The following is a 46,631-nucleotide window of genomic DNA, read 5'->3' on the forward strand; positions in this document are numbered from 1 at the left end:
TTGACACATACAACAAATCCTTATTGTCCATCATGAAACTCTGTGCCACAAAAAACGAATTCGGATCACGCAAATTGATTCTATATACCACTGGCACCTTGCCGTCGGCCGTCATTTTAACGGGTTGATCGGGCCATTGAAGCGTAGCCGCATCTTCGAGTCGGAATATAAAGACCCCCTGCGCATCGGACCGAGAGTCCTGCAACCCGCCTGCTCGCGCCAATGCCTGAGCCAGCGTGATGCCTTGCGCCTCGAAGTTGATTTCCTCGTTCTTACCAGTCGCCCCCAGCGCCATGAAGCTATAGGGTTGATAAAGTGCCGTCATCACGTCGCCAGCACGAAGCGGCACGTTTTGCCGAGGATCGCGGATCACCGCCTGCAGCGGCATGAACGCGACCGTTTTGCCTCGCGTCACCTGGATTGTGATTTTGTCGACCGGCTGGCGAACACCACCGGCGGCGGCAAGCGCATCAAGCACGCGCTCTCCGCGTGCACTCAATTGCATGCGCGTACTGCCAGCCACGTCGCCAACGACCGTGACATATGACGTTTCGTTGCGTGCGAGGCGCACCAGCACTTGCGGGTCGTGCGCGATATTCCTGAGCCTCTCGGCAATCACGCGCTGCAACTGCGTCGGCGTCCGTCCTGCCGCTTGCACCGCACCCGCGAACGGCACATTTATATTTCCATCTCCGTCAATGACCTGCGAAGGCAATGTCGTTACACGTGCACCACTCGCGTTTACAGTCTCCGCTGGCCCGCTTCCGAACAAAGTTGCTGGTGGCGCCTCCCAAATGGAAACCTCGACTGTATCGCCCACCCCCAATTGCTGCCGAAACCTCGTGTCATCACCCAGCATTGCCGCAAAATCAGCTCGGCCGCGTGCCGCGTACAGTTTACGGGCAACGGCGTCCGTCACGTCGACGATCTGAATTCCTGACCTACTCCCCTGCGCCGCCGCATCAGAAACCTGGGAACGACTAGGACCAGACGAGGGAATACTTGAACAGGCACCAAGGCCGATCACGCTACCAACTACAATTGCCACCCAGGAAACGCGGGATACACTTAGCATTTGATGGAAATCCAGTCATTCAGAGAGCTGCGCGGATTGTCGCACGACAGAACGTGCGCGTGAATCACCGAGCATGGCTACCACGTCAATCGTGGTACTCAACCACGCCTTTCGCACAATCACACTCAGCTGAGAGGTAGCGCGAACGGTATCGGTACGTCCGAATTTGGTTTGATGCGCTCCAAACCAGGGCGTCGACGAGAGCACGGGGACTAGCGCGACCGCATGTAAAATAACTCCACACCCTAGGGATAGAGTCGTTTTTTTGCCACAAGCTCACGAGCAACACAACTACCACAAATATATTTCTTCCGTGTTAAATATTCTCCTGGATATCTCTCGGCTACTATCCCGACTTTCGACCGGCTTACCACCCACTGGTATCGACCGTGTCGGGCTTGCCTATTTGGAGCGGTATTCCACACGGGCCCGGGCCGTTGTAAGCGAACTAGGCTTCTCGAGGGTACTTTCCGAGCGAAATTCGAAACAAGCGTTCGATTTACTTCTCAACGGTAGGCCGAGTCGATCAGCGGTACATCGATTGATTGCGCGAAGTATGCTCAACTCACACCATGAACGCTTCGAGCGCGCGTTCGTCCTTCATACCAGTCACAACGGAATGGAAAACACGCGGTATTACCGCGCCATGCAGCGCCGCAACGTCCGCTCCGTATTCATGGTTCACGATCTCATACCGCTAACACACGCAGAATATTGTCGCCCCGGCACCGACGAAGCACATCGGCGACGCATCCATACGGCCCTTCGCCATGCCGATGGGCTTATCGCGAACTCACGGGACACGCTTGAGGCACTTCGGACCGAAGCGCGCCTTGGAGATCTGCCGTTGCCTCCCACCACCATCGCGCACCTTGCGCCCGGTTTCATCGCACATCCACTTGCATCGCGTCCTCCGTTGGATGTCCCGTACTTCGTCATGCTTGGGACGCTTGAGCCGCGTAAAAACCACTGGTTTATGTTGCACATATGGCGGCGACTCGTCGAAACGTATGGTCAGGAGGCACCGAAACTTGTCATCATCGGCCGCCGTGGTTGGGAATGCGAAAACATAGTCGATATGCTGGATCGCTGCAAAGCCATCCGCGGCGCCGTCATTGAGGAAGCTAACTGCTCGGACGAGCGCCTACATGCGTGGCTCCAGCACGCACGCGCATTGATATTTCCGTCGTTCGTAGAAGGATATGGCATGCCACTCGTCGAGGCGCTAGCACTCGGCATACCGGTTCTCGCCAGCGATCTCCCCATATTTCAAGAAATCGCCGGCAATATCCCGGACTACGTCGATCCGCTCGACGGCCCTGGCTGGCTAGCCCGCATCGTCGCGTACGCACAGATGTCCAGCCGGGAACGTGCCGCTCAACTCGCTCGCATCGACGGTTTCAAGGGACCGACGTGGCAAGCCCACTTCGAGCGTGTCGAACCGTTCCTCGAAGCACTGTTCAAATGAGGCAACGATCATCTGGCACCCGCAGCCTCTATCAATGGCCGAATGGCATCATGCCCCGGCCATCGGGACCGCCACTTTCACGCTTTGTTACGCCGCTGTCGGCGAAACCTTTTCAGACCTTGATCGACTGCATCGACGCCGAACTCGAAACTACTCGAGGCATGGTGCCACATCCGAGCATCGCCTCGTCCATGGAGCGCTTTCGAGATGCATGTGTCTTCGATCCCGCGCAGTTCGTTTCACGTCCGCACCCCGCTCTGCTCGGGTCCACATCGATCGAGCGTGTGCTCGTCATCCGCGAAGGGGCTGAGAATCGCCTGAATCGGTCATCACGCAGAACCAGCGAAGCGCAGTTCGAACACCTAGTCACGTCAGCACGAAATGCGCATCCAGGAGCTGAACTCTGGCTTGCTGATACCGGTGCATCGCATTTATCGACGCATTCGGCACGCCCCCCCCCCGGGCGCTTAATACCACGGTTCGCTATGTAAATGCGCATGGCTCGCTGTGCGCCTCTATGCGCTACTTCGACCATGTCTACACGATTGCGGCGCCGGAAGGCGTACAGGCTTTGCTTTGGGGCATCCCGCTACACGTCTTCGGCACACCTTATTACGCAGGGTGGGGGCTAACTCATGATTACGCGCCTCAACCCCCGAGATATTCGCAAGCAACGTTATCCACATTATTCGAAGCAGCCTTTATCCGACTTTCAGAGCATATTGATCCGAACACGCACGTAAACGGATCGCTCGACGCGTTGCTATCGTCAATCGAAATGCATCGAGCGACCATGCTGCGCTTTGCCGAAATTGATCGAATCGCCGGCGTCCGCTTCCAGTGGTGGAAACGACCATTCGCAACTCCGTATCTGACTGCAGGTGGTGGCAAGCTACGTTGGATAAGCACGCCTACCACCGCACAATCAGGCGAATACGCCGCATTCTGGGGGGCACGTTGCACAACCGGTTTACCCGCCGGCCGGCCCATGATTCGAATCGAAGACGGCTTTCTGCACTCCGCCGGCCTTGGTTCGGACATGAGCCCACCACACAGTCAAGTAATCGACAAACAGGGGCTATACTTCGATGCGAGTCGCCCCAGCGATCTCACACAAATCCTGAACGAGACAACATTTACCGAAGCAGAGCTTGTTCGTGCAAATACACTTCGCTGCGAGATTACTCGCCTCGGCATTACCAAATACAACCTCGGTCGCCGTCGCCCCGACTGGCGCGCTCCGTTAGGTCGACGCATCGCACTTGTACCAGGGCAAGTCGCAGACGATGCATCAATTCGACTCGGCACTTGCGGAATTACAACCTCGGCAGAACTGCTTCGCGCGGTGCGGACGCGTCACCCTGATGCTTTTATAGTCTACAAACCGCATCCCGATGTCCTGTCCGGCAATCGACAAGGCTTGATCGAAGCCGGTGATCTTGCCGACGTTGTCGAACTCGAGGCCGACCTGATATCACTGATTGAATGTGCCGACGAGATTCATACACTCTCGTCGTTGTCCGGCTTCGAGGCTCTAATTCGCGGGAAAGCCGTATACACCTACGGACTGCCGTTCTACGCCGGCTGGGGACTTACTTACGACGTGCTCGATCAACCCTGGCGCAAACGAACTCTTTCGCTGGACATGCTCACCGCAGGAGTACTGCTACGCTATCCGGTCTATTGGGACTGGACACTCAATATGTTCACGACACCAGAAGCCGTCATCAATAGGCTCGCCCCCCTTGCAACCCGCCCCATGCAAAGAATTCAAGGCAATCGATTGCGCTTTCTGCTGAAAGTTATGCGCTGGTGCAGGAACGCTGTACGACATCTTGTGTGGCGGACCAGAGAATGGTGTGCACCGTTTAACAGGCGGCAACTTGTGCGATCTGTCTTTGCTCAAAGAAGCAGGAATTGAATGATGTGTTCGTGTCGCCGACAATTTTACGTTATCGAAAACATACTCCATCGATCTTATAGTTTCCGTCAGCAACTTCTGCACGGCAAACAAGTACTCCGACGCCCCATGTTCATACCCCGATTGCACATGGCGCAAACCACCCCACAACCGAGGTGAAATCAAACCGGCCAGATAGCATCACGTGTGTGCAACTAATTTAGGTCAACGCCTGGTCAAACACAGTCTCAGCAACAGCTGATATGCCGAAGTGTACAAGCTCCCCGGGAAGTACCCGCGACCGTGCTAAGGTACACAACGCGAGCAAATCTTCCGAAGCCCCCATGATTTATCCCGTCATTCTCTGCGGAGGCAGCGGAACCCGCCTCTGGCCAATGTCTCGTGGCGGCTATCCCAAGCAGTACCTGCAACTGGTCGGCGATCGCTCGCGCAGCAAACTACCCTTCGCCTTCAGCATATCCCCGGCGCCACCGCCCCCATCATCGTCACCAACAACGACCAGCGCTTTCTGGTCGCGGAACAACTCCGTCAGGTCGACATCACACCATTGTCGATCGTGCTCGAGCCGGTAGGCCGGAATACCGCGCCCGCTATCGCGATCGCCGCGCTACGCGCCATGCGCGACGAGCCAGATGCACTGCTGCTGGTGCTCCCATCTGACCACGTCATCCTCAACGAGGCGGCATTCATCGCCGCGGCGAGTGAGGCGGCGGCCATTGCAGCAGATCGTCATCTCGTCACATTCGGCATCACGCCGACCGAAGCACACACCGGCTTCGGCTACATCCGCCGAGGCCCAACCCTCGTCGACGACAAACAGGTCTACAAGGTGGACGCGTTTGTCGAAAAACCCGATACGCCGACGGCCGAGCGCTTCCTCAGTGACGGCAACTACTACTGGAACAGCGGCATGTTCATGCTGAAGGCGTCCACGTACATGGAGGAACTCCATCGTCACGCGCCGGAGATTGCCCGTCAGGCAGAACTCGCATTCGAATCCGCCAAGCAGGACCACGATTTTCTCCGTCTCGACGCCGACGCATTCTCCGCCTGCCCCAATGTCTCGATCGACTACGCCGTAATGGAAAGGACCGAACGCGCTGCAGTCATCGCAACAACCGATCTGGGCTGGAGCGACATCGGGTCATGGAGCGCGCTGGCGGACATCGCGGATACCGACGAGCACGGCAACGCATTTATCGGTGACATTTTCACGGACGCGGTGAAGAACTCGTACATCCGCGCGGAACACCGGATGGTTGCAGCCCTCGGCCTCGACAACATCGTTATCGTGGAAACAGCCGACGCCGTACTGGTCGCCCATCGAGACAAGACCCAGGACGTCAAGAAAATCGTCGAATGGCTGAATGCCTCCGGCCGCCACGAATCGGTCACGCACCGCCGTGTCGTGCGACCGTGGGGCTCCTACGAAGGCATCGATCAAGGCGACCGCTTCCAGGTCAAACGCATCATCGTGAATCCTGGCGCACAGCTGAGCCTGCAGATGCACCACCACCGCGCTGAGCACTGGGTCGTCGTAAAGGGCACGGCAATGGTCACAAACGGCGACAAGGAAACCCTCCTGACGGAGAACCAGTCGACGTACATTCCGCTCGGCACGACGCACCGATTGAAGAACCCCGGCAAGATTCCGCTCGAACTGATCGAAGTCCAGTCGGGCTCGTACCTCGGCGAGGACGACATCGTCCGTTTCGAGGATACGTACGGCCGCACGGCCTCGTAAACGCTGCAGCGTCCGGTGCGCACACCGGTACTGCCTCGCCCCCGACGGGCAGTACGCGCAAGCGTCCTGCCCGTTTTTCATTACGTCAAGCAACGTAAAGCCGGTTGCCCGGTCCGCACAGGTCAGGTTATAAAAGCGCCACCCACCCCGGTGCATGCGCCGCCCTTTTTACTCTTGACTTCGGAGAACGCATGATCGATCTCGCCACCGCCCAGCAATTCCTGATGACCCGCGGCCTCGACTTCGGCCTCAACCTCCTTGCCGCGATCGTACTGTGGTTCATCGGCCGTTGGGCAATCCGCATCGGTACCCGCCTGCTCGGCAAGGTCGTCCGCCGCAGCGGCAAGGTCGACCCGACGCTGACCGACTACCTGACCTCCGTCGTCGGCGTGCTGCTGACGGTCCTGCTGATCCTCGCGATCCTGCAGATCTTCGGCGTGCAGACGACCTCGTTCGCCGCCCTGCTCGCCGGCCTCGGCCTCGCGATCGGCACGGCCTGGGGCGGCCTGCTCGCGCACTTCGCCGCCGGCGTGTTCATGCAGGTGCTGCGCCCGTTCAAGATCGGCGACGTGATCAACGCGGGCGGCGTCACGGGCACGGTGAAGGAGCTCGGCCTGTTCGGCACGACGATCGTCACGCCCGACAACATCGTGACGATCGTCGGCAACAACAAGATCTTCTCGGACAACATCGCCAACTACAGCGCGACGTCGCATCGTCGCGTCGACCTGACCGCGAAGATCGCGAACGGCGTCGATGCGGTCGACGCGATCAACCGCCTGAAAGCGTCGATCCAGCAGATCCCGAACGTGCTGACCAACCCGGCACCGGACGTCGGCGTGTTCCAGTTCACGCCGGAAGGCCCGTTGCTGTTCGTGCGCCCGTCCACGGCACCCGAAAACTACTGGCAGGTGTACTGCGATACCAACCGCGTGATCCTCGAGACGTTCCGCGACGCGCAATACCCGACGCCCGAAACGCCGGTCTCGCATCGCAGCGCGTAACGAGCGCGGCGGACAAAAAAAAGCGTGGCAATTCAAATTGCCACGCTTTTTTATTGCACCGAAAAGAAACAGAAGCGCCCCGCTCAGCGCCCGCCCGTCTTCTGCGCATCGTCCGCCCGCCGCCCGCGCACGAGCTTCCACACCGCGCCGAGCGCGACCGGCACGATCGCCGCACCGATCCCGACCAGCACGATCACATTCAGGTACTGGCGAATGAACGGAATGTTGCCGAAGAAATAACCGAGCAGCACGAGCAGCAGCACCCAGACCAGCGCACCGATCACGTTGAAGAGCTGGAAGCGCGCGGCGCTCATCGACGACGCGCCCGCGACGAACGGCGCGAACGTGCGCACGACCGGGATAAAGCGCGCGAGCACGATCGTCTTGCCGCCGTGCTTGTCGTAGAACGAGTGCGTCTTCTGCAGCGCGGCACGGTCGAGGAAGCGCTCGAGCACCGGGATATGCGTATCGAACACCTTCGGGCCGACCCAGCGGCCGATCAGGTAGTTCACGGTGTTGCCGGAGATCGCCGCGACGAGCAGCAGCACGATCAGCGCGGCGACGTTCATTTCGCCCGTCGCCGCGAACGCGCCGCCGATGAACAGCAGCGAATCGCCGGGCAGGAACGGGAACACGACGAGCCCCGTCTCGCAGAACACGATCAGGAACAGCACGAGATAGACCCATGCGCCGTACTGCCGAATGAAATCGCCGAGGAATGCGTCGATATGCAGGACCAGATTGACGAAATGAAGCAGCGTATCCAAATGCGATTCCTCGAAGGCGAAAGGGCCGGAACGGCCGAAAAAGGCGGAAGCGCCCGCCGGCCAAGGCGCAGCGCGTGTACCGGACCCATGATACCGAAACAACCTTAAGGCTCCGTGAAAAAACGTAACGGTTCGTCGCCCCGGCATGCATCCGCCGCCTCGCTATAATTCGGCCATGTCCGATATCACCGAAACGGCCGCGGGCGCCGCGCCCGCCCCGACTCCGCGCCCGCTGCGCGCGATCCAGCCCCTGCCCGACCAGCTGATCAGCCAGATCGCCGCCGGCGAGGTCGTCGAACGCCCGGCGTCGGTCGTCAAGGAACTGCTTGAGAACGCGATGGACGCCGGCGCGACGACGCTGCGCATCGTGCTCGAAGAAGGCGGCGTCAAGCGCATCTCGATCACCGACGACGGTTGCGGCATTCCGCCCGACGAACTGGCGCTCGCGCTGATGCGCCACGCAACCAGCAAGATCCGCTCGCTCGAGGAGCTCGAGGCGGTTGCAACGCTCGGGTTCCGCGGCGAAGCACTCGCGTCGATCGCGTCGGTCGCCGAGATGTCGATCACGAGCCGGACGGCCGACGCCGCGCATGCGATGAAGATCGACGCGCAGACGGGCGTGCTGTCGCCCGCCGCCGGCTCGACCGGCACGACGATCGAGGTGCGCGAGCTGTACTTCAACACGCCCGCGCGACGCAAGTTCCTGAAGAGCGAGCAGACCGAGTTCGGCCACTGCCTGGAAATGATCCGCCGCGCGGCGCTCGCGCGGCCGGACGTCGCGATCTCGGTGCTGCACAACGGCAAGGCCGTCGAGCACTGGAATGCGACCGAACCCGCGCAGCGCGTCGCGAAGATCCTCGGCGACAGCTTCGCGACCGCGCACCTGCCGCTCGACGAGCAGGCCGGCCCGCTCGCCGTCTACGGCTGCGCAGGGCTGCCGACCGCGAGCCGCGGGCGCGCCGACCAGCAGTATTTCTTCGTCAACGGCCGTTTCGTGCGCGACAAGCTGCTGACGCACGCGGTGCGCGCGGCCTACGAGGACGTGCTGCACGGCGACCGCTACCCGTCGTACGTGCTGTTCCTCGACCTGCCGCCCGAAGCCGTCGACGTGAACGTGCATCCGTCGAAGATCGAGGTGCGGTTCCGCGATTCGCGCTCGATCCACCAGTACGTGTTCCACGCGGTCCAGCGCGCGCTCGCGCGCCACGCGGGCGCGTCGCCGGAAACCACCGCGGGCGGCCATGCCGCGCATCTCGAACCCGCGCCGCGCGGGCCCGCATCGTTCCTGGACACGCCGCTCGGCCAGGGCCAGGCCACCGGCGGCGGCTTCTCGTCGCCGTCGTCGTCCGCGTCGTCGGCGGGCAATACCTGGATGCGCCAGGCACGGATGACGCAGGGCACGCTGCCCGTCGCGCAGCCGCTCGCGCTCTACGATGCGCTGTTCGGCCGCAAGGACACGGGCGCGGGCACGCCGGACGGCACGACGAGCCTCGCCCGCGATTCGGCCGACGCGCCGATCGCGCCGCTGCCGGGCTTCTCCGCATCGCCGATCGCCGCCAGCGCGCACGACGAGCAGCCGCTCGGCTTCGCGCTCGGCCAGATCCACGGCATCTATGTGCTCGCGCAAAACGCGCACGGGCTCGTGATCGTCGACATGCACGCGGCGCACGAGCGAATCCTGTACGAACAGTTCAAGAACGCGCTCGCGGACCGTTCGGTCGCGGTGCAGTCGCTGTTGCTGCCCGTATCGATGACGGCCACGCCGATCGAGATCGGTACCGTCGAGGAAGAACGCGACACGCTCGAATCGCTCGGCTTCGATCTCGCGGTGCTGTCGCCGACGACGCTCGCGATCCGCGCGGTGCCCGCGCTGCTGAAGGATGCCGACCTGCAGTCGCTCGCGCGCGCGGTGCTCGCCGACCTGCACGCGTTCGGCGGCTCGCGCGTGCTCACCGAGCGTCAGCATGAACTGCTCGGCACGCTCGCATGCCACCACGCGGTGCGCGCGAACCGGCGCCTGACGCTCGACGAGATGAATGCGCTGCTGCGCCAGATGGAGGCGACCGAACGCGCGGACCAGTGCAATCATGGCCGGCCGACGTGGTATCAGCTCACGCTGAACGATCTCGACCGCCTGTTCATGCGCGGACAATGAACGCGGTACCGCACTCCCGCCCGACGACGATCGCCTGCCTGCTCGGCCCCACCGCCTCGGGCAAGACGGCCGCGGCGCTGGCGCTCGCCGCGCGCCGCCCGATCGAGATCCTCAGCGTCGATTCGGCGCTCGTCTACCGCGACATGGATATCGGCACCGCAAAACCGACGCGCGACGAACGCGCGAGCGTGCCGCATCACCTGATCGACATCATCGACCCGGCCGACGCGTATTCGGCCGCGGATTTCCGCGCGGACACGCTGCGCCTGATCGGCGAGATCGTCGCGCGCGGCCGCACGCCGCTGCTCGCGGGCGGCACGATGCTGTACTACAAGGCGCTGACGCAGGGGCTCAACGACCTGCCGTCCGCGGATCCGGCCGTGCGTGCGCAGCTCGATGCCGACGCCGCGCGCGACGGCTGGCCTGCGCTGCACGCGCGGCTCGCGCAGGTCGATCCCGATACGGCCGCGCGACTCGCGCCGAACGATTCGCAGCGGATCCAGCGCGCGCTCGAGATCTTCATGCTGAGCGGGCAGCCGATGTCGGCACTACTGGCCGCGCCGCCGCGCGCGGACGATGCGGCCACCGCGTACCGCTTCGTGCCGGTCGCGCTCGAACCGTCGGATCGCGCGGTACTGCACGCACGGATCGAACAACGCTTTGATGCCATGCTCGACGCGGGCTTCATCGACGAAGTCGAGCGGCTGCGCCGGCGCGACGACCTTCATCCCGACCTGCCGTCGATGCGTTGCGTCGGTTACCGGCAGGCATGGGAATACCTCGATGGCGACACCGACTACCGGACGATGCGCGACAAGGGCATCTTCGCGACGCGCCAGCTCTGCAAGCGCCAGCTCACGTGGCTGCGCGCGATGCCGGAGCGGATCGTCGTCGACTGCATTGCGCCGGACTCGACAGCGCGCGCGCTCGACGCGCTCGAACGCATGCTCGACGGCCGCACGCCGGGCTGAGCGGACGAACGGCAGCCGGCATCAGCCGCGCCGGCGCGCCGCCAGCCCCGCACGGGCACCCTCGACGATCAACGCGACACCGCGCTCGAACGCTTCGTCGCCGCCGCGCTCGCGCAACGCGGCCCAGCCCTGCGCGAGCAGCGGATACTCGGCCGCGTCCGGCAGTGGTGCATCGGCGTCGCCGTCCGGCTCCGCCTGCTCTTCCAGCACCCATCCGACCACGAAGCGGCCGAGCGCATACATCACGTCGACTGCTTCATCCGGCGCGAAGCCCGCCTCGGCAAGCAGCGCGACCTTGCGTTCGATCGAACTGAAATGCAGCGCACGCGGCCGCGTCCCGGCATGCAGGCGCGCGCCGTCGCGATAGGCCAGCAGCGCGCGGCGGAAACTGCGCGCATTCTCGGCGAGCCACGTATCCCATGCTTCGCCCGTCCGCGGCAGCGACGCGTCGTGGCGCTCGAGCATGATCGCTTCGGCCATCGCGTCGAGCAGCTCGGCCTTGTTCCGGAAATGCCAGTAAAGCGTCGGCGACTGCACGCCGAGCCGCTCGGCAAGCCGCCGCGTCGACAATCCGTCGATACCGACTTCATCGAGCAATTCGAGCGCCGCGCGCAATACCGTGTCGCGCGTCAGCCGCGCGCCTGTGTCCTTCATCTCTATCACCGATAGGGAAACTGTGGAATAATCATCACTCTATCATCGATAGAGTCACACTCTTGAATCCGTCCCTGATTGCCATCCTGGCCACGGTCCTGCTCGACGCGATCGGCGTCGGGATCGTGATGCCGATCCTGCCCGGGCTGCTGCGCTCGCTCGCCGGCGCGGGCAGCATCGACACGCACTATGGCGTACTGCTCGCGCTGTACGCGTTCGCGCAGTTCCTGTGCGCCCCGCTGCTCGGCGCGCTGAGCGACCGTTTCGGCCGCCGGCCCGTGCTGCTCGCGTCGCTCGCCGGCGCCGCGCTCGACTACCTGCTGATGGCGCTCGCGCCGACGCTCGCCTGGCTTTACGTGGGGCGGCTGATCGCGGGCATCACGGGCGCGAACGTCGCAGTGGCGACCGCGTACGTGACCGACGTCACGGCCGAACCCGACCGCGCCAAGCGCTTCGGCCAGCTCGGCGCGATGATGGGCATCGGCTTCATCGCGGGCCCGCTGATCGGCGGGTTGCTCGGCGCACTGCACCTGCGCGCGCCGTTCGTCGCGGCCGCGCTGCTCAATGCGCTCAATCTCGCGCTCGTGTGGCGCGCGCTGCCGGAATCGCGGCCGCCTGCGGCCCGCGAAAGCCGCGCGGTCGCCGCGTTCAACCCGTTCGCAAGCCTGCGCCGGCTGAGCGGTGCGCCCGCGCTCGCGCCGCTGGTCGGCATCTACGTGATCGTGGCGCTGGTGTCGCAGGCGCCCGCGACGCTGTGGATCCTGTACGGCCAGGAGCATTTCGGCTGGTCGACACCGATCGCGGGGCTGTCGCTCGCCGGCTACGGCGCGTGCCACGCGCTCGCGCAGGCATTCGCGATCGGGCCGCTGATCGCACGGCTCGGCGAGCGCCGGGCACTCGCGCTGGGCCTCGCGGGCGACGCGCTCGGGCTTGTGGCGATCGCGTTCGCGACCGCCGCGTGGGTGCCGTTCGCGCTGCTGCCGCTGTTCGCGGCGGGCGGCATGACGCTGCCGGCGCTGCAGGCGATGCTCGCGCGGCAGGTCGACGATGCGCGCCAGGGCGAACTGCAGGGCACGCTCGCGAGCGTGGCCAGCCTGATCGGCGTCGCGGGGCCGCTGGTCATCACCGCGACCTATGCGGCGACACGCGCGACGTGGCCGGGGCTCGTGTGGGCCGCGGCCGCGCTGCTCTATCTGCTCGTGCCGCCGTTGCTGGCCGGCGCGCGTCCGGCGGGCGCGCCGCGGCCGTCCGCATGAGCATCGGCGGGCGCCGCCGCGCTCAGTGCGCGAGCGTCACGAGATTCGCATCGCGCACGAGCTGCCAGCGGTCGTCGGCCTTGCGGAAGATCGTCAGCGTATGGCCCGAACGGCGGATCGTGTCGCCGCCCGGCGGCGTCGCGTCGATTTCGAGGAAATTGCGCATGTACGCCCAGTCGCCCATCACGCGCAGCTCGTCGATCCGGTAGCGGCCGTCGACCTTCGGCGCGTGCTCCGCACCCGCGTTCGCTTCACGCGATGCCGCCGCGAACGCCGCCTTGTCGAACGGCGGCTTGCCGGCCACCATGAAGATCGCGTCGTCGGCGATCAGGTCGAGCACGGTCGCCAGATCGCCGCGCCGGCTCGATACGAACCAGTTTTCCACGAGCTCGCGGATCGCGCGTTCGTCTTCGGTCATCGTCGTCCCTCCTTCATCGGCGCCGCGCGGCGCCCGAAAAAAAAGCCGCCCGGATCGACTCCGGGCGGCTTTTCCTGCTGCATCTGCTGCAGGCGGCGCGTCAGACCACGACCGTCTGCGCCTCGCCTTCGCGGGTCGCACGCACGGTGCCGATCTTCCACACCTGTTCACCGGCGGCGGTCAGGTCGGCGATCGCTGCGTCGGCATCGGCCGCCGCGACGATCACGGCCATGCCGATCCCGCAGTTGAACACGCGGTGCATTTCCGCGTCGGCGACGCCGCCGTGCTCCTGCAGCCACTTGAACAGCGGCGGCAGCGGCCATGCATCCTGGTCGAGCTCGGCGGTGAGGCCTTCGCGCAGCACGCGCGGAATGTTCTCGACGAGGCCGCCGCCCGTGATGTGCGCCATGCCCTTCACCGACAGCTTCTGCATCAGCGCGAGCAGCGGCTTCACGTAGATGCGCGTCGGGGCCATCAGCGCGTCGGCGAGCGAACGGCCGTGGAAATCGGCCGACAGATCGGGGTTTGCGCGCTCGATGATCTTCCGCACGAGCGAGAAGCCGTTCGAGTGGATGCCGCTCGATGCGAGGCCCAGCACCACGTCGCCTTCGGCGATCGTGCTGCCGTCGATGATCTTGCTCTTCTCGACCGCGCCGACCGCGAAGCCGGCCAGGTCGTATTCGCCGTCCGGGTACATGCCCGGCATTTCGGCCGTTTCACCGCCGATCAGCGCACAGCCCGACAGTTCGCAGCCTTGCGCGATGCCCTTGACGACCGTCGCGGCCGTGTCGACGTCGAGCTTGCCGCACGCGAAGTAGTCGAGGAAGAACAGCGGCTCGGCGCCCTGCACGAGAATGTCGTTCACGCTCATCGCGACGAGATCCTGGCCGACGGTGTCGTGTTTGTTCAGATGAAACGCCAGCTTGAGCTTGGTGCCCACGCCGTCGGTGCCCGACACGAGCACGGGCTCGCGATACTTCTTCGGCACCTCGAACAGCGCGCCGAACCCGCCGATGCCGCCGAGCACGCCGTCGCGCAGGGTTTTCTTCGCAAAAGGCTTGATCTTGTCGATGAGCGCGTCGCCCGCGTCGATGTCGACGCCTGCGTCGCGATAGGACAGACCCTGAGCGTCAGGAGCGGATTTCGGAGGATTCATGGGGGAATGCGAGAAGGTCGGTAAAATGCGATTTTACCCGAAGCCGGCCGCTTGGCCGGAATTCCCAGCACCGAATCGTCAGGGATTGCATCTTGGTCAACACGTCCCCGTTTTCAACGCCCAGCGAACCGCGCCGAAACCGGTACGGCGCCGTGCGTACGGTCGCGCGTGCAGCCCACGGAGCCGCAGTCCCCGGCGCGTGCCCGGCGTACGGCACGCGTTTTTTCAACCGACCCGCATTGTGACTGTTGTGTCCCGTCAACTGACGCTCGATCTCGGCACGCCGCCGCCCGCCACGTTCGACAACTTCATCATGAACGAGGAGAACGACGAGCTCATCTCGCGCCTGCAGAAGCTCGACCTCGCGCTCGCGGCGGGCCCCGTGCCGGACCGTTCGTTCTACATCTGGGGCGAGCCCGGCAGCGGCCGCACCCACCTGCTGCAGGCGCTCGTGAGCGACGCGTCGTACGGCTATGCGCGCTATCTGACGCCGCAGAGCCCGCTCGGCGCGTTCACGTTCGACCCGCGCATCGGCATCTACGCGATCGACGACTGCGACCGGATGACCGACACGCAGCAGGTCGCGCTGTTCAACCTGTTCAACGAGGTCCGCGCGCATCCGTCCAGCGCGTTCGTCGCGGCGGGCCCCGCGGCGCCGCTCGCGCTCGACGTGCGCGAGGATCTCCGCACGCGCCTCGGCTGGGGGCTCGTATTCCACCTGTCGCCGCCGTCCGACGCCGGCAAGATCGCCGTGCTCAAGCTTGCCGCGAAGGAGCGCGGGATCACGCTCACCGACGACATCGCCGCCTACCTGCTGACCCATTTCCGCCGCGACATGCCGAGCCTGATGGCGCTGCTCGACGCGCTCGACCGCTTCTCGCTCGAGCAGAAACGCGCCGTTACGCTGCCGTTGCTGCGCCGAATGCTGGCGCGTCCCGGCGACGACATCACACCACCGGGCACGGGCCCGAACCGCTTCGAGTAAAATGCGCTTCCATGACTAATCTGGCACTCTTTGACCTCGATCACACGCTGATCCCGACCGATAGCGACCACGAATGGGGTCGCTTCATGGTGAAGCTCGGCATCGTCGACGCGGAAAGCTTCTCGCGTCAGAACGATCAGTTCTTCGCCGACTACAAGGCCGGCAAGCTCGACATCCACGCGTACCTCACGGCGATGCTCACGCCGCTCGCGAAGTATTCGCGTGCGCAGCTCGCCGACTGGCACGAGCAATACATGCACGAGGTGATCCGTCCCGCGATGACGCCCGCCGCGCTCGAGCTGGTGCGCAAGCACCTCGATGCGGGCGACCTGTGCTGCGTCGTGACGGCCACCAACGAATTCATCACGCGCCCGATCGCCACCGCATTCGGCGTCGACACGCTGATCGCGTGCGAGGTCGAAACGACCGACGGGCATCCCGATTCACCGTACACGGGCCGGCCGACCGGCACGCCGAGCTATCGCGAAGGCAAGATCGTGCGTACCGAAGCGTGGCTCGCGTCGCTCGGCAAGCACTGGGACGACTTCGCGCACAGCTATTTCTACAGCGACTCGCACAACGACATCCCGTTGCTCGAGAAAGTCACCGACCCGATCGCGACCAACCCTGACGACACGCTGCGTGCGCATGCAAGCACCCGCGGCTGGCGTATCCTCGATTTATTCTGAACGTCGTGATCAAAAAATTCATCCGCAAGCTGCTCGGCCAGGACGAAGCCCAGCAAACGCCCCCCGAAGCGGCTCAGGCCGACGAAGCGGCCCCTGCTGCCCCGCGCCCCGCAAAAGGCGCCCGCGGCGGCGCGAAGAAGCCGCGCAGCAACCATGAGCCGACCGTCGTGCCGGCCAGCGTTCACCAGATCGATCCGTCGCTGATCTCGAAGAATGCCGTGCGCGTGACCGACACGCTGCAGCAGGCGGGTTTTCGCGCATTCATCGTCGGCGGCGCGGTTCGCGACCTGCTGCTCGGCATCGCGCCGAAGGACTTCGACGTCGCGACCGACGCGACGCCGACCGAGGTGCAGCGCCTGTTCCGCCGCGCGCGCCTGATCGGCCGCCGCTTCCAGATCGTCCACGTGCAGTTCGGCCAGGAACTGATCGAGGTGTCGACGTTCCGCGCGCTGGTCGACGCGCCGCCCGAGGCTGCCGCCGCGGCCGAGCCGCCGAAGCGCCTGAAGCGCGACGAACTCGATCGCCGCACGCATGCGGTCGACGCGAGCGGCCGCGTGCTGCGCGACAACGTGTGGGGCGAGCAGCATGAAGATGCCGCGCGCCGCGACTTCACGATCAACGCGATGTACTACGACCCGTCGACGCAGACGGTGCTCGATTACCACGACGGGATGGCCGACATGCGCGCCCGCCTGTTGCGGATGATCGGCGATCCGGCTACCCGCTTCCGCGAGGATCCGGTGCGGATGCTGCGCGTCGTGCGCTTCGCGGCGAAGCTCGGTTTCGAGATCGAGCCGCATACGCGCGAGCCGATCAACGCGCTCGCCGACCTGATCAACAACGTGCCGGCCGCGCGCCTGTTCGACGAAATGCTGAAGCTGCTGCTGTCGGGCCACGCACTCGCGTGCCTGACGCGGCTGCGCAAGGAAGGCCTGCACCACGGGCTGCTGCCGCTCCTCGATGTCGTGCTCGAACAGCCGCAGGGCGAGAAATTCATCACGCTCGCGCTGAACAACACCGACGCGCGCGTACGCGCCGGCAAGCCGGTGTCGCCGGGCTTCCTGTTCGCGACGCTGCTGTGGCACGACATGCGCCAGCGTTTCGAGCAATACACGGCCGAAGGCGAAATCCCGGTGCCGGCGCTCCATCGCGCGATGGACGACGTGCTCGACATGCAGACCGAGAAACTCGCGATCCACAAGCGTTATTCGGCCGACATGCGCGAGATCTGGGGCCTGCAGTTGCGCCTCGAAAAACGCTCGGGCCGCAGCGCGATGAGGCTGCTGGAACACCAAAGGTTTAGAGCGGGGTATGATTTCCTCCTGTTACGCTGCGAATCCGGCGAGCTCGATGCGGATGTCGGACAGTGGTGGACGGATTTCATCGAAGGCGACGCGGCCGCTCGCGAGGCATTGCTCACGCAAGGCGGCTCGAAGGAAAAATCGCCCCGCAAGCGGCGCCGCCGCGGCGGCGTGCGAAACCGCCAGCCGGGTGAAGGTGCCGCCGAGCAGGCACCGGACACCGCGGGCGGTTCCGACGATTGACGCGCTCGTCGGCGAACGACGTAGGAAGTGATGCCATGACGGTTGCATATATCGGACTGGGGGCGAATCTCGGCGATGCGCGCCAGACCCTGAAGGACGCGGTGGTGTGCCTCGCGCAGCAGCGCACCATCTCGATCCTCGGCAAATCGAGCCTGTATCGCACGGCGCCCTTCGAAGCGGGCGGCGACGATTACTACAACTGCGTCGTCAAGCTCGACACGACGCTCTCGGCCCGTGAGCTGCTGGCGCTCTGCCAGAAGATCGAACATCACTTCGGGCGCGAGCGCCCGTATCGCAACGCGCCCCGCACGCTCGATCTCGACATCCTGCTGTTCGGCGCCGACTCGATCGACGAACCCGACCTGATCGTCCCGCACCCGCGCCTCACCGACCGCGCGTTCGCGCTCGTGCCGCTCGTCGAGATCGATCCGGCGCTCGATATCCCCGCGCGCGGCCGTGCCGACGCCTTCCTCGCCGCCGTCGCGGACCAGCGCGTCGAGAAGGTGCAGACCTGCCAGTGCCTGATGCAGAAGGCGCTCGCGGCCGGCGAAGACACCGACAAGAACCGCTGCCGATGAACTCGACTCCGCTGACCGTCACCGCGCCCGACTTGCGCGCCCCGCACCGCTATCTCGTGATCGAAGGCCCGATCGGCGTCGGCAAGACGTCGCTCGCGCGCCTGCTCGCCGAGCGCTGGTCGATGCAGACGCTGCTCGAACGCCCGCAGGACAACCCGTTCCTCGAACGCTTCTATCGCGACACCGCGCGCTACGCGCTGCCCGTGCAACTGTCGTTCGCGCTGCAGCGCGCGCTGCAGGCGCGCGAGCTGATCGGCGCGCTCGAAACAGGCCGCCCCGTCGTCGCCGATTTCATGCCGCAAAAGAACGACATCTTCGCGCGGCTGAACCTGGCGGAAGACGAATGGCAGCTCTATCGCTCGGTCGCGACACACGTGGACGTGCCGCAGGCGCCGTCGCCCGACCTCGTCGTCTATCTGCAGGCCAGCCCCGAAGTGCTGTTCTCGCGCATCCAGAAGCGCGGGCTGCCGATGGAGCTGCAGATCAGCGATGCGTACCTGCGTTCGCTGGTCGACGCGTACAACGAATTCTTCTACCACTACGACCGCACGCCGGTGCTGACGGTCGCCGCGGAACACCTGAACCCGCTGGATTCCCCCGAAGACCTTGCCCTGCTGGTCGAGCGCATCGAGACGATGCGCGGCCGCAAGGAATTCTTCGTCAAGGGCGAGACGACGCGCTGACGCGTCCCGCCTGCCGTTCTTCACCCATCGACCCGGATTTCCCATGACCTATCTCCAGGAATCGAGCCGGCCTGCCGTGACGGTACCCAAGCTGCAGGCAATGCGCGACGCCGGCGAGAAGATCGCGATGCTCACCTGTTACGACGCGAGCTTTTCCGCGCTGCTCGATCGCGCGGGCACCGACGTGCTGCTGATCGGCGATTCGCTCGGCAACGTGCTGCAGGGCCACACGACCACCCTGCCCGTGTCGCTCGACGACATCGCGTATCACACGGCCTGTGTCGCACGCGCGCAGCCGCGCGCGCTCGTCGTCGCCGATCTGCCGTTCGGCACGTACGGCACGCCGGCCGAGGCATTCGCGAACTCGGTCAAACTGATGCGCGCGGGCGCGCAGATGGTCAAGCTCGAAGGCGGCGAATGGCTGGCCGATACGATCCGCTTCCTCGTTGAACGCTCGGTGCCCGTGTGCGCGCACCTCGGCCTCACGCCGCAATCGGTGCATGCGTTCGGCGGCTTCAAGGTGCAGGGCAAGACCGAAGCCGGCGCCGCACAGCTGCTGCGCGACGCGCGCGCGATCGAGGACGCGGGCGCGCAGCTCGTCGTGCTCGAAGCGGTGCCGACGCTGGTCGCGTCCGAAGTCACGCACATGCTGAAGATTCCGACGATCGGCATCGGCGCGGGCGTCGACTGCTCGGGGCAGGTGCTCGTGCTGCACGACATGCTCGGTGTCTTCCCCGGCAAGCGGCCGCGCTTCGTGAAGGACTTCATGCAGGGTCAGCCGAACATTCAGGCGGCCGTCGAAGCGTACGTGAGCGCGGTCAAGGATCGCACGTTCCCCGGGCCGGAACATTCGTTCTGACTGGCGGCCGGCAGCTCGTTTGCCAGCACGCGGATGTGAAAAAGCGCGACGCCCTTTGCGGGGTGCCGCGCTTTTTGTTTGCACGCAGCATCGGTGCAAGGCTTCGCGGCACCAGCGCAAGCGCGGTGCCCGATCCGTCACGTCATCACTTCAATACCGCGTCGAGCGCGCCACGCAACGCATTGGTCAGCAGCAGCGCCTGCGCGCGCGCAAGATCGTCGCAGGTCACGACGCGCTCCGTCGCACCGAACGCGCGATCGTCGAGCAGCACGCCGCGCATCACGCCCGGCAGCACGCCGGACGCCAGCGGCGGCGTCACCCACTGGCCGTCGAGTTTCACGAACAGGTTCGTGCGCCCGCCCTCCGTCACCTCGCCGCGCTCGTTGACGAACAGCATGTCGAAACCGCCGAGCGTCTCCGCCGCCTGCCACGCGCGGTCGTATTCAGCACGGCGCGTGGTCTTGTGCAGCAGCAGCGCATCGCTCGCGCGGGTCGGCGCGAAGCCGTGCGCGGACGCCAGCAGCACGCCGACCGGCCCCGCCGGCAGCGGCTTGAGCGGCGCCGCGACGATCTCGACCGTACCGTCCTTCGCCAGTGAGAGCTTCATCCGGTAGGCGCCGTCGCCGTCGAGCGCCGCGCAGCGCGCGTCGATCTCGCGACGCAACGCATCGGCGTCGAAGCGGAAGCCAAGCGTATCCGCGCTGCGCTGCAGCCGTGCAAGATGACGATCGAGATGCCGGATGCCGTCCGCACGCGTGGCGGCGGTCGTTTCGAACAACTGGAAGCCGGGATCGGCGTCCGTCAGGAATCGCGCTTTCAATTCGCACTCCGCATATTCGTCGGCCGCGACGCTGTCGAGCACGATGCCCGCACCGACGCCCATCGTGCCGCGGCGCCGGCCGGCGGTTGCCGGATCGCGTGCTTCGATTTCCGGGCCGGCCGTGCCTTCGCCGGTCGCACCTTCGCCGGCCGCGTCGAGCGTCAACGTACGGATCGCGACCGACAGGCAGAAATCGCCGCAACCGGCCGCACGCTCGCCGCGCGCGACGGAATCGGCGCTGTCCGGCGGCGCGTCGAGCCAGCCGATCGCGCCCGTATAGAGCCCGCGCGGCGTCGTCTCGATCGCGTCGATCAGCTGCATCGTCCGGTACTTCGGCGCGCCCGTGATCGATCCGCATGGAAACAGCGCGCGCAGCATCTGCGCGAACGTCGTGCCGGCGCGCCAGCCGGCCTCGACCGTCGACGTCATCTGCCACACCGACGCGTACGGTTCGACGGAGAACAGCGCCGGCACACGAACCGTACCGGTGCGCGCGATCCGCGACACGTCGTTGCGCAGCAGGTCGACGATCATCACGTTTTCCGCGCGGTTCTTCGGATCGCTCGCGAGGAACGCGGCAGCCGCCGCATCGTCGCGGGGATCGGCCGAGCGCGGCGCGGTGCCCTTCATCGGCCGCGCGCGCAGCACGTCGCCGTGTTTCTCGACGAACAGCTCGGGCGAGCACGACACGACCCACGCGCCGCCGGGCAGCGCGATCAGCGCGCCGTACCGCACCGGCTGGCGCGCGCGCAGCCGCCGGTACAGCGCAAGCGGCGTGCCGAACACGTCGAAATTCAGCCGGTACGTGTAGTTGATCTGATACGAATCGCCCGCGCGCAACGCGTCGTGCACCGCGGCGATCGCCGCATCGAACGCATCGCGCGACACGCTCTTCGCGACATGCGCGACGCCCGCGATCGACGGCGTGCCGCCGCCGTCCTGCTGCGCGAGCCACGCGTCCACTTCGTCGCGCGACAGGCGCTCGCAGCGCGCGTACAGCAAAAAGCGCAGCGGGGCATTGCCCGGCTGCGCCTGTTGCAGGTTGCGTCCGAATGCGTAATCGCCGACGACGACCGCATGCAGCCCGTCGCGCAGATCCTGCGCAACCGCCGCGTCGACTTCGTCGAGCCGCGCCGGGTCCGTGCACACGCGTTCGTACACGAAACCCGAATACAAGCGACTCGACCGCGCGGACGCGGTCGAGTCGCAATCGTCCAAGAGCGCGAACGACGCGCTCTCGTTGCCTTCAGTCATGCCGTTACTCGAAGAAGCTCTTCACCCGGTCGAACCAGCTCTTGCTCTGCGGGCTGTGACGCGCGCCGCCCTCGGCCAGCGACTTCTCGAACTGCTTGAGCAGGTCGCGCTGGTGGTCGGTCAGCTTCACGGGCGTCTCGACCTGCACATGCACGTACAGATCGCCCGCGATGCTCGAACGCAGCCCCTTGATACCCTTGCCGCGCAGACGGAACGTCTTGCCCGACTGCGTGCCTTCCGGCACCGGGAACGACGCACGGCCGGCCAGCGTCGGCACCTCGATCTCGCCGCCGAGCGCGGCGGTCGTGAACGGGATCGGCATCTGGCAGTGGAGATCGTCGCCGTCGCGCTCGAACACCGAGTGCGGCTTGATGTGGATCTCGACATACAGGTCGCCCGGCGGCCCGCCGTTGATACCCGGCTCGCCGTTGCCGGCCGAGCGGATCCGCATCCCGTCGTCGATCCCGGCCGGGATCTTCACTTCGAGCGTCTTGGTTTCCTTCACCTTGCCCGACCCGTGGCAGTGCACGCACGGCTCGGGGATGTAGGTGCCGGTGCCATGGCACTTCGGGCAGGTCTGCTGGATGCTGAAGAAGCCCTGCGACATGCGCACCGTGCCCTGGCCATGACAGGTCGGGCAGGTTTCCGGCTTCGTGCCGGGCTTCGCGCCCGACCCGTGGCAGACCTCGCACGACACCCAGCTCGGCACGCGGATCTGCGTGTCGTAGCCATGTGCGGCCTGCTCGAGCGTGATTTCCATGCTGTAGCGCAGGTCGGCGCCGCGATACACCTGCGGGCCGCCGCGGCCGCCACGTGCGGCGCCGCCCGCGGCCTGGCCGAAGATGTCGCCGAAGATGTCGCCGAACGCATCCGCGAAGCCGCCGAAGCCCTGTGCGCCCGCACCACCCATGTTCGGATCGACGCCCGCGTGGCCGTACTGGTCGTACGCGGCCCGCTTCTGGCTGTCCGACAGCATTTCATAGGCTTCCTTCACCTCCTTGAAATGCTCTTCCGCATCCTTGTTGTCCGGATTGCGGTCAGGGTGATACTTCATCGCAAGCTTGCGATATGCCTTCTTGATTTCGTCGTCGCCCGCATTCTTCGCGACGCCCAGAACCTCGTAGTAATCCCGTTTCGCCATATCGATTCACTGTGCCGCCACGCATCGCGCACGCGGCGGCTCCTTTCGCCTGCAGTAAAGTCTCTCGACTCGTCTGGCGCTGCACCCGTCCGCGGACGGCTCGCGCAGCACCCGCCAAAAAACAAATGTGCCCGGAGGGCCGCGAAGCCCGCCAGGCGTGGAGTCGATCCGGCCATCCGGAAGGAAAGACAGACCGCTTTTCAGTCGCTTGTCAGCCGCGCCGCGCGCGTTTCCGCGCACGGCATGCGGTGCCATCGCAACCCGGCTTAGTCCTTCTTCACTTCCTTGAACTCGGCGTCGACGACGTCGTCGGCAGCCTGCTGCGCGCCACCCGCGTGGGCCGCGCCTTCCGCTGCACCCGCCGCACCGGCGGCAGCACCCGCCTGCTGGGCCTGCATGTCGGCGTACATCTTCTCGCCGAGCTTCTGCGAGACCTTGCCGAGCTCCTCGACCTTCGCGTCGATCGCAGCCTTGTCGGCCGACGTGTCCTTCAGCACTTCCTCGAGCGACTTCAGCGACGCTTCGATCGCTTCCTTCTCGCCCGCGTCCAGCTTGTCGCCGTACTCGGTGAGCGCCTTCTTCGTGCTGTGGACCAGCGCGTCGCCCTGGTTGCGCGAATCGGCCAGCTCGCGCAGCTTGTGGTCTTCCGCTGCGTTCGCTTCCGCGTCCTTGATCATCTGGTCGATTTCAGCCTCGGACAGACCCGAGTTGGCCTTGATCGTGATCCTGTTTTCCTTGCCGGTCGCCTTGTCCTTCGCGCCGACGTGCAGGATGCCGTTCGCGTCGATGTCGAAGCTCACTTCGATCTGCGGCACGCCGCGCGGTGCGGGCGGGATGCCTTCGAGGTTGAACTCGCCGAGCAGCTTGTTGCCGGCCGCCATTTCGCGTTCGCCCTGGAACACCTTGATCGTCACGGCGCCCTGGTTGTCGTCCGCCGTCGAATACACTTGCGCGTGCTTCGTCGGGATCGTCGTGTTCTTGTTGATCATCTTCGTCATCACACCGCCGAGCGTCTCGATGCCGAGCGACAGCGGGGTCACGTCGAGCAGCAGCACGTCCGTGCGGTCGCCCGACAGGACCTGGCCCTGGATCGCCGCGCCAACCGCGACGGCTTCGTCCGGGTTCACGTCACGGCGCGGATCCTTGCCGAAGAACTCCTTCACCTTCTCCAGGACCTTCGGCATGCGGGTCTGGCCGCCGACCAGGATCACGTCGTCGATGTCCGACACCTTGACGCCTGCGTCCTTGATCGCGATGCGGCACGGTTCGATCGTGCGCTCGACGAGGTCCTCGACCAGCGCTTCCAGCTTCGCGCGGGTGATCTTCAGGTTCAAGTGCTTCGGGCCCGACGCGTCCGCCGTGATGTACGGCAGGTTGATTTCGGTCTGCTGGCTCGACGACAGCTCGATCTTCGCCTTTTCGGCGGCTTCCTTCAGGCGTTGCAGCGCGAGCACGTCCTTCGACAGGTCGACGCCCTGCTCCTTCTTGAACTCGCCGATGATGTAATCGATGATGCGCTGGTCGAAGTCTTCACCGCCGAGGAACGTGTCGCCGTTGGTCGACAGCACTTCGAACTGCATTTCGCCGTCGACGTCCGCGATCTCGATGATCGACACGTCGAACGTGCCGCCGCCGAGGTCATATACGGCGATCTTGCGGTCGCCCTTCTCGACCTTGTCGAGGCCGAACGCCAGAGCAGCTGCCGTCGGCTCGTTGATGATCCGCTTGACTTCGAGGCCCGCGATGCGGCCTGCGTCCTTGGTTGCCTGGCGCTGGCTGTCGTTGAAGTACGCCGGCACCGTGATCACGGCTTCCGTGACCGGCTCGCCGAGGTAGTCTTCGGCCGTCTTCTTCATCTTGCGCAGCACTTCCGCCGAAACCTGCGGCGGCGCGAGCTTTTCGCCGTGCGCTTCGACCCATGCATCGCCGTTGTCGGCCTTGACGATGCTGTACGGCATCAGGCCGATGTCCTTCTGGACTTCCTTCTCTTCGAAGCGGCGGCCGATCAGGCGCTTCACCGCGAACAGCGTGTTCTTCGGGTTGGTCACCGACTGACGCTTGGCCGGCGCGCCGACGAGCACTTCGTTGTCGTCCATGTAGGCGATGATCGACGGCGTGGTGCGCGTACCTTCCGAGTTCTCGATGACCTTGACCTGGTTGCCTTCCATGATGGCGACGCACGAGTTCGTGGTGCCGAGGTCAATACCGATGATCTTTCCCATTTTTTCCTAATCTCCAGAAATGCTTGATTGCTGCGCGAAACGCCGCGTTTTTGGGCGGTTTCACGCGCCAGAATTCAACTCTGCTCCCGACATGCGTCCGTCCGGCCCGTTTTCAAGACCCGACAAGCGATGCGGATATTAAATTTTTTCAATCGCCGCCGGCCGCCGGATCGCCGGCCGCCGGAATGCCGGCCACCGCGATCTTCGCGCGCGCCGCCGAAACGGCCGCCTGGAACTGCGCGAGGCCATGCCAGCCCGTCGCACGGCCGAGACGCTTGCCGCGGTGGAAGAAGAACCAGGTCGGCACGCCGTGCAGCCCGAAGCGGTGCCCCAGCTGATGGTGTTCGTACACGTTGCAATGGAACCACTTCAGGTCCAGCGCGCGAATCGCGTCGGGCTGGGCGAGCATCGCCTTCTTCGCGATCTCGCAGTTGAAGCAGTCGACGCCCCAGAAGAACACCACCGCGAGCGCATCGCCCGCGCCGTCGATACCCGCGTCGAACGTGTCGGCGGCCAGCGGCTGCATGTCGAACACGTCGAACGCGGCCGGATCGACGCCGGCGGCACCCATCGCGACAGCCTTACTTCGGCTGCGCGACGGTGACGAGCGCCGGGCGCAGCACGCGGTCGGCGATCGTATAGCCCTTTTGCAGCACCGCGACGACGGTGTTCGGCTCCTGCTCGGCCGGCACCATCGAAATCGCCTGGTGCTGGTGCGGATCGAACTTCTCGCCGACCGGGTTGATCGCGACGACGCGGCCCTTCTCGAGCGCGCTCGTCAGCTGGCGCAGCGTCAGCTCGACGCCTTCGCGCACCTTCGTGATGTCGCCGGACGTGTCGCTGACGGCTGCTTCCAGGCTGTCCAGCACCGGCAGCAGGTGCTCAGCGAAGCTTTCGATCGCGAACTTGTGCGCCTTCGAGACGTCATCCTGCGCGCGACGGCGCACGTTCTCGGTCTCGGCCTTGGCCCGCAGGAAGCTCTCCTGCAGCTCGGCGACCTTGGCTTGAGCCTCCGCGAGCGCCGCGTCGGCGGCTTCGGCGGCGGGAGTGGCGCCTTGCGCCGCCTGCTTCTCGCTGCCGATGTCTTCGGCCGATTGGGGTGCCGGGTTCTCTTGCGTGTTTTCCATGTCGCTGAAAGTCGATTAGAGGTTGAAGCCAAATCGGTCACCGCCGGATCGTATACCCGGCGGTACCGCACATTGCTGGTGCAAATAAGGGCGAAAACTACAATTTCAAGAGGGTTATTCGCCGGCATTCGCCATTGCCGCGAAACAACCGCGCGTCCTGCCGGTGCATGCGTCGCAGCGTTCGCCGGATCGGGAGAAACGGCCTGTAACAACGCTTACCTGGCAAGTACTAGCTGCGCACAGCGCCGCTGCACTACACTCCACTCAAGCGTCGGAAAAGCGTGTTTACCCTAAGCTGACCGTCGCCTTACATCCACCAGGCGCCTTTTCACCCGTCTTCTCGAGGGGAGTACCGTGAAACTGACCTTTGCGATTTCGGTGGTCGCGCTGGTACTCATTGCCGGCACCACCACCATCTGCCTGTCGGGAGCCGTCACCGATCGCACGACCGAATACGGAAGCGCGCGGGCGACGTTCGACCAGATGTTCAGCTCCCACCAGAAAATCTGTCGATGATGCGCCGGTCGCGCTTCGTCGGCCGGCCATGCAGCTCGGCCGCCGGCTCGCGATACGTACGGCGCCGCTCCAGTTCGGCGAGCCGCGCGGCCCGCCCCGCTTCCGTTTCCTCGTAAAGCGTCTGCGCGACGCTCGCCGGCCCGCGCACATCGCACACGCCGCGCACGGCAATGTGCCAGACGATGCCGTCCATCGCAATCTCGACCTCGTCGCCGACGCGCACCTCCTTCGCCGGCTTGATCGCCGCACCGCCGATCTTCACGTGCCCCTTGTCGACCGCATCGGTCGCGAGCGAGCGCGTCTTGAAGAACCGGGCCGCCCACAGCCATTTGTCGATGCGCAGCTTCGCGCCCGGTTCCGTGGAAATCTGGTAGTTCATGTCAACCTCCGCCGGGCCGCCCCAAGGAGGCTGACCGCCCCCTCGGGGGGCAGCGAGCAAAGCGAGCGTGGGGGTCGTTTCATCTCAGCCTCCGCCGGGCCGCCCCAAGGAGTCCAACCGCCTCCCCGGCGCGCAGCGAATGAAATGTGCGCAGGTGTCGTTCCATCTCAGTTCACCGTTTCGGGCTGCGCGGACCTGACGGGCCAGCCCTGCAGGTTCTCGGCGACGATCTCGCCGATCGCGCCGAGCCACGCGGGTGCGCCGTTCAGGCACGGAATGCGGTGGAACGCCTTGCCGCCGCCGACGAGGAACTCGTCGCGCACTTCCATGCCGATCTCCTCGATCGTCTCCAGGCAATCGGCCGTAAAACCGGGACAGAACACGTCGGCCCGACGCACGCCGGCCTCGCCGAACTCGCGCAGCGTCGGCGCGGTGTACGGCTGCAGCCATTCGGCCTTGCCGAAGCGCGACTGGAACGTGACGCGGCATTCGGTCGTCGACAGCCCGAGCGCGGCCATCAGCAGCGCGCCTGTTTGCTGGCACTGGTCGTGATAAGGATCGCCGAGGTCGAGCGTGCGCTTCGGCACGCCGTGAAAGCTCAGCACGAGCTTGTCGCCCGCCGCGAAGTCGGGCCGGCCGTGCTGCGCCCAGTACTGGCGCACCTGCTCGGCAAGCGCGTGGATATAGGCCGGATGGTCGGCGTAGTGCCGCACCGTGCGCACCTCCGGCTGGTTGCGCATGCGCGCGAGCGCGGCGAATGCGGCATCGAACGCGGTGGCCGTGGTCGACGCCGAGTATTGCGGATACATCGGCATCAGCAGCACGCGCTCGACGCCCGAGCGCTTGAACTGCGCGAGCGCGTGCGAAATGTTCGGGCTGCCGTAGCGCATCGCGTAGTCGACGAGCACGTGATAGCCGTTCGACACGAGCAGGTGCCGCACGCCGTCGGTCTGGCGCTCGGTGTGCACGCGCAGCGGCGAGCCCTCCGGCATCCAGACGGCCGCGTATTTCTTCGCGGACGCGCGACCGCGCAGCGGCAGGATCAGCGTGCGCAGCAGCACCTGCCAGACGGCCTGCGGAATTTCGACGACCCGCGGATCCGACAGGAATTCGGCCAGATAGCGCCGTACCGCGCGCGGCGTGGGTGCGTCGGGCGTGCCGAGATTGATCAGCAGCACGCCGATGCGGTGGGCGGCCGCGATGCTCGAAGGCGGCTCAAGATCGAAACGCATGGGCAAGAACGTGCTCGGGGCACGGGACCGGACGGCTCTCAATTATAGCGGGCCGCTCCGTGCCGTTCGGCCGACTGTCGGCACGCACGGCACCGCGGCACGATGACGGGGCGGGATCGGGTGGGCTACTGCTGGCTCAACGTGAGCGACAGCAGGCGCGCGGTGATGTCGACGATCGGAATCACGCGGTTGTACGCCATCCGGGTCGGGCCGATCACGCCGAGCGTGCCGACGATCTGCCCGTTCACCTCGTAAGGCGCGGTGACGACGCTCATTTCCTCGATCGGCACGAGCGTCGATTCGCCGCCGATGAAGATCTGCACGCCCTGGGCGTGGCTCGACACGTCGAGCAGTTGCAGGAGGCCCGTCTTTTGGTCGAACACGTCGAACAGCTTGCGCAGCCGCGCCATGTCGGAGGACAAGTCCGCCACCTCGAGCAGGTTGCGCTCGCCGGAAATCAGCACGGTGTCCTCGGTGTCGGGCACCTCGGTGCTGGCCGTCACCGCCAGATGCATCAGCGCGGTCATGTCGCCGCGCAACTGGTCGATCTCGTCGCGCAGGCGGCGGCGCACCTCGTCGAACGACAGGCCGGCGAAATGCGCGTTGATGTAGTTGGACGCCTCGGTCAGTTGCGAAGGCGAGTAGTCGCGCGGCGTCGCGAGCATCCGGTTCTGCACGTCGCCCTCGGGCGTGACGATGATCAGCAGGATGCGCTTGTCCGACAGCCGCATGAACTCGATCTGCTTGAACACGTGGCTGCGACGCGGCGTCAGCACGACGCCCGCGAACTGCGACAGGTTCGACAGCACGCTCGCCGCGGCGGCAACCACCCGCTGCTGCGGTTCGCCGGCCTGCAGCGTGTTCTGCACCTGCCGTGCGACGGCCTCGGCGTCGATCGGCGTCTCGACCGTCAGCATCGTGTCGACGAACAGCCGGTAGCCGCGCGGCGTCGGCACGCGGCCGGCCGACGTGTGCGGGCTCGACACGAGGCCGAGCTCCTCCAGGTCGGACATCACGTTGCGGATCGTCGCCGGGCTCAGCTCGAGCCCGGAATAACGGGACAACGTGCGCGATCCGACTGGCTGACCGTCGGCGATATACCGTTCGATCAGGGTTTTCAGGAGGGTTCGTGCGCGAGGATCTAGCATGGTGGAAAATTTTAGCGCAACCGCGCGACCGCGGCGAGTGGCGTCGGCCGCCATTGCGCGGGCCGGCCCGATCCGGCCCTGCCGGTGCACAGCCGGTTCTTTTCGTCAACGAGCTATGGTGTAATGCCGGCATGAAAACCGGTAATCAGTTCAATACTGTCGCGCTCGTCGGCCGGAGCAACACGCCCGGCATCGCCGAGCCGCTTGCCACCCTGGCTGCCAGCCTCGCGAAGCTGGGCTTCGAGGTCGTCTTCGAAGGCGATACCGCGCGCGAGTTCGGCATCACCGGTTACCCGGCGCTCACCCCGGCCGAAATCGGGGCGCGTGCGGACGTGGCGGTCGTGCTGGGCGGCGACGGCACGATGCTCGGCATCGGCCGCCAGCTTGCGCCGTACCGGACGCCGCTGATCGGGATCAACCACGGGCGGCTCGGCTTCATCACGGACATCGCGGCCGCCGACATGCACGTGCTCGTCCCCGTGATGCTGTCGGGCAAGTTCGAGCGCGAGGAGCGCTCGCTGCTCGAGGCGCGGATCATGCGCGACGGCGAACCGATCTATCACGCGATCGCATTCAACGACGTCGTCGTGAACCGCAGCGGCTTCTCCGGGATGGTCGAGCTGCGCGCGTCGGTCGACGGCCGGTACATGTACAACCAGCGTTCGGACGGCCTGATCGTCGCCACGCCGACGGGCTCGACCGCTTATGCGCTGTCGTCGGCCGGCCCGATCCTCCATCCGCAACTGCAGGGCATCGTGCTCGTGCCGATCGCGCCGCACGCGCTGTCGAACCGGCCGATCGTGCTGCCGGACGACACGAAGATCGCGATCCAGATCGTCGGCGGGCGCGACGTCAACGTGAACTTCGACATGCAGTCGTTCACCTCGCTCGAACTGAACGACACGATCGAGGTACGCCGCTCGAAGCACACGGTGCCGTTCCTGCACCCGATCGGCTACAGCTACTACACGACGCTGCGCAAGAAGCTGCACTGGAACGAACACGCATCGAACGAAGACGACAAGGCGTCCTGACGCCCCTCCGCCCGACACCATGCTCCGCCACCTCTCGATACGCGACTTCGTCATCGTCGCCGCGCTCGATCTCGAATTCGACAGCGGCTTTTCCGTGTTTTCCGGCGAAACCGGCGCCGGAAAATCGATCCTGATCGACGCCCTCGCGCTCGCACTCGGCGAACGCTCCGACGCGAGCGTCGTACGCACCGGCTGCGGCCGCGCCGACATCACGGCCGAATTCACGCCGCACGACCGCGTCGTGCGCTGGCTCGACGAACACGCGTTCGACGCCGAGGACACCGTGATGCTGCGCCGCGTGATCGACGCGAACGGCCGTTCGCGCGCGTTCATCAACGGCACCAGCGCGACGCTCGCGCAACTGCGCGAACTCGGCGAGATGCTCGTCGACATCCACGGCCAGCACGCGCACCAGCTGCTGATGCGGCCCGACGCGCAGCGCGAGCTGTTCGATACGCACGCGGGGCTCGTCTCCGATGCCGCGAACGTCGCGCGCGCGTGGCGCGTCTGGCGCGACGCGACGCAGGCGATCGACGCCGCGAAGGCGCACGAGCGCGAGCTGCAGCTCGAACGCGAAAAGCTCGCGTGGCAGCTCGCCGAGCTCGACAAGCTCGCGCCGCAGGCCGGCGAATGGGATGAAGTCAGCAACGAGCACAAGCGCCTGTCGCATTCGGCGAACCTGATCGAAGGCGTACGGGGCGCGCTCAACGCGCTGTCCGAGGCCGACGACGCGATGCTCGCGCAGCTCGGCGCGATCGTGTCGAAGCTGCGCAGCCTCGCCGACTACGACACCGCGCTCGGCGACGCGCTCGCGTCGCTCGAACCGGCCGAGATCCAGCTGCAGGAAGCCGTCTACTCGCTGTCGCACTACGCGCAGCGCGTCGATCTCGACCCCGAGCGGCTCGCGCAGGTCGAAACGCGCCTCGATGTGCTGCACTCGACCGCCCGCAAGTTCCGGCTGCCGCCCGGCACGCTGCACGAAGAACATGCGGCGCGGCGCGCCCAGCTCGCCGCGCTCGACGCGGCCGCCGATCTCGGTGCGCTCGAGGCAATCCAGGCCAAGGCGCGGGAAGCCTATCTCGCCGATGCGAAGCACCTGTCCAAGGCGCGTGCGCAGGCCGCCAGGGCGCTGGGCACGGCCGTCACGACAGGCATGCAGGAACTGTCGATGGCGGGCGGAAGTTTCGAAGTCTCGCTCGTGCCGCTCGCCGACGGCGGCCCGCACGGGCTCGAGCAGGTCGAATTCCGGGTCGCCGGGCACGCCGGCGTGCCGCTGCGGCCGCTCGCGAAAGTCGCGTCGGGTGGCGAACTCGCGCGGATCAGCCTCGCGCTCGCGGTCATCGCGAGCGCGGCGAGCCCGACGCCGACATTGATCTTCGACGAAGTCGACACGGGGATCGGCGGCGGCGTCGCCGAAGTGGTCGGCCGCCTGCTGCACCAGCTCGGGCGCGACCGCCAGGTGCTGTGCGTGACGCACCTGCCGCAGGTCGCCGCGCGCGGCGACCATCACTTCCAGGTCGCGAAGGGCGCCGACGACCGCGGCGGCACGGTCTCGACGGTCGTCGCGCTCGACCGGGCCAACCGGATCGAGGAAGTCGCGCGGATGCTCGGCGGGCTCGAGATCACGGCCACGACGCGCAAGCACGCGAAGGAAATGCTGGCGGCCTGACGCGGCCTTCACGACTCGGCGCCCGGCCACGCAAAGGCCGGGGGGGCGGACTCGCCCGATTCATCCGGCCGGACCCGGCCCTCGCATGCGGCCCCACGCGCCGCATCGAGCCATCATCGCGCCCGCCGTGCCGCCCGCGCGTCAAGCCTTGCACTGCTCGTGCATGTTGGCCGCGCCGACCGGGCGCCACGCGGCCCACTCGCCGCCCGTGCCGGGCACGTCGCCCAGCACCCACCAGCCGTTGGCCCAGACCTTGCCCGCATGGCTGACCTTCTGGCACGGCTGCGCATAGGTCTGCCTGGGATCCCACGCGGCCACGCCCTCGCCGACCGATGCGTGCACGGTCACGCGGTGGGTCGCGTCGGACGTGCGGCCCAGCGCATCGGTCACCACCAGCCTGAAGTCGTAGCGCCGCGCATCCGCCGCGGTCGGCGCGGTGAACGTCGCGACCGCGCCGGTCTGCACGAGCGGCACGCCGGCCGGCCCCGTCCACGCATAGCTCAACCCCTTGCCCGTCGACGACTCGCCGGACAACGCGACGCTCGCGCCGCCGTCGGCCGACGCCGGTCCGCCGATCGCCGCGCGCGGCGGCGCGACGACCTCCTGCGCCTTCACCTTGACGACGTGCGTCGCCTGCGCGGTGTAGTCGTGGTCGTTGGCGACGGTCAAGCGAAACGCGTAGTCACGGTCCTGCTCGAGCGCCGGCGCGACGAAGCGCAACTCGGCGCCGGCCGGCTTCGCGTCGATGCCGGCCAGCGCGCTCCATGCGTAGCGCAGATGCTCGCCGCCCGACGACGCGCCCGACAGCACGACCCGCGCGCCCGCGTCCGCCTGCTGCGGGCCCGTGACCACCGCGTTCGGCAGCAGCAGGCCGTCGTTCCTCACCTCGATCACCGCGCCGTCCGGCCCGACCGATTTCACGGTGACGAGCTTGCCCGACAGCGCATCGTGCAGCGTGTGCCCGGGCATCAGCGGCGCGTCCTTCATGCCGTCCGCGCTGCCGGGCATCGCATCGACCAGCGTGTTCGTCAGCACGTTGCCGCCGTGCGCAACGGTCCGCACGATCACGCCGTTGACGAACGGATCGCCCGCCTTCCAGTCGTCGAAACCGCGCAGCGGCTGGCGGAACTCGAACCACAGCGTCGAGCCGTCGGTGCGCGCGACCCGGTACGCTTTCGCGCCCAGCGCATCGCCCCACAGCGGGGCAAGCCGATAGGTGCCGTCAGCGCGAATCTCCGGTACGTCGGCTTCGCCGAGCCAGCCGGCGAACAGCTGGTAGCTCGCCGGATACAGGCGCCGACCGCCGCCCCCCATCGTGTCGGACGGATCGTCGACCTTGCCGGCGCGGCATGCGCCGCCGACCTCGACCGTGCCGCCCGGCGTCGGACAATCGACGAGCGAGCCCGGATGCTTCGCGCCGAGGTTGTGGCCGAACTCGTGCGACCACATCCAGTAACCGTGGCCGCTCGCGTTCGACAGGATCCAGTTGCCCGGCGTCGCGGCGAGGCCGCTCCAGCCACAGTTGCTCATTTTCGGCAGGTCGACGAACAGGTAGTCGAATTGGTCCGGATTCACGCCACGTGCGAGCGCCGCTTTGCGCGCGGCCGTGCGGATCGCGCCCGAATCGCAGGTTGCCGGCCGGTCGCCGAGATTGATGCTGTCGAGCGTTTCGCCGTGAACCGTCAGCTTGCCGCGCGACGCGACCTCGAGATAACGACGCAGCGACGCGTAGTCGTCGCCATCGCCGAACACGGCCTTGCGCACGACGTCGGCATCGGCCGGTTTCGAGTCGTTGAAGTGCGTGACCATCAGCAGCACGGATTTATCGCCGGCAAGCGGCCGGGTCGGCAGCGGTTGCGGCAGCGGATAGGTGAACGTCGACGCCGGGGTGAAGCCCGTGCCGGGACGCATCGCCACGTCGCGGTTGTCGGCCGACGCGCTCAGCACTTCGGTTCGGCCCAGATCGCCGCGATACTTGTTGCGCAGCACGATCCGGCCGTCGAGGCCGGCGCTGACCTGCCAGGCGCGCATCGACGTGTAGCCGTCTCCGTTGCAGCTCCCCAGCGCGACCCGGCCCGCGTCACCGTCCGAGTGGGTGCGCAGACAGCGATCGCCTCCCTGCGCGATCGCCGCCCGGTTGCGGATTAGCTGATAACCGCCGCTCTGCTTCTGAAACTGCCAGTCCTGCGCCGCACTGCCATCGCACGCGGCGAAGGCGACCGCGTCGCCGCCCGGTTGCCACGCGAGGCACTGGCCTTCGCCGAGCAACCGGTTCGTGAGCGGGGTCGGCGCCGCATCGGCGGCGTGGGCGGCAACGGAGAAAAGTCCCGTGACGGCCGCGGACAGCGCCGTCGTGACAAGTGAATGGCGGATCGGTTTCAAAATAGGCTCGAGATCGCTTCGTGCACACGCGGTGCCGGTTGAACGGAAAGCCGCATTTTTTCGATGCCGGCCGTTCCGCGCAAACAATCTCAATCGAATCTCAACGCCTCGGGTGCGCGGCCCGGACGGCCCGCGCGCCGCCGTCACGCGCCGCCGAACACCCGCTCCCACAACGCCGTCACCGCGGCCCGCTCGCCGGCGACCGTTGCCGGATCGACCCGCGCCTTCTCCATCCCGTCGAGCCGCAGCTTGTGCTGCAGCTTCCGGTACTTGCGGTAGGCCGCGCCAACCTGCTCGGCCTCGTCCTCGCCCATCAGCCCGAAGCGCGCGACCTCGCGCAGCAGCGCGATGTTGCCGGTATTGCGGATCAGCTCGGCGTCGCTCGACGCGTGCAGCAGCACCCAGTACTGGACGATGAACTCGATGTCGACCATCCCGCCGCGATCGTGCTTCAGGTCGAACAGCTCGGTCTGGTTCGGGTGACCGGCAAACACCTTGCCGCGCATGTCGACGATCTCCTTCGCGAGTACGCCCCCGTCGCGCGGCGTCGTCAGCACCTGATGGCGAATCGCCTCGAAGTCCGCGCCGATCTGCGCGTCGCCCGCGCTGTAGCGGGCGCGCGTCAGTGCCTGGTGCTCCCACACCCACGCGGTATTCGCGGCATCGCCCTCGCGCAGTTGGTAACGGCGGAACGCGTCGAGATCGGTGACGAGCAGCCCGGCCTCGCCGTTCGGCCGCAGGCGCAGGTCGATGTCGAACAGCGCGCCCGCACCGGTCGCCGTCGTGAGCCACGTGATGAGCCGCCGCGTGAAGGTCGTGTAGACGTCCGCCGAGCGCTCGTCGGGGTCGTCGTACAGGAAGATCAGGTCGAGATCGGATGCATAACCAAGCTCCTTGCCGCCCAGCTTGCCGTACGCGATCACCGCGAACTTCGGCACGTCGCGATGGCGCTTCGCGAGCTGCGACCAGACGACTTCGATCGTCACGTCGAGCACCGCATCGGCCAGCTCGGACAGCCGGTCGCTCACATGCTCGACCGACAGTTGCCCGGCGAGATCGATCAGCAGGATCCGGAACACCTCCGCGTGCTGCGCGTGCCGCAGCAGGTCCATTTGCTGCTCGGGGCCATCGGCTGCCGCAAGGCGCGCCCGCAGCGCATCCTTGAACGCGGGCCAGTCGAACGGGCTCGCGATCGCCTCGTCGTCGAGCAGTTCGTCGAGCAGCTGCGGGTGGCGGATCAGGTAGCCGCCGCCCCAGCGCGTCGCGCCGAGCACCGACAGCACGCGGTCGAGCGCGGCCGGATATTCGGTCAGCAGCGCGAGATAGACGCCGCGCCGGCTGACCGTCTCCAACAAGTCGAACAGGCGCACGATCGTGTCGTCGCGGCGCGCGGCGTCGATCCGCGGCGCGGCGTCGAGCGCCCGCTGCGCGACGCTGTCGAAGCGCTGCCGGCTCTTTTCCGGCAGGCCCATGTAGCGCGACGATTGCCAGATCGCGCGCAGCCGCGCGAGCACGGTGGCCGGATCGGCAAAGCCGAGGCCGTCGAGGCGCGCGACCAGCGCGTCGTCCTCGCCGTCGTCGGCCAGCGCACCGCTCCAGATCCACGAAGCCGCCGTATCGTCGCCCGCCGCGCAGGGGCCGCCGCCCACCTTGTCCGCGAAGATCTGGCGGAACTGCGCCTCGACGAAGGTCCGGTGGTCATCCAGCACCGTCATCAGCGCCGCATAGTCGGCAAAACCGAGCGACGCGGCCAGCGCCGCGCGTTCGTCGGGCTCGACCGGCATCGCGTGCGTCTGCGCGTCGTTGCGGTATTGCAGCCGGTGCTCGAGCGTGCGCAGGAAGTTGTAAGCGTCGGTCAGGCGCGCGCGCACGTCCTCGCCGATCAGCCCGCGCGCCTGCGCATGGCGCAGCACCGCGAGCGTCGGCCGCACGCGGAACTCCGCATCCTGGCCGCCGCGGATCAGCTGGAACACCTGCGCGCTGAATTCGATTTCGCGGATCCCGCCGCGCCCGAGCTTGATGTCGTCGGCCTTGTCGGGCCGCATCGACGCGCGGCGCGCGGCTTCCTGCCGGATCTGCTGGTGCAGCGAACGGATCGCGCCGATCACGCCAAAATCGAGATAGCGGCGGTACACGAACGGCTTGACGATCGACTCGAGCTGCGACTCGAGCCGCTGCGCCGCGTCGCTGTCGCCTTCCGATACGAGCCGCCCCTTGATCCATGCATAGCGCTCCCACTCGCGCCCCTGCACGTAGAAATATTCCTCGAGCATCCCGAGGCTGCAGACGAGCGGCCCGGAATCGCCGTTCGGACGCAGCCGCATGTCGACGCGAAACACGTAGCCGTCGGCGGTGACCTCGGACATCACGCCGATCAGGCGCCGGCCGAGCCGCGTGAAGTATTCCTGCGTGGACAGCGGCGCGCGCGCGCCGCCGGTCGTCTCGCCGTCGTCCTCGTAGACGAAGATCAGGTCGATGTCCGACGACACGTTCAGTTCCCGGCCGCCGAGCTTGCCCATCCCGACCACGCCGAGCACGACGCGCTGGCCGTCGGCGCCGCGCGGCTCGCCGTACAGCGCCTCGAGTTCGGCCGACAGCAGCGCGAGCGAGCGCTGCACGGCCACTTCGGCGAGATCGGTCATCGTGCCGGTCACCTCGGCGACGTCCGCCTGCCCGCGCAGGTCGCGCTCCGCGACCGCGCCGAACGCCTCGGCGCGCAGTTGCCGCAGCGCGCGCTTCAGTTGCTCCTCGGTCGGCGCTGCCGCGCCGGCCGGCATCGCGAGCAGTTCGGTGAGGCGCGCGTCGAGCTGCGCGCGGGCGAGCGGCGCGGCGGCCCACTCGGCGACCTGTTCGGCCAGCGCGGGCCGCGCGGCGGCCGCGCGCGCGAGATAACGGGAATAGGACGTGCTGATCAGGGCGGAAGCGTCGGTCATCGAGAAGCGGGCCTGGCGGTAAGGCCGGCCGGCGCGGGCAAACGCGTGCGCGCGCCGCTGCCGACAGGCCCCATGGACTCGGCGCGGCATCGCGGGACGCACGTGCGTCCGTCGCGAAACCGCGCGCCGGAAAGCCCGTGCCGCACTGCCGCAACGGCCGCCGGCACGAACCCGTGTGATACATTTCAACGTCAGTCTGCAAAACTACCATATCGCCGCCCGTCCGCCGCATGTCCGACCGTCAGGAATCCGCCGTAGCAGCGCCCGAAGCGGGACCTCCGAAGCACGATCATCCGGTCCTGCGTCGCGTGTTCAAGGTGACGCTGGCAGTCGGGATCGGCACCTACTTCGTTGCGTCCGGCGCGTTCCTGGGGCTGCGCTATGTGCTGCTGCCCCGCATCGACGAATTCCGCCCGCGCATCGAGCGCCTCGTGTCCGACAAGCTCCACGCGCAGCTTTCGATCGGCAAGCTTTCCCCGAACTGGTCCGGCATGCAGCCGGGCGTCGAACTCACGAACCTGACGATCCGTGGCCGTGACGGCAAGATCGCGCTGTCGGTGCCGCATGCGACCGCCGCGCTGTCGTGGATGTCGCTGCTGCGGCTGTCGCCCGCGCTGTCGAGCCTGATCGTCGACCAGCCCGACCTCGTCGTCGCGCGCGCCGCCGACGGCTCGCTGAGCATCGCGGGCGTCGGCGTCGCGACCACCCACGGCGGCAACGACACGTTCGGCACCTGGCTGCTGAAACAGGAAGCGATCGTGCTGCGCGGCGGCACGCTGCGCTGGCGCGACGCGCAGCACGACGCGCCGGAGCTCGTGCTGTCGGGCATCCGGATCGCGGTGCTCAACAACGGCCGCGTACACCGGGCCGCACTGCAGGCGCCCGCGAACGGCACGCTGTTGCTCGGCCCGCTCGATTTCCGCGCGCGCTTCACGCACAAGGCGCTCGCGCCGGTCGGCAAGCCGTCCAACTGGACCGGCGACGCGTACCTGTCGACCGGCCCCGTCGATCTGCAGACGCTCGCCCGTTACCTCGACATACCGCTCACGATCCATGCCGGCCGGATCGACAACGCGATCTGGGCGACCTTCCGCGACGGCCGGCTGCGCTCGGCGGGCGGCGACCTGCAGGGCGCCGACGTCACGCTGCGCGTGCGGCCGACGCAGCCGCGGCTCGACGTGCCGGTGGTCGGATTCGGCTGGGACATGGCGATGGACACGGGGCGCGACTACACGCTGCACCTGTCGCGCTTCCACGCGGAACTCGGCCAGCCGCCGCTCGACGACGGCACGCCGCTCGCCCGCTCGCTCGCGCTGTCGACGCTGACGGCCCGTTACCGCGTGCCGACGGCGACCCAGGGGCAACTGATCAGCGTCGTCGGCGATCGCGTCGATCTCGGCATCCTCAGCGAATTCATTCGCGGCCTGCCGCTGCCTGCACGCCTGCGCAACGAACTGATCAAGATCGACCCGCGCGGGATGATGTCGAACTACCAGATCGAAGTCGAGCGCGCGAAACCCGCGCGAGCCGATCTCGCGGAAGAGGAGCGCCGCACCGGCGCCGCGCCGATCGTCCGCTACCGCTTCCTCGGCGACCTGCAGGGCCTCAGCTTCGCCGCGCAGGAGCCGCCGCCTGGCCTGTCGCCGCGCGGCCACCCGCGCGCCGGCTGGCCGGGCATCGAGAACCTGTGGGGCCGCGTCGACGCGAGCGAGACGGGCGGCACCGCGCATTTCGACACGGTCAACGCGGCCGTCACGGTGCCCGGCGAGTTCGACGAGCCGCGCCTGACGTTCGACCGGCTGCGCGGCAACGTCAAATGGGCGATCACGCCCGCGCCCGCCGACAAGCACGCGCGCGTCGACGTGACGCTGCCCGACCTGCTCGTCTCGAACCCCGATGCCGAAATCGCGGTGTCGGGCTCGTACACGAACCCCGGCCACGGCCGCGGCTCGCTCGACCTGCGCGCCGAGTTCGCACGCGCGTCGGTGGCGCGCATTCCGCGCTACCTGCCGACCGGGATGTCCGAGCACCTGCGCGACTATCTCGGCCATGCGCTGCAGGACGGCACGGTGACCAAGGGCGCGTCGATCGTCGCCCGCGGCCCGCTCGAGAAATTCCCGTTCGAACACGAGCCGAACGCCGGCGTGTTCCACATCGTCGCGCCATTCACCGGCGGCCGCTTCGAGCCGACGCCGTACCCGCCGCGCAAGCTCGCCAACGGCACGCCGAGCGTCTGGCCGGCGCTCGACGGGATCGACGGCAAGTTCGAACTCGCGCAGAACAAGCTGCGCTTCGACATCGACCGCGCGCACTACAAGCGCGTCGCGTTGACGAAGGTCGCCGGCCGCATCGACGATCTCGGCAACCCGACCCACTCGCCGCTCGTCATCGACGGCCATGCGCAGGGCCCGCTCGCCGACCTGATCGACTACGCGGACAACAGCTCGCTCGGCACGATGAGCGGGCATATCGGCCAGCGGATCGATGCGCAGGGGCCGGCGTCGCTCGGGCTCAAGATCACGATTCCGCAGCACGTCGCGCATCCGCATACGCACATCGAAGGGGCGCTCGCGTTCGGCGGCAACACGCTGTCGACCAGCGGCGTGCCGCCGCTGTCGGCGCTGCGCGGCAGCGTCCGGTTCACCGAGGCCGGCGCGTCGCTGCACGACCTGTCGGGGCGCTTCCTCGGCGGCCCGGTGCACGCGAACGGCAACTTCCAGTCGCACGGCCCGTACACGGTGGACGTCGACGGCCGGCTCGCACTCGACGCCGCGCGCGGCCTGAACCTGCACGGCCCGGCCGCCGCGCTGCTCGAGCACGTGGTCGGCGACGCACCGTACAAGCTCGCCGTGCGCGGCGCGCCGGGCCGCCTGCCCGACATCAGCGCGCATTCCGACCTGACGGGCGTCGCACTGAATTTCCCGGCACCGTTCGCGAAGCCGGCCGGCACGCCGATGCCGTTCAGCTTCACGCTGCAGCCGGCGCCGCAGGCGGACGGCAAGCGCCTCGAACACGCCGACCTGACGCTCGGCCCCGTGTCCGCGACCTACCTGCTCGACGCGACGCGCGGCCAGCCGCTGCGCGCGGTGCGCGGCGCGATGGGCATCCACCGGATGCCCGACATGCCGCAGGACGGCGTGAGCGCAGCCGTCGACGTCGACGAACTGGACGCCGACGCGTGGCTCGCGCTCGCCCACACGCTGCAGCCCGCGACGCCGCGCGCGCCGGAGCCGCCGGCCGCGCCGCGCGTCGATTTCGCAAGCTTCGCGCCGAAGCGTTTCGCGTTCCACTTCGGCACGCTGAAGCTGCTCAAGCGCAACTGGGAAAACGTGATCGTCGGCGCGTCGCACATCGACGAGCTGTGGCAGGCGAACATCGCGTCGAACCAGGTGTCGGGCTACCTGTCGTGGGCGCCGGGCGGCGGCCACAACGGCGCGGGCGTGCTGAACGCGCGGCTCGCGAAGCTCGTGATCCCGGACAGCGCGCAGCACGACCTCGTCGGCCGCGCGATGAACCTGCCGACGCCGACCGACCGCCCGATGCCGTCGATCGACCTGATCGTCGATCAAGTGGTCGCGCGCAATCACGACATCGGCCGTCTGGTCGTCAACGCGCGCAACATCGACGAGGACGGCACGCCCGTGTGGCAGCTCGACAAGCTGGAACTGTCGAACCCGGCCGCGAAGCTGACGGCGACCGGCAACTGGCGCACGTCGCGCCGCGCGCTCGCCCGCGGCGCCGACGAAAACGACGCGCCGCGCCGCACCGTATTCGACTTCAAGCTCGACATCGACAACGCGGGCGCGCTGCTCGACCGCGTCGGCCTGCCGCGCACGCTCGCGGGCGGTCACGGCACGGTCACGGGCAAGGTCGGCTGGCGCGGCGGTCCGACCGCGCTCGACTTCCCGTCGCTCGGCGGCCAGGTCGCGCTCGACCTCGAACACGGGCAGATCCTGAAAGTCGATCCGGGTGCGGCGAAACTCCTCGGCGTGCTGAGCCTGCAAAGCCTCGCGCGCTTCCTGACGCTGAATTTCCGCGACGTGGTCGGCAAGGGGCTGCCGTTCGACAAGATCACGGGCACCGGCCGGATCTCGAACGGGATCGCGCGCACCGACGACTTCTCGATGACGACGGCGCCCGCAAACGTGACGGTACGCGGCGCGGTCGACCTCGGCCACGAGACGCAGGACCTGCACGCGCACGTCGCACCGAAGATCGGCGCCGGCACGGCGGCGATCGCGGCCGCGATCATCAATCCGCTGCTCGGCGTCGGCGTACTGGCCGCGAACTACGCGCTGTCGGAGACGCTGTCGCACGCGTTCGCGCTCGACTACGCGATCACGGGTTCGTGGGCGCACCCGCACATCGAGCGGGTGCGGAGCGATCAGGGTAAGATAAATCACGGTCCCGCCGATGCGGTGAACCATTGAGCCGCGCGTCGAACCGCGCACGGTGCCGGGCCGCACCCCATTTATGACGCAACCGATCCCGCGATGACCGACCACACCCGTTCCGCTACACCCTTTCGGGTTGCCGCGCTGCAGATGGTGAGCACGCCGGACGTCGCGCGCAATCTCGCCGAAGCCCGCCGCCTGATCGCGGAAGCGGCCGGCGAAGGCGCGCAGCTCGTGCTGCTGCCCGAGTATTTCTGCTTCATGGGCCACCGCGACACCGACAAGCTCGCGCTCGCCGAGCCCTACCAGGACGGCCCGATCCAGCGCTTCCTCGCGGACACCGCGCGGCGCCACGGCATCTGGGTGATCGGCGGCACGCTGCCGCTGAAGGCCCCCGAGCCCGATCGCGTGCTGAACACGACGCTCGTGTTCGATCCGTCCGGCAACGAGGCCGCGCGCTACGACAAGATCCACCTGTTCAACTTCGAGAAAGGCGACGAGTCGTTCGACGAGGCGCGCACGATCCGTGCGGGCGATACGGTCGTCGCGTTCGACGCGCCGTTCGGGCGGGTCGGCCTGTCGGTCTGTTACGATCTGCGCTTTCCGGAGCTGTATCGCAGGATGGGCGACTGCGCGATGATCGTCGTACCGTCGGCGTTTACGTATACGACGGGCCGCGCGCACTGGGAAACGCTGCTGCGCGCGCGGGCCGTCGAGAACCAGTGCTACGTGCTCGCGGCCGCGCAGGGTGGCAAGCACGAGAACGGCCGGCGCACCTGGGGCCACAGCATGCTGATCGATCCGTGGGGCGAGATCGTCGCGGTCCGCGACGTGGGCGCGAGCGTCGTGCTCGGCGCGATCGATCCGCAGCGCATCGCCGACGTGCGCCAGAGCCTGCCCGCGTGGCGGCACCGCGTGCTGACCTGAATCCGCTTCGCCGCTTGAAACACCGCGCGGCCAACCCATCTGCCCAGAAGCACCCGACAACTTTTTGAGAAACCCCGATATCCGCATGAACATCATCGAACCCGGCATCCGCAACCTCGCGCTGGCGAAGGACATCCTGCTCACGCCGTACGGCCTCGACGAAAGCCTGCTCACGCGCACGATCGCCGACATCTTCACGCATCGCGTCGACTATGCCGACCTGTACTTCCAGGCGACCCGCAGCGAAGCGTGGAGCCTCGAGGAAGGCATCGTCAAGTCGGGCAGCTTCAGCATCGACCAGGGCGTCGGCGTGCGCGCGGTCGCGGGCGACCGCACCGCTTTTGCGTACTCGGACGACCTGTCGCCCGAAGCGATCGCGCAGGCCGCTGCCGCCACCAAGGCGATCGCGGCGGCCGGCGGCGGCCGGCAGAAGATCAAGGCCGCGACGTCGCTGAAGGGCATCTCCGGTCGCGACCTGTACCTGCCGTCCGATCCGCTCGCGTCGCTCGATGCGACGGCCAAGGTCAAGCTGCTCGAGCGCATCGAACAGATGGCGCGCGGGCGCGACCCGCGTGTCACGCAGGTGATGGCGGGCCTCGCCGGCGAATACGACGTCGTGCTCGTCGCGCGCAGCGACGGCGCGCTCGCGGCCGACATCCGCCCGCTCGTGCGCGTGTCGGTCACGGTGATCGCCGAGCAGAACGGCCGCCGCGAGATCGGCTCCGGCGGCGGCGGCGGCCGCTTCGACTACGGTTACTTCACCGATGAAGTCCTGTCGCGCTACGTCGACGACGCCGTGCACGCGGCGCTCGTCAATCTCGACGCACGCCCCGCGCCGGCCGGCGCGATGACGGTCGTGCTCGGGCCGGGCTGGCCGGGCGTGCTGCTGCACGAGGCGATCGGCCACGGCCTCGAAGGCGATTTCAACCGCAAGGGTTCGTCGGCATTCGCCGGCCGGATCGGCGAGCGGGTCGCGGCCAAGGGCGTGACCGTCGTCGACGACGGCACGCTGCCGAACCGCCGCGGGTCGCTGAACATCGACGACGAAGGCAACCCGACGCAGTGCACGACGCTGATCGAGGACGGCATCCTGAAGGGCTACATCCAGGACACGCTGAACGCGCGCCTGATGAAGATGCCGGTCACGGGCAACGCGCGGCGCGAGTCGTATGCGGCGCTGCCGATGCCGCGCATGACGAACACGTACATGCTGAACGGCGACAAGGATCCGCAGGAAATCATCGCGTCGGTGAAGAACGGCCTGTACGCGGTGAACTTCGGCGGCGGCCAGGTCGACATCACGAACGGCAAGTTCGTGTTCTCGGCGTCCGAGGCGTACATGATCGAGAACGGCAAGATCACCTACCCGGTGAAGGGCGCGACGCTGATCGGCAGCGGCCCGGAATCGCTGAAGTACGTGAGCATGATCGGCAACGACATGTCGCTCGACACGGGCGTCGGCGTGTGCGGCAAGGAAGGCCAGAGCGTGCCGGTCGGCGTCGGCCAGCCGACCCTGCGGATCGACAAGATGACGGTTGGCGGTACGGCATAACCGCATCGCGGCGCAGACAATCCGCGCATTTTGAAGAAAACGCGCGGATTTTCCGCATTTTTGACGTTTCCCGGTTGCCAGCCGCACGGCGACGGGGTATAAATTCCGAATCAACTTTTTTTGACGAACCGAATCCCCGTCATGTCCGCCAAGTTTTACTTTTACTTTTTTTGGTATCTCAGACCGCTGGCGGATCGAGAGGGTTGATGGCGCGTAAAGCGCAACCGAAATTCCCGAAAAAACCGCCGGCGAACCCGGCGGTTTTTTTTCGCCCTTCGCCACCCGGTCGCCGCCGCAGCGTCCCGCGGCCCCGACCGACACCACTGAATCGCTTGAATTGATGAATCTGCCGCACGCGCACTGACCGAACGGCGCCCTCAACCGCTTTGCATGGGACCGGAGTAACCGCTAAAGCGCTAACTCCGGTCGACATAGGAGAAACAGCATGCCCCCGCACAATACCGACGACGTCCGCATTCGCGAACTCAAGGAACTGACGCCGCCCGCCCACCTGATCCGCGAATTCGCGTGCTCCGAAGCCGCGTCCGAGCTGATCTACAACTCGCGCCAGTCGATGCACCGCATCCTGCACGGGATGGACGATCGGCTGATCGTCGTGGTCGGGCCGTGCTCGATCCATGATACGAAGGCGGCGATCGAGTACGCGGGCCGGCTCGTGAAGGAGCGCGAGCGCTTCAAGGGCGAACTGGAGATCGTGATGCGCGTGTACTTCGAGAAGCCGCGCACGACGGTCGGCTGGAAGGGGCTGATCAACGATCCGCACCTCGACAACAGCTTCAAGATCAACGAAGGGCTGCGCACCGCGCGCGAGCTGCTGCTGCAGATCAACGAGATGGGGCTGCCGGCCGCGACCGAATACCTTGACATGATCAGCCCGCAGTACATCGCCGACCTGATCTCGTGGGGCGCGATCGGCGCGCGCACGACCGAGTCGCAGGTGCACCGCGAGCTCGCATCGGGGCTGTCGTGCCCGGTCGGCTTCAAGAACGGCACCGACGGCAACGTGAAGATCGCGGTCGACGCGATCAAGGCCGCATCGCAGCCGCACCATTTCCTGTCGGTGACGAAGGGTGGCCATTCGGCGATCGTGTCGACGGCCGGCAACGAGGACTGCCACGTGATCCTGCGCGGCGGCAAGGCGCCGAACTACGACGCGGACAGCGTGAACGCCGCCTGCGCGGACATCGGCAAGGCCGGCCTCGCCGCGCGCCTGATGATCGACGCGAGCCACGCGAACAGCTCGAAGAAGCACGAGAACCAGATCCCCGTCTGTGCGGACATCGGCCGCCAGATCGCGGCCGGCGACGCGCGCATCGTCGGCGTGATGATCGAGTCGCACCTCGTCGAAGGCCGTCAGGACCTGAAGGAAGGCTGCCCGCTGACCTATGGCCAGAGCATCACCGACGCGTGCATCGCCTGGGACGACAGCGTGAAGGTGCTCGAAGGCCTCGTGGAATCGGTCAAGGCGCGCCGCGTGACGCGCGGCAGCGGCAACTGACTGGCACGAGCAGGCTGAATCGCCATGGCCCCCGCCTGCCGGCGGGCACGGCGTTCGGTTCTGCCAGGCGAGCTAACCGGGAGTCGATCATGCCGACCGTCAACATGCACGACGCCAAGTCACGGCTCGCAAGCCTTGTCGATGCGCTCGAATTGGGACACGAATCGGAAGTCGTGATTACCCGCAACGGTCATCCGGTCGCCCGGATTGTCCCGTATGCACCGTCGAAGCGGATCGGTGCAGCGCGTCAGTTGCTTGCCGGGTTGAACATTCCGGCAACGGTCGAGGCATTCAATGCCGGTGACGAAGCGATCATCGCCGACTTCGATGCCAGCGGGGAACGGGGGCTCGCTCCGTGAAACTGCTGATGCTGTGCACCTGACGCAATTCGCGCGACATCGCTGGCCTCAAAACCAAAGCCCGGCTCGCGCCGTAATGCCGTTCAGTTAATGTTC

The 46,631-nt window shown here is 66.7% G+C and carries 36 protein-coding genes (1 of these 36 cut by a window edge); 21 read left to right on the plus strand and 15 right to left on the minus strand.

All coding sequences use genetic code 11. From position 1 onward, the window contains the following. Nucleotides 1-1,075, minus strand: the 5' portion of a protein-coding gene (locus VL15_RS02375) for a polysaccharide biosynthesis/export family protein (protein ID WP_048242912.1). It extends 89 nt beyond the left edge of the window; only the first 1,075 of its 1,164 coding nucleotides appear in the window; it begins with the start codon at nucleotides 1,073-1,075; its stop codon lies off the left edge, out of view. Between the two features lie 313 nt (nucleotides 1,076-1,388). Between VL15_RS02375 and VL15_RS02380 the strand changes: the two genes are divergently transcribed. The 4 genes from VL15_RS02380 to VL15_RS02390 all read left to right on the plus strand — a co-directional run bounded on the left by VL15_RS02380 (nucleotide 1,389) and on the right by VL15_RS02390 (nucleotide 7,212). After that, on the plus strand, nucleotides 1,389-2,543 hold the full coding sequence (locus tag VL15_RS02380; RefSeq protein WP_080970682.1) for a glycosyltransferase family 4 protein: 1,155 nt from the start codon (nucleotides 1,389-1,391) through the stop codon (nucleotides 2,541-2,543). 517 nt (nucleotides 2,544-3,060) lie between these two features. Then, a complete protein-coding gene (locus VL15_RS39460; protein ID WP_329955926.1) occupies nucleotides 3,061-4,464 on the plus strand; it encodes a capsular biosynthesis protein in 1,404 nt (467 codons plus the stop codon). 367 nt (nucleotides 4,465-4,831) lie between these two features. Beyond that, complete coding sequence (locus VL15_RS02385; RefSeq protein ID WP_230684309.1) at nucleotides 4,832-6,208, plus strand: mannose-1-phosphate guanylyltransferase/mannose-6-phosphate isomerase; 1,377 nt, start codon at nucleotides 4,832-4,834, stop codon at nucleotides 6,206-6,208. Nucleotides 6,209-6,399: 191 nt separating this feature from the next. Next, nucleotides 6,400-7,212 (plus strand): mechanosensitive ion channel family protein, encoded by an 813-nt coding sequence (locus VL15_RS02390; RefSeq protein ID WP_048242913.1) that lies wholly within the window; start codon nucleotides 6,400-6,402, stop codon nucleotides 7,210-7,212. 83 nt (nucleotides 7,213-7,295) lie between these two features. Here VL15_RS02390 and VL15_RS02395 read toward each other — a convergent pair whose 3' ends face one another. After that, nucleotides 7,296-7,979, minus strand: a complete 684-nt coding sequence (locus VL15_RS02395) for a DedA family protein (RefSeq protein WP_048242914.1) — start codon at nucleotides 7,977-7,979, stop codon at nucleotides 7,296-7,298. Nucleotides 7,980-8,154: 175 nt separating this feature from the next. Between VL15_RS02395 and mutL the strand changes: the two genes are divergently transcribed. After that, on the plus strand, nucleotides 8,155-10,134 hold the full coding sequence (mutL, locus tag VL15_RS02400; protein ID WP_048242915.1) for a DNA mismatch repair endonuclease MutL: 1,980 nt from the start codon (nucleotides 8,155-8,157) through the stop codon (nucleotides 10,132-10,134). Further along, a complete protein-coding gene (gene miaA, locus VL15_RS02405; RefSeq protein WP_048242916.1) occupies nucleotides 10,131-11,105 on the plus strand; it encodes a tRNA (adenosine(37)-N6)-dimethylallyltransferase MiaA in 975 nt (324 codons plus the stop codon). The genes mutL and miaA overlap by 4 nt, the downstream gene beginning before the upstream one ends. Nucleotides 11,106-11,126: 21 nt before the next feature. Here the strand turns inward: miaA and tetR are convergent, their stop codons facing one another. Next, entirely contained in the window at nucleotides 11,127-11,759 is a 633-nt protein-coding gene (gene tetR / locus VL15_RS02410) for a tetracycline resistance transcriptional repressor TetR (protein ID WP_048242917.1), read from the minus strand. A 62-nt stretch (nucleotides 11,760-11,821) separates the two neighbouring features. Between tetR and tet the strand changes: the two genes are divergently transcribed. Then, nucleotides 11,822-13,015: a Tet(A)/Tet(B)/Tet(C) family tetracycline efflux MFS transporter gene (gene tet / locus VL15_RS02415; protein ID WP_063778196.1), complete on the plus strand. Its 1,194-nt coding sequence runs from the start codon at nucleotides 11,822-11,824 to the stop codon at nucleotides 13,013-13,015. Nucleotides 13,016-13,037: 22 nt separating this feature from the next. Here the strand turns inward: tet and VL15_RS02420 are convergent, their stop codons facing one another. Beyond that, complete coding sequence (locus VL15_RS02420; protein WP_048242918.1) at nucleotides 13,038-13,433, minus strand: YybH family protein; 396 nt, start codon at nucleotides 13,431-13,433, stop codon at nucleotides 13,038-13,040. A gap of 100 nt (nucleotides 13,434-13,533) precedes the next feature. Continuing rightward, nucleotides 13,534-14,589 (minus strand): phosphoribosylformylglycinamidine cyclo-ligase, encoded by a 1,056-nt coding sequence (purM, locus tag VL15_RS02425; RefSeq protein WP_048242919.1) that lies wholly within the window; start codon nucleotides 14,587-14,589, stop codon nucleotides 13,534-13,536. Nucleotides 14,590-14,839: 250 nt separating this feature from the next. On the opposite strand from purM, the gene hda reads away from it, so the two are divergent. From hda to panB, 6 genes are read left to right on the plus strand one after another with little or no spacing between them, the layout of a single operon-like run. Continuing rightward, a complete protein-coding gene (gene hda / locus VL15_RS02430) occupies nucleotides 14,840-15,574 on the plus strand; it encodes a DnaA regulatory inactivator Hda (protein WP_048242920.1) in 735 nt (244 codons plus the stop codon). 11 nt (nucleotides 15,575-15,585) lie between these two features. Continuing rightward, entirely contained in the window at nucleotides 15,586-16,263 is a 678-nt protein-coding gene (locus VL15_RS02435; protein WP_048242921.1) for an HAD family hydrolase, read from the plus strand. A 5-nt stretch (nucleotides 16,264-16,268) separates the two neighbouring features. Further along, nucleotides 16,269-17,807, plus strand: coding sequence for a polynucleotide adenylyltransferase PcnB (gene pcnB, locus VL15_RS02440; RefSeq protein ID WP_048242922.1), 1,539 nt, complete (start codon nucleotides 16,269-16,271; stop codon nucleotides 17,805-17,807). A 35-nt stretch (nucleotides 17,808-17,842) separates the two neighbouring features. Further along, nucleotides 17,843-18,385 (plus strand): 2-amino-4-hydroxy-6-hydroxymethyldihydropteridine diphosphokinase, encoded by a 543-nt coding sequence (gene folK / locus VL15_RS02445; protein ID WP_048242923.1) that lies wholly within the window; start codon nucleotides 17,843-17,845, stop codon nucleotides 18,383-18,385. Beyond that, on the plus strand, nucleotides 18,382-19,068 hold the full coding sequence (locus tag VL15_RS02450) for a deoxynucleoside kinase (RefSeq protein WP_048242924.1): 687 nt from the start codon (nucleotides 18,382-18,384) through the stop codon (nucleotides 19,066-19,068). The genes folK and VL15_RS02450 overlap by 4 nt, the downstream gene beginning before the upstream one ends. A gap of 43 nt (nucleotides 19,069-19,111) precedes the next feature. Next, nucleotides 19,112-19,927: a 3-methyl-2-oxobutanoate hydroxymethyltransferase gene (gene panB / locus VL15_RS02455; protein ID WP_048242925.1), complete on the plus strand. Its 816-nt coding sequence runs from the start codon at nucleotides 19,112-19,114 to the stop codon at nucleotides 19,925-19,927. 145 nt (nucleotides 19,928-20,072) lie between these two features. On the opposite strand, the gene VL15_RS02460 is transcribed toward panB, so the two are convergent. From VL15_RS02460 to grpE, 5 genes are all read right to left on the minus strand, one after another. Beyond that, nucleotides 20,073-22,001, minus strand: a complete 1,929-nt coding sequence (locus VL15_RS02460; RefSeq protein ID WP_048242926.1) for a chorismate-binding protein — start codon at nucleotides 21,999-22,001, stop codon at nucleotides 20,073-20,075. A 4-nt stretch (nucleotides 22,002-22,005) separates the two neighbouring features. Then, the gene (dnaJ, locus tag VL15_RS02465; RefSeq protein ID WP_048242927.1) at nucleotides 22,006-23,142 is read right to left on the minus strand and encodes a molecular chaperone DnaJ; all 1,137 of its coding nucleotides are present in this window, start codon (nucleotides 23,140-23,142) and stop codon (nucleotides 22,006-22,008) included. Between the two features lie 266 nt (nucleotides 23,143-23,408). Beyond that, nucleotides 23,409-25,364, minus strand: coding sequence for a molecular chaperone DnaK (gene dnaK / locus VL15_RS02470; protein WP_048242928.1), 1,956 nt, complete (start codon nucleotides 25,362-25,364; stop codon nucleotides 23,409-23,411). Between the two features lie 148 nt (nucleotides 25,365-25,512). Then, nucleotides 25,513-25,935, minus strand: a complete 423-nt coding sequence (locus VL15_RS02475) for a thioredoxin family protein (protein WP_048242929.1) — start codon at nucleotides 25,933-25,935, stop codon at nucleotides 25,513-25,515. Between the two features lie 10 nt (nucleotides 25,936-25,945). Next, a complete protein-coding gene (gene grpE / locus VL15_RS02480) occupies nucleotides 25,946-26,491 on the minus strand; it encodes a nucleotide exchange factor GrpE (RefSeq protein ID WP_048242930.1) in 546 nt (181 codons plus the stop codon). A gap of 354 nt (nucleotides 26,492-26,845) precedes the next feature. Between grpE and VL15_RS42585 the strand changes: the two genes are divergently transcribed. After that, the gene (locus VL15_RS42585; RefSeq protein WP_006476841.1) at nucleotides 26,846-27,007 is read left to right on the plus strand and encodes a hypothetical protein; all 162 of its coding nucleotides are present in this window, start codon (nucleotides 26,846-26,848) and stop codon (nucleotides 27,005-27,007) included. Here VL15_RS42585 and VL15_RS02485 read toward each other — a convergent pair. The 3 genes from VL15_RS02485 to hrcA all read right to left on the minus strand — a co-directional run bounded on the left by VL15_RS02485 (nucleotide 26,979) and on the right by hrcA (nucleotide 29,766). Continuing rightward, the gene (locus tag VL15_RS02485; protein WP_048242931.1) at nucleotides 26,979-27,386 is read right to left on the minus strand and encodes an RNA-binding S4 domain-containing protein; all 408 of its coding nucleotides are present in this window, start codon (nucleotides 27,384-27,386) and stop codon (nucleotides 26,979-26,981) included. The genes VL15_RS42585 and VL15_RS02485 overlap by 29 nt on opposite strands. Nucleotides 27,387-27,553: 167 nt before the next feature. Beyond that, nucleotides 27,554-28,618 (minus strand): ferrochelatase, encoded by a 1,065-nt coding sequence (gene hemH, locus VL15_RS02490; RefSeq protein WP_048242932.1) that lies wholly within the window; start codon nucleotides 28,616-28,618, stop codon nucleotides 27,554-27,556. Between the two features lie 125 nt (nucleotides 28,619-28,743). Beyond that, entirely contained in the window at nucleotides 28,744-29,766 is a 1,023-nt protein-coding gene (gene hrcA, locus VL15_RS02495; RefSeq protein WP_048242933.1) for a heat-inducible transcriptional repressor HrcA, read from the minus strand. 131 nt (nucleotides 29,767-29,897) lie between these two features. Between hrcA and VL15_RS02500 the strand changes: the two genes are divergently transcribed. Further along, nucleotides 29,898-30,800: an NAD kinase gene (locus VL15_RS02500; protein WP_048242934.1), complete on the plus strand. Its 903-nt coding sequence runs from the start codon at nucleotides 29,898-29,900 to the stop codon at nucleotides 30,798-30,800. A 19-nt stretch (nucleotides 30,801-30,819) separates the two neighbouring features. Next, nucleotides 30,820-32,469 (plus strand): DNA repair protein RecN, encoded by a 1,650-nt coding sequence (recN, locus tag VL15_RS02505; protein WP_048242935.1) that lies wholly within the window; start codon nucleotides 30,820-30,822, stop codon nucleotides 32,467-32,469. A gap of 141 nt (nucleotides 32,470-32,610) precedes the next feature. Here recN and VL15_RS02510 read toward each other — a convergent pair whose 3' ends face one another. Both VL15_RS02510 and glnE read right to left on the minus strand, forming a co-directional pair. Then, complete coding sequence (locus VL15_RS02510) at nucleotides 32,611-34,851, minus strand: carbohydrate-binding protein (RefSeq protein WP_230684305.1); 2,241 nt, start codon at nucleotides 34,849-34,851, stop codon at nucleotides 32,611-32,613. Nucleotides 34,852-34,994: 143 nt separating this feature from the next. Beyond that, a complete protein-coding gene (glnE, locus tag VL15_RS02515; protein ID WP_048242936.1) occupies nucleotides 34,995-37,784 on the minus strand; it encodes a bifunctional [glutamate--ammonia ligase]-adenylyl-L-tyrosine phosphorylase/[glutamate--ammonia-ligase] adenylyltransferase in 2,790 nt (929 codons plus the stop codon). A 230-nt stretch (nucleotides 37,785-38,014) separates the two neighbouring features. Between glnE and VL15_RS02520 the strand changes: the two genes are divergently transcribed. The 5 genes from VL15_RS02520 (at nucleotide 38,015) to VL15_RS02540 (ending at nucleotide 46,535) form a co-directional block, all read left to right on the plus strand. Then, nucleotides 38,015-42,214, plus strand: coding sequence for a YhdP family protein (locus VL15_RS02520; protein WP_048242937.1), 4,200 nt, complete (start codon nucleotides 38,015-38,017; stop codon nucleotides 42,212-42,214). A 63-nt stretch (nucleotides 42,215-42,277) separates the two neighbouring features. Beyond that, nucleotides 42,278-43,105 carry a carbon-nitrogen hydrolase family protein gene (locus VL15_RS02525; protein ID WP_048242938.1) on the plus strand — a complete coding sequence of 276 codons (828 nt, stop codon included), beginning with the start codon at nucleotides 42,278-42,280 and terminating at the stop codon, nucleotides 43,103-43,105. Between the two features lie 85 nt (nucleotides 43,106-43,190). Next, nucleotides 43,191-44,657 (plus strand): metalloprotease TldD, encoded by a 1,467-nt coding sequence (gene tldD, locus VL15_RS02530; RefSeq protein ID WP_048242939.1) that lies wholly within the window; start codon nucleotides 43,191-43,193, stop codon nucleotides 44,655-44,657. A gap of 445 nt (nucleotides 44,658-45,102) precedes the next feature. Beyond that, nucleotides 45,103-46,176, plus strand: coding sequence for a 3-deoxy-7-phosphoheptulonate synthase AroG (aroG, locus tag VL15_RS02535; protein WP_048242940.1), 1,074 nt, complete (start codon nucleotides 45,103-45,105; stop codon nucleotides 46,174-46,176). A gap of 89 nt (nucleotides 46,177-46,265) precedes the next feature. Continuing rightward, a complete protein-coding gene (locus tag VL15_RS02540) occupies nucleotides 46,266-46,535 on the plus strand; it encodes a type II toxin-antitoxin system Phd/YefM family antitoxin (RefSeq protein WP_048242941.1) in 270 nt (89 codons plus the stop codon). Nucleotides 46,536-46,631: the final 96 nt, after the last annotated feature.

It is taken from the genome of Burkholderia cepacia (assembly GCF_001039005.1).
GTDB classification, from domain to species: Bacteria; Pseudomonadota; Gammaproteobacteria; order Burkholderiales; family Burkholderiaceae; genus Burkholderia; species Burkholderia theae.

Coding starts and splice junctions, on each gene's coding strand:
- VL15_RS39460 (WP_329955926.1), top strand. CDS start 3,061: ATGCGCTACTTCGACCATGTCTACACGATTGCGGCGCCGGAAGGCGTA.
- VL15_RS02390 (WP_048242913.1), top strand. CDS start 6,400: ATGATCGATCTCGCCACCGCCCAGCAATTCCTGATGACCCGCGGCCTC.
- mutL (WP_048242915.1), top strand. CDS start 8,155: ATGTCCGATATCACCGAAACGGCCGCGGGCGCCGCGCCCGCCCCGACT.
- miaA (WP_048242916.1), top strand. CDS start 10,131: ATGAACGCGGTACCGCACTCCCGCCCGACGACGATCGCCTGCCTGCTC.
- tetR (WP_048242917.1), bottom strand. CDS start 11,759: ATGAAGGACACAGGCGCGCGGCTGACGCGCGACACGGTATTGCGCGCG.
- VL15_RS02420 (WP_048242918.1), bottom strand. CDS start 13,433: ATGACCGAAGACGAACGCGCGATCCGCGAGCTCGTGGAAAACTGGTTC.
- purM (WP_048242919.1), bottom strand. CDS start 14,589: ATGAATCCTCCGAAATCCGCTCCTGACGCTCAGGGTCTGTCCTATCGC.
- VL15_RS02435 (WP_048242921.1), top strand. CDS start 15,586: ATGACTAATCTGGCACTCTTTGACCTCGATCACACGCTGATCCCGACC.
- folK (WP_048242923.1), top strand. CDS start 17,843: ATGACGGTTGCATATATCGGACTGGGGGCGAATCTCGGCGATGCGCGC.
- VL15_RS02450 (WP_048242924.1), top strand. CDS start 18,382: ATGAACTCGACTCCGCTGACCGTCACCGCGCCCGACTTGCGCGCCCCG.
- panB (WP_048242925.1), top strand. CDS start 19,112: ATGACCTATCTCCAGGAATCGAGCCGGCCTGCCGTGACGGTACCCAAG.
- VL15_RS02460 (WP_048242926.1), bottom strand. CDS start 22,001: ATGACTGAAGGCAACGAGAGCGCGTCGTTCGCGCTCTTGGACGATTGC.
- dnaJ (WP_048242927.1), bottom strand. CDS start 23,142: ATGGCGAAACGGGATTACTACGAGGTTCTGGGCGTCGCGAAGAATGCG.
- dnaK (WP_048242928.1), bottom strand. CDS start 25,364: ATGGGAAAGATCATCGGTATTGACCTCGGCACCACGAACTCGTGCGTC.
- VL15_RS02475 (WP_048242929.1), bottom strand. CDS start 25,935: ATGGGTGCCGCCGGCGTCGATCCGGCCGCGTTCGACGTGTTCGACATG.
- grpE (WP_048242930.1), bottom strand. CDS start 26,491: ATGGAAAACACGCAAGAGAACCCGGCACCCCAATCGGCCGAAGACATC.
- VL15_RS02485 (WP_048242931.1), bottom strand. CDS start 27,386: ATGAACTACCAGATTTCCACGGAACCGGGCGCGAAGCTGCGCATCGAC.
- hemH (WP_048242932.1), bottom strand. CDS start 28,618: ATGCGTTTCGATCTTGAGCCGCCTTCGAGCATCGCGGCCGCCCACCGC.
- hrcA (WP_048242933.1), bottom strand. CDS start 29,766: ATGCTAGATCCTCGCGCACGAACCCTCCTGAAAACCCTGATCGAACGG.
- VL15_RS02500 (WP_048242934.1), top strand. CDS start 29,898: ATGAAAACCGGTAATCAGTTCAATACTGTCGCGCTCGTCGGCCGGAGC.
- recN (WP_048242935.1), top strand. CDS start 30,820: ATGCTCCGCCACCTCTCGATACGCGACTTCGTCATCGTCGCCGCGCTC.
- glnE (WP_048242936.1), bottom strand. CDS start 37,784: ATGACCGACGCTTCCGCCCTGATCAGCACGTCCTATTCCCGTTATCTC.
- VL15_RS02520 (WP_048242937.1), top strand. CDS start 38,015: ATGTCCGACCGTCAGGAATCCGCCGTAGCAGCGCCCGAAGCGGGACCT.
- VL15_RS02525 (WP_048242938.1), top strand. CDS start 42,278: ATGACCGACCACACCCGTTCCGCTACACCCTTTCGGGTTGCCGCGCTG.
- tldD (WP_048242939.1), top strand. CDS start 43,191: ATGAACATCATCGAACCCGGCATCCGCAACCTCGCGCTGGCGAAGGAC.
- aroG (WP_048242940.1), top strand. CDS start 45,103: ATGCCCCCGCACAATACCGACGACGTCCGCATTCGCGAACTCAAGGAA.
- VL15_RS02540 (WP_048242941.1), top strand. CDS start 46,266: ATGCCGACCGTCAACATGCACGACGCCAAGTCACGGCTCGCAAGCCTT.